Consider the following 57,671-nt stretch of genomic DNA (forward strand, 5'->3'; position numbering starts at 1 on the left):
GACCCGGGCATGGGCGTCATCCGCCACGTCGACGCCGGCTACGACCTCGCCGCCGACGTCGCCGACGAACGCCAGGTCCGCATCCCGATGCGCGAGGGTGAGTGACGGTCAGATGACGAAGGCGTACGAGGAGGAGATCGGCGACGCCGCGGACGGCTACCGCCGGATGTGGAACGAGCTCCTTCCGGTCGGTCGTTTCCAGAAGTCCGGCGGCTACCGCCGGCACGCCTGGACCAGCGCCGACGCGGAGTGCCGCGCGTGGTTCGAGGAGCAGGCCGGCAAGCGCGGCCTGACCTACGAGGTGGACCGCAACGGCAACCAGTGGGCCTGGTACGGGGATCCTGAGGGAGAGGGGGCCATCGTCACCGGCTCCCACCTGGACTCCGTTCCGGACGGCGGCGCGTACGACGGGCCGTTGGGCGTGGTCTCCTCGTTCGCCGCGCTCGACGCGCTGCTGGCGCGCGGCGTCCGGCCGACCAAGCCCATCGCGCTGACCAACTTCGTCGACGAGGAGGGCGCCCGGTTCGGCGTCGCCTGTGTCGGATCCCGGCTGACCGCAGGTGTGCTGACGCAGGATCAGGCATTCAGGCTGCGCGACGCCGAAGGCGTCTGGTTGCCGGACGCCATGGCCGCGGCCGGGCAGGACCCGGCCGCGATCGGCAAGGACGAGGCGCGGCTGGCGCGCGTCGGCGCGTACGTCGAGCTCCACGTCGAGCAGGGCCGGCACCTGGCGGAGACGCCGCACCCGGTCGGCGTCGCCTCGGCGATCTGGCCGCACGGCCGCTGGCGGTTCGACTTCCACGGCGAGGCCAACCACGCCGGGACCACGCGCCTCGAGGACCGGCGCGACCCGATGCTCACCTACGCCAACACCGTTCTGGCGGCCCGGAAGAAGGCTCGGCTGGCGGGTGCGCTGGCCACCTTCGGCAAGGTCAGCGTCGAGCCCAACGGCACCAACGCGATCGCCTCGCTGGTGCGCGCCTGGCTGGACTCGCGCGCCGCCGACGAGGCGACGCTGACCGCGCTGGTGGACGAGATCGGCGCGGCCGCCCGTGAGCGCGCCGAGCGCGACGGGGTGCGCGCGGAGGTCGTGCGCGAGTCATACACGCCGGTCGTGGACTTCGACGCGCCGCTGCGGGACCAGCTGGTCTCCGTCCTCGGTCCCGACACGCCGGTGCTGCCGACCGGCGCGGGGCACGACGCGGGAATCCTCTCCGCGGCCGTCCCGACTGCGATGCTGTTCGTACGGAACCCCACCGGCGTCTCGCACTCGCCCGCGGAAACGGCGGACGAGGCCGACTGCCTGGCCGGCGTCGCCGCGCTGGCCAAGGTCCTGGAGGCTATGTCATGCAGTTGAGTGAGGGTGCAGCGACCGTCTTCTGGGCCCCGCACGCCTGGCTGCGGCGCGAGGGCGCGTCGATGCCCGCCGTCGAGAAGGCGGTCCGCATCGACGTCGACGCCACCGGCCGGATCAGCGCGATCACCGCGGACAGCGGGCCCGCGCCCGCCGGCGCGACCGTCCTCACCGGCCTCGCCCTGCCCGGCCACGCCAACGCCCACTCGCACGCCTTCCACCGCGCGCTGCGCGGTGCGGTCCAGGTCGGCAGCGGCACCTTCTGGACCTGGCGCGACACCATGTACCGGGCGGCCGACGCGCTCGACCCGGACAACTACCTCGCGCTGGCGACAGCGGTCTACGCCGAGATGGCGCTGGCGGGCATCACCGCGGTCGGCGAGTTCCACTACGTCCACCACCAGCCGGGCGGCGCCCCCTACGCCGACCCGAACGCGATGGGCGAGGCGCTGATCGAGGCTGCGGCGCGGGCCGGGATCCGGATCACCTTGCTCGACGCCTGCTACCTCTCCAGCGGCTTCGGCGAGCCGCCGAACCGGCACCAGGAGCGGTTCAGCGACGGCACGGCGGAGGCCTGGGCCAACCGCGTCTCGCTGCTCAAGGAGCGCGACCACGCCAAGATCGGTGCCGCGATCCACTCGGTGCGCGCCGTGCCCGCAGCGGAGTTGGGCACGGTCGCCGCCTGGGCGAAGGAGCGGCGCGCGCCGTTGCACGTGCACCTCTCGGAGCAGGTCGCCGAGAACGAGGCCTGCCTGGCGCGGTTCGGCATGACGCCGACCCAGCTGCTGGCCCGCCACGGCGTCCTCGGCCCGCGGACCTCCGCGGTCCACGCGACCCACCTGACGGCGGACGACCAGCGGCTGCTGACGGACTCCTCCACGGTCGTCTGCATGTGCCCGACCACCGAACGCGATCTGGCCGACGGCATCGGCCCGGCACGGCAGTTGGCCAACGGCGGCTGCCCGGTCTCGCTCGGCTCCGACAGCCATGCGGTGATCGACCTCTTCGAGGAGGCGCGCGCGCTGGAGCTGAACGAGCGTCTGGCGACGCAGCAGCGCGGCCACTGGACGGCGGCAGCGCTGCTGCGCGCCGCGACGGAGGACGGCCACGCGTCGTTGGGCTGGACGGACGCGGGCCGCCTGGAGCGCGGGGCGCTGGCGGACTTCTGCACGGTGGCGCTGGACACGCCACGCACGGCGGGCCAGCCGCCGGAGCTGGGCGTGGAGACGGCGGTCTTCGCGGCGGGCCCGTCCGAGGTGCGGGACGTGGTCGTCGGCGGGCGCGTCGTGGTGCGCGGTGGTGTCCACACCACGGTTCCGGAGACGGGCCGCGCGTTGAACGACGCGATCGCTGCACTTCGCTAGGGGCGCGGGGAACTGCGCGGGCAACCACTCTGTGCGGATGGCCCTGATCGTTCGGTGTTCTACCTGCGTGGGTGGCTTTTCGCGCAGTTCCCCGCGCCCCTGGATAGTGCAACGACCTGCGGGAGCACACCGGCTGCTCTCCGGCCACGCGGCGGAGCCGCACATCAGCAGAGCCCCGCGCCCCTGGATAGTGCAACTTCCCGCCGCCTCAAGCTTTTGCCTCGACTAGGAGCGAGAACGTGACCACCCTGATCACCAACATCGGCAGCCTGCTCACCAACGATCCCGAGCTCGGCACGCTCACCGACGCCGCGGTGGTCGTCCACGACGGTCAGGTCGCGTGGGTCGGCGCCGCCGACTCCGCGCCGGACGCGGACGACCGGGTGGACGCCGAGGGGCGGGCCGTCATTCCCGGGTTCGTGGACTCGCACTCGCACCTCGTCTTCGGGGGTGACCGTACCGCCGAGTTCAACGCGCGGATGTCGGGGCAGGCGTACACCGCGGGTGGTATCCGGACGACCGTGGCCGCCACGCGTGCCGCCTCGGACGAGGCGCTCGACGCCAACCTGCGGCGGTTCGTCAAGGAGATGCAGCGGCAGGGCACCACCACCGTCGAGGTGAAGTCCGGCTACGGGCTGACCGTCGAGGACGAGGCGCGTGCGCTGCGGATCGCCGGTGCGCATACCGCCGAGACCACCTACCTGGGCGCGCACGTCGTCGCGCCCGAGTTCGCCGACGACCCGGCCGGATACGTGGACCTGGTGACCGGGCCGATGTTGGACGCCTGTGCGCCGCACGCCCGTTGGGTGGACGTGTTCTGTGAGCGCGGGGCGTTCGACGGCGACCAGGCGCGGGCGGTCCTGACTGCCGGAGCAGCCCGCGGGCTGCTCCCGCGTGTGCACGCGAACCAGCTGACCGAGGGGCCCGGCGTGCAGCTCGCCGTCGAGCTCGGCGCGGCCAGCGCCGACCACTGCACCCACCTGTCCGACGCGGACGTCAAGGCGCTGGCCGACGCCCGGGACACCACCGTGGCCACGCTGCTGCCGGGTGCGGAGTTCTCGACGCGCGCCGTCTACCCGGACGCGCGCCGTTTGATCGACGCGGGCGCGACCGTCGCGCTGTCGACCGACTGCAACCCCGGGTCGAGCTTCACCAGCTCCATGCCGTTCTGCATCGCCGTCGCGGTCCGCGACATGGGGATGACGCCGGACGAGGCCGTGGTCGCGGCGACCCTCGGCGGCGCCCGCGCGCTGCGGCGGACCGACATCGGGCACCTGGCGCCCGGTGCCCGTGCCGACCTGGTGCTGCTGGACGCTCCGTCGCACGTCCACCTCGCCTACCGTCCCGGTGTCCCGCTGGTCAGCGCGGTCTGGCAGGGGGGCGTGCGCGTGCTCTGACGCGCCCTTCGCTTCCGCTCGCGCACCTCGGCCTTCCCAGACGTTCACACCGTTCCCTGAGAAGGTCGCTGCACGAGGCTTCCCCCTGATGTGTGCCTGCCGTACCGTCGGCAAATCTGACGACTAGTCAGTAAGGTGCACGGTCCGGAGGAGGGCGAGCGTGAGCGGCAGCAGGAGGATCACCCGGGGGGCGGCGGCAGCGGGTCTGTTCGCCTTCGGCATGGCAGCGGCGGTGGCCACACCGGCACACGCCTCGACGGTCCCGGTCAACTACGTGTGTCAGTCGCCCATCGGGACCAAGTCGGCGACCTCGCAGGTCGACGTCGAGGCGACCGCGAGCGGGTCGAACTACAACGTCACGGTCACCTTCACCAACGGCGTGTCGTCCAGCCCGGTGGCGCTGGGCGCGGGTTCGATGGTGCCGAGCGTCACCGTGGACGTCGGCGGGGCCGACTCGGGCAGCTTTGTCGCGAAGGGCAGCGGCAACGCGCAGACGATCCCCGCCAACACCCCGATCAAGCTGGGCAGCATGACCGGGACCTACACCCCGCACCACAACGGCTCGGTGACGCTGACCCCGGGCAAGCTGGTCATCGCGGCCCTCGGCACCACCACGAACTGCACCGCCTCGGGAACGCCGGTCGCGCTGACGCTCAACGTGTCCAACGCGTCCGGCGGTTCCGGTTCCGGGGGCAGCAGCGGGGGCGGGTCCAGTTCGGGCTCCAGCTCCGGCGGCTCCGGGAGCTTGGGGAGCTCCGGCGGTTCGGGCGGATCGAGCTCCACCGGCGGGTCGAGCAGCGCCGGCGGCACCGGCAGCACCCTCCCGCAGACCGGTCCGGCGGACGACGCCGTGGCGTTCGGCCTGTTCGGCGGCACCGTTCTGCTCGTCGGCGTCTCCGGCGCGCTCTGGCTCACCCGGCGCAACCGTCCCGCGCGCCCCGGCGCCCGCATATGAGTGCCCAACCCAAGTTCTCCATCTGACGGTTCGTGAGTTCCAAGGGGTCCGGGGCCGACCACCCCGGGCTCCCGCAAGGGAGGCTGACCGATGCCGCAATCCCCGCTCGCCGTGCTGCCGCCATCGCGGCGGACCTTCAACGCGTCAGCCTTTGCCGCCCCTGTGGTGGTCCTGCTCACCGCAGTGGTGGCGTTCGGCGCGCTGCTGTTCGGCGGTGCGGGGGCGGCGTCGGCCGCAGACACCAGCAGTAACGAAGGTTGGGCCGTCTTCCCCACCCCGCCGCCCGGCGTGACCACGCCGGGCCCGGGGGACCGGCAGTACTTCTACCTCGAATCCGCGCCCGGCCGGACGCTGAGCGACCACGTCTCCGTGGCGAACCTCGGCACCCGGCCCATGACGTTCCAGCTCCATGGCGAGGGCCAGGGCATGACCGGCGTCGGCGCGTGGCTGATTCTGAGCGCCACCCGGCTGACCGTGCCGCCCAGGACCCGGGCCGACATCCCCTTCACCCTCTCGCTCCCCGTCAATGCCGAGCCCGGTGACCACCCGGGCGCGATCGTGGCGGTGGCAGCCACGCGTGGCACCACCGCCCAGCACGCCGTCGCAGCGCGCATCTACCTGCACGTGACCGGCGTCTCCGTGCCCGCGCTCGCCGTCACGTCCGTCACCGTCCAGCGCTCGGCACCGGCCTTTGCCGACTTCGGGGCCGACACGGCGGTGCTCCACTACACCCTCACCAACCAAGGGAACGTGACGCTCCACCCGCGCGTCGAGATCACCGAGTCCGGCTGGTTCGGTTCTGTCTATCAGGGCCCACTGACAGACACCGGTCTGGAACTGCTGCCGGGCCAGTCGGTGCAACTCACCCGGGCGTTGCCCGGTCCGCCGCTGGTCGACGACGTCTCGGTCGCGGTCAAGGCGACGGACGGCGCCACCGGCGCCTCCGCGAACGGCAACGGCGGCTATCTGGTGCTGCCCTTGCCGCAGGCGATGCTCCTGGTGCTGCTGCTCCTGGGCGGCGGGTCCTGGCTCTGGGTGCGCGCCAAGCGGCGACGGATCCACCGAGGCCCGGGCGACGCCTGGCGTCGCGTCCGCGAGGCGAGCCGGAAGCCGACGGGGGTGGCCGCATGACGCATCGTCATCTGCGCAGGACGGGACGGTTCGCCACCCTGCTGTGCGTGCTGCTGCTGGCGGCCGGTGGGGCGCTCGGCGGGGCGGTCGGACTGCCGGTCGCCGCCGCCCACGCAGACGGAAGCAGCGGCAGCAACCCGACGGCCACCGCCGTGCCCGCAGCGGCCAAGCCGGGTGTGACCATCACCGTCTCCGGCTCCGGCTGGCCCGCGTCCGCACTGCTCACCGTGCTGCTCTGCGGACAGGACGCCATCGCGGGCACCGACGACTGCGCCAATGCCACCGGACGTGCCGTCACCACCGGTGCCGACGGGCAGTTCAGCCAGCAGCTCGCGGTCGCGACGCCGCCCAAGCCCTGCCCCTGTGTGATCCACGTCAGCGCCGTCATGGGCAACCAGCAGAGCGTCAACACGCCGTTCGACGTGATGGGCGCGCCGACCGCGCCGATCCCGCAGAACGCGGCCGGGGCCGGACAACTCGTGATGCTGAGCGCCTCGTTGAGCGGCGGCAACGGACCGCTCAACTGGTTCGGTGCGCCGCCCGACCGCACCCTGCGGATAGTCGTCGCGGACATGGGCGGCAGCCCGATCACCAACCCCGAGTTCCAACTCGGCACCTGGCACTCGGTGCTGGCACCCGACTGGAGCGCCGCGCCCTGGCAGGGGACGCTGGAACCAGGCAAACAGCAGGAGATCGACCTGCCGGTGCAGTTCGACTCCGGTGCGAGTGGCGAGTACTTCGTCGGCCTGAGTTACCAGGGCCGCACCCTGACCACCCAGCACGAGGACCTGCCCGTGGCGTGGGGCGTGGACGTCTTCTGGGTGCTGCTCTTCGTCGTGGTCGCGGTCGGTCTCTTCCGGCTCGGCCTTGCCGTGCTCGACAGGGTCCGGCCCGATGTCACCCAGCGCGCACGGGACCGGCGACGCTCCCACCTCGGCCGCCGCCGCGCGGGCGACCCACGCCGCGCCGCGCCGTCGGCGGACGTGAGCCCGTTCGTGATGCCTCCCGCGCCGCCCCACGTGCCAGTGCAGGCGCCGGTAGCGGTCGCGGCCGTCCAGCCGGGCGAGTTCGTCAATCCGGACGCGGAGACCGCCGTACTGCCGCCGACGCCTGCGGCTCCGACGGCTCCGACGGCTCCGACACTGGTGCCGCTGCCGCCCAGCTACGCCCCGACCGTGCCGCCCACCGCATCGCCGCAGCGAGAGCCCACCCTGCCCTGGTTCGCGCCGGGGACGGTGGCCACCTCCGCACCCAAGCCCGCACCACCCCAGGCCCGCACCCCTGGTCCGACCACCCCGAGCGGAAAGGACCACTGACACGTGAAGAGGATCCGGCTGGCCGGGGGCCTGATCATGGCCCTGGTCGGCGCTTCGCTGATCGCGGGCGCGCCCAGCGCCTCCGCGGCCGACGACAGTTTCGCCACCACCTGCAACCCACCCATCGGCGGCGCGGTGCACGGCACCACGGTCGTCGCCGTCTCCAGCTCCAACGCCAGCCCGAGTGTGGGCGACACGGTCACCATCACCTGGCACTTCGTCCAAGCCGCCTCGCAGAACCCCGGCTATGTCGACCTGGCCGCCAACTCCGTGCTGCCGACGGGCGATCTGACCGTCGGCGGCGCCCAGAGCAGCACGCTGGCGATGACCGGGACGCGGACCAACCCGCCGATCCCGAAGAACTCGCCGATGGTGCTCTCCGACATGACGGCGACGATCAAGCTCACCACAGCCGGGAGCGTGACCTTCACGCCGAAGGACTACAACGTCAACGTCATGTCGACGAACACCTCCTGCACGCCCGACTCCACGCCCAGCCCCGGCCTGACCCTTCAGGTGGGCTCCGGCGGCGGCACGAGCGGGGGAACGACGGGCGGCACCACGGGCGGCACGTCGGGCGGGAGCACCGGAGGCACGACCGGCGGCACGACGGGAGGCACGACGGGAGGCAGCACCGGCACGACCTCCGGCGGCACAACCTCCGGCGGTTCAACGACCGGCGGCAGCACGGGAGGCAGCACCGGCAGCTCGGCCGGAGGTACGACGACCGGCGGCACCGGAGGTGGCGGGAGCTCGTTCCCTGGCACCCCGGTGACCGTCGACTACGCCTGCACCACGCCGATCGGCAACGTCAGCGCCAAGCCCCAGATCACCATCAGCGCGGTGAAGTCCGGCAGCTCCTACAAGCTCACCGAGTCCTTCGCCTCCGGTGTCTCCTCCTCGCCGGTCGCGCTTCCGGCCGGCTCGATGACGCCCAGCACCACCGTCGACGTCGCGGGCGCGGACAGTGGCACGCTGACCCTGACCGGCCCCGCCAACTCCGCGTCCATCCCGGCCAACACCCCGATCAAGCCGAGTGACATGAGCGGTAGTTACGCTCCCGGGCACACCGGCCAGGTCACGTTCACCACGGGCGTGCTGACCATCAAGGCGCTGGGCACGACCACCACCTGCACCCCGAGTCCCAAGCCGTCGCCCTCGCTCACCCTCCAGGTCACCGCGGCCGGATCGAGCGGCATCACCGGCGGCAGCGGTTCCGGGGGGTCGAGCGGCTCCGGCGGGTCCAGCGGGTCCGCCACGACCGGCGGCAGCAGCGGCTCCGGCGGCAGCTCAAGCACCAGCGGCGGTCTGGCCGAGACCGGTGGCAGTAACGCCCCGTACCAGGCGCTCGGCCTGGTCGGCGGCACGATCCTGCTGCTCGGCGCGGCGGTCTTCGTGCTCACGCCGTGGCGTCGCCTGCGCAAGCAGCGCTGAGTGGTCCGGTCCGTACCGGCAACGCGGAAGGGTGGGCCCCCGACGGGGACCCACCCTTCCGACGTCAGTGCGTCAGTGCGTCAGCGCATCAGTGCACGTCGCCCATGAGGCCCCGGACCTTGCGGCGGTACAGGAACATCGCGACACCGGCGAGCGCGGCAGCCGCGCCCTGGATGGCGAAGGACGTGTCGCTGAGGAACGCGTTGCCGAGCAGCTGCTGCAGCACGGCGGCGACGCAGTCGCCCGCGGTGACCGCGAGGAACCAGATGCCCATCATCTGGCTGGCGTACTTCTTCGGCGCCAGCTTGGTGGTGACGGACAGGCCGACCGGGGAGAGCGTGAGCTCACCGACCGTCTGGACCAGGTAGACCATGGCCAGCCAGAGCGGGGTGACCAGGTGACCACCGGAGGCGGCGGCCTGCGCGATCATCATGACCACGAAGGAGGCGCCGATCAGCACCGAACCGATGCCGAACTTCACGGCCGTGCTCGGGTTCTTGCCACGGCGGTTCAGCCACACCCACAGCCAGGCGAAGACCGGGGCCAGCGCCATGATGTAGAGCGGGTTCAGCGACTGGAACCAGGTGCTCGGGAAGTCGAAGCCGAACAGCTTGCTCGCCGTGTTGTTGGTGGCGAAGAGGTTCAGCGTCGAGCCGGACTGGTCGTAGATCATCCAGAAGACCGCGGCGGCCACGAAGAACCAGATGTAGCCGGAGAGCTTGTTGCGCTCGTCGCCGGTCAGGTCCTTGTCCCGCCTGATGCGGGTGAAGACGATCACCGGGATGACCAGGCCGACCAGGGTCAGCGCCCAGATGAACCAGTTCACCGTCAGGTGGCCGCTGATGGCGACGGCGCCGAAGAAGGCGACGGCCAGGACCATCCAGAACGACGCCTTGCGCAGCAGCGAGTTGCGCTCGGCACGCGGCATGGGCGACGCGACGACCTTGCTCTGCTCGCTGAGGTGGCGACCGCCGACGATGTAGTTGATCAGGCCCAGGGCCATGCCGACACCGGCCAGGGCGAAGCCCAGGTGCCAGTTCACGTTCTGCCCCACGGTGCCGATCACCAGCGGCGCGGCGAAGGCGCCCAGGTTGATGCCCATGTAGAAGATCGTGAAGCCGCCGTCCCGGCGCGGGTCGTTCTTGTCCGGGTAGAGGTGGCCGACCATCGTCGAGATGTTGGCCTTGAGCAGGCCGGAACCGACGGCGATGAAGCCCAGGCCGATGAAGAAGGAGAACTCGGCGGGCACGGCCAGCAGGAAGTGGCCGATCATGATGATCGCGCCACCGATCATGACGGTCTTGCGAGCGCCCCAGAACCGGTCGGAGATCCAACCGCCGGGCAGGGCCAGCAGGTAGACCATGGCGTTGTAGATCGAGTAGATCGCCATGCCTGTCGCGGCGCCCAAGCCCAGGCCGCCCTTGGAATGGGGGGCGACCAGGTAGAGCACCAGCAACGCGCGCATGCCGTAGAAGCTGAAGCGCTCCCACATCTCGGTCATGAACAGCGTCGACAGGCCACGGGGGTGTCCGAAGAAGGTCTTCCGGCTGGGGGTCTCCCGAGCAACGGACAGGGCCTCTACGGCGACCTCGGCAGGTATCGGCGGCATTGCGTGGTTCCTTGCCATCTGTACAACAGGGATTCGGACCACTGTAGGTCAGCGTTTGACGGCCTTTGACAGCGATCACGCTGATTGATCGCTATGCCCGATTCCGGATTTCGGTCACGGCGTCTGCAAATCCATTGGTTTTTATCCCATTCACCTGGGATTCATCGAGTCCGACCCGCTTCTGGTTGCGGAATCAGCGATTCCGGGGCGAGGCGTGTTCGGTTCCCTGATGTGACGTGGTTCTCAGCACCCACCGCCGGGCTCCTCGGCATGGTAGGGCTGCGGCCCCCTCAACGTCTCCTCTGTGCACGTACGTTGGGGTCGTTGTCGCAGTTCAGCGCACTTCGCCCAGGTAGTGGCGGATCTTGTGGCGGTTGAGCAGGACCGCGATGCCCGCCAGCACCGCCAGTGCCACCTCCGCCGCCACGTAGCCGCGGCTGTTCAGGTCCGCGCCCGCCGTGGTGGCCAGGGAGGTGGTGCAGTCCCCGGCGGTCACCGCCAGGAACCAGACGCCCATCATCTGGCTGCCGTACTTCTCCGGGGCCAGCTTGGTGGTGACCGAGAGCCCGACGGGGGAGAGACAGAGCTCGCCGACCGTCTGGATCAGGTAGACCACGCAGAGCCAGAGCGGCGTCACCTTGTTCCCGCCGCTCGCCGCGGCCAGTGCCCCCAGGAAGACGGCGAAGGACCCCCCGACCAGGAACAGGCCGAAGGAGAACTTGGTCGCCGTCTCCGGTTCCCGGTTCCGTGCCGCCAGCCACTGCCACATCCAGGCGAAGACGGGGGCCAGCGCCATGATGTAGAGGGGGTTGAGCGACTGGAACCAGCTGGACGGGAAGTGGACCCCGAGCAGGCTGTTGGCCGTGTTGTCGGCGGCGAAGATGTTGAGCGTCGAGCCGCCCTGGTCGTAGATCATCCAGAAGACGGCCGCCGCCACGAAGAACCAGATGTAGCCGGTCATCTTGGAGTTCTCCGCGGGGGAGAGGTCCCGGTCGTGCTTGATCCGCCAGAGCATCCAGGCCGGGAAGACCAGGCCGATGACGGTGAGCGGGATGGTGACCCAGTTGATCGTGTAGTGGCCGGTGCCGCCGAGCACCGCGTAGAAGACGACGGCCAGGACCAGCCAGAACAGCCCCTTGCGCAGCACGCTCCGCTTCGCCTCGGTGCTGAGCGGGGTGGGCACCACGGAGCTGTTCGGGCTGAGGGTGCCCATGCCGATCAGGTAGATGACCAGGCCGATGCCCATCCCGATGCCGGCCAGGGCGAAGCCCAGGTGCCAGTTGACCCGCTGCCCGACGGTGCCGATCACCAGCGGCGCGGCGAAGGCGCCCAGGTTGATGCCCATGTAGAAGATCGTGAAGCCGCCGTCCCGGCGCGGGTCCTCCGGGCCGCTGTAGAGCTGTCCGACCATCGTCGAGATGTTGGCCTTGAGCAGGCCCGAGCCGACCGCGATGAAGACCAGCCCGCCGAAGAACGACGCGGTGGCGGGCAGCGCCAGCAGGAAGTGCCCGATCATGATCACGCCGCCGGCCACGGCCACCGTCTTCTTCGGCCCCCAGAGTCGGTCGGCGACCCAGCCTCCGGGCAGCGTCAGCAGGTAGACCATCGAGACGTAGACGCTGTAGATCGCGGTCGCGGTGCTCTTGGAGAAGCCCAGGCCGCCGTCGCTGTGCGGGGCGACCAGGTAGAGCACCAGCAGCGCGCGCATGCCGTAGTAGCTGAACCGCTCCCACATCTCGGTGGTGAAGAGCGTCGCCAGCCCCCAGGGCTGGCCGAAGAAGCTCCGGTGTGCGTGCCGGTCCGTCGGTGGCGCCAGGTCCTGAACCATGCGCTGCGTCGCCTCTCCCCAGGAGCCGGTGGCGTGTGGCCGTTGGCCCGGTGGCATTCATCCGGCATTGATCACTTTTGGATCGCTTTTGTCGACGGTAGGCCAGCGACCCCGGACCGGCCCTGAAATGCGGCGTACGGTCCTCCGTTCGATGGAAGCGGGACGGGGCCGCTCGGCGGACTACGATCGAGCCATGACGCGTGTACTGCTCGCCGAGGACGACATCGCCATCTCCGAGCCGCTCGCCCGCGCCCTGCGTCGCGAGGGCTACGAGGTGATCGTCCGTGAGGACGGCCCCTCGGCGCTGGAGACCGCGGGCACCGGCGGCGCGGTCGACCTGCTCGTGCTCGACCTCGGCCTGCCCGGCATGGACGGTCTCGAGGTCGCCCGTCGGCTCCGCGCCGACGGCCATGCCTTCCCGGTCCTGGTGCTGACCGCCCGCGCCGACGAGGTGGACACAGTCGTCGGCCTGGACGCCGGTGCGGACGACTACGTCACCAAGCCGTTCCGCCTCGCCGAACTCCTGGCCCGAGTACGGGCGTTGCTGCGCCGTGGCACCGCCGACATGAGCACCGGCGCGCACGGCGTCAAGATCGACGTCGACTCGCACCGCGCCTGGCTGGGCGAGGAGGAGATGCAGCTCTCCGCAAAGGAGTTCGAGCTGCTCCGCGTCCTGGTCCGGGACGCGGGCCGGGTCGTGACGCGTGAGCAGATCATGCGCGAGGTCTGGGACACCACCTGGTGGACCTCGACCAAGACGCTCGACATGCACATCTCCTGGCTGCGCAAGAAGCTGGGCGACGACGCGGCCAGCCCCCGCTACATCACCACCGTGCGCGGCGTCGGCTTCCGCTTCGAAAAGGGCTAGGCGGGACCCCGTACGTGAAGCGCAGGTTGCTCAACTCCATCCTCGCCGTGGTGCTCGTGACGGTGGCCCTGTTCAGCGTGCCGCTGGCGCTGGTCGAGAAGCGCAGTATCGAGGGCTCGGCGCAGGACGCGGTGCGCACCGAGGCGCTGCACATGGTCGGCGTGGTGGAGAACCGGTACGTCGCCAAGGAGCCGATCGACGCGGCTTCGCTCACGGGCCTCAACGACCAGGGCTCGGGCCGCTACGCCGTGGTTCAGCTCGTCGACGGCCGCACCATCACGCTGGGCAGGCCCCCGGCCGGCGACGACCCGGTCACGGCGACGGAGAAGGGCCCGCACGGCGAGTCCGTGGTGGTGCAGGAGGCACGCGGCCCGGTCGACACGTCGATCCTGCGGATGCTGCTGCTCCTGGTCGGTGTCGCGGTGCTGACCATCGCCGCGGCGATGGCGTTGGCGCTGTGGCAGTCCAGGCGGATCACCCGCCCGCTGCTCGACCTGGCGGAGACGGCGGAACGCCTCGGCTCCGGAGACCCGCGCCCCCGGCAGCGGCGCTACGGCCTGCCCGAGCTCGACCGCGTCGGCGAGGTCCTCGACCGCAGCGCGGACCGGATCGGCCGGATGCTGACGGCGGAGCGCCGCCTCGCCGCTGACGCCTCCCACCAGCTGCGCACGCCGCTGACCGCGCTCTCGATGCGGCTGGAGGAGATCATCGAGACGGACGACCTCGACACGGTCAAGGAGGAGGCCGCGATCGCCCTGGTCCAGGTCGAGCGGCTGACGGACGTCGTGCAGCGGCTGCTCACCAACAGCCGGGAGTCGCGCAACACGTCGGCGGTCGCCTTCGACGTGGACGAGGTCATCAAGCAACAGGCCGAGGAGTGGCGCCCGGCGCTGCGCCGCTACGGCCGCAAGCTGTACCTGGAGGGCCCGCCCGGCCTCTGGGCCGTCGGCACGCCGGGCGCGGTCGCCCAGGTGATCGCGGCGTTGATCGAGAACACGCTGATGCACGGCGACGGCTCGGTCACCCTGCGCACGCGTGTGCGCGACACGAAGGTCGTCATCGAGTGCCAGGACGAGGGCGCGGGCGTCCCCGACGAGCTGGGCGCACGCGTCTTCGAACGCGCGGTCAGCGGCCACAACTCCACCGGCATCGGCTTGGCGGTCGCCCGCGACCTCGCCGAGGCCGACGGCGGACGTCTGGAGCTGCTCTCGCAGCGACCGCCGGTCTTCGCCCTCTTCCTGGCCCGGCACGAAGAAGAGGCCTAGGCGACACCCAGGGGCGCGGGGAACTGCGCGACAAGCCACCCACAACAGATGGTCCTCAACGGTCAGGGCCATCCGCACAGGGGGGTTTCTCGCGCAGTTCCCCGCGCCCCTCGTCGTGCAACTACCTGCGGGAGCGAAGTGCTCGCCTCTTGGCGCGGAGCGTTCAGCGGCTGCGGTAGACGGGCTGGCGCTTGACCTGCTCCGCGGCGAGGATCTGCTCGGCGGCCTCGACCGCCTCCTCCGCCTGCTGGACGGTCTTGAAGACGAACGTGCGGTAGGCCCAGAACCGGAACACCGTGGCCACGCCGATGCCCACGATGCTGCAGATCATGTTCTCCAGCTTGGTGTGGAAGCCGAAGCCGTAGACCAGCGCGTAGAGGACGACGTTCTGGACCACCAGGCCGACGCCGCTGAAGATCAGGAAGAGGGTGATCTCGCGGGACCGCGTCTTGTTGTCCGCGTCCCGGTAGACCCAGTACCGGTAGCCCACGTAGTTGGTCGCGATGGCGATCAGCGTCGCGACCACGTTCGCGCGGACGGTCTGCATGAAGTCCAGCAGGATCGAGAAGGCGATCAGCTGGATGACGACGCCCGATATCCCGACGATGCCGAACTTCGCCGCTTCGCCGGCCACGCGGCGCAGCGCGCTGGACGTACGTCCGCCACTGACAGGGGATGCGGTCATGTCTCGGGGTCCGTCTCTACTCGGCGCCCTCGGATTACGGCGCGGCTACCGCACACGACGATAGTCCGGTCTCCGGTGTGACAAATACTTCTCCTGTTAAATCCTCACGGAACTCTGCCTTGACCGCACCTCCTGGGGCGGGTTCAGCCCGGCCCGGACGAGGGTCGTGAGCAGCCACAACCCTGGGGGACAAGCCCACGGGCCTGGCCCGATATCCTTGGCCATGTGACTTTTCCCGTGGTGGGCATGATCGGTGGCGGGCAGCTGGCCCGGATGGCACACGACGCGGCGATCCCGCTGGGCGTGCGCTTCAGGTTGTTGGCGGACACCCCGCAGGACTCCGCGGCGCTCGTCGTGGGTGACGTCGTCCTCGGTGACTACCGGGACCTGGACACGCTGCGTCGCTTCGCCGAGGGCTGCGACGTGATCACGTTCGACCACGAGCACGTGCCGACCGAGCACCTGCGCACCCTCCAGGCCGAGGGCTTCGCGGTCCGGCCGGGCCCGGACGCGCTGGTGTACGCGCAGGACAAGGGCCTGATGCGGGCCAAGCTGGACGGCCTCGGCGTCCCCTGCCCCCGGCACCGCCTCGTCGGCGACCCAGCGGACGTGACCGCCTTCGCGAACGAGGGTGAGGGTTATCCGGTCGTCCTGAAGACCACCCGTGGGGGGTACGACGGCAAGGGCGTCTGGGTTGTCGCCGACGAGACCGAGGCCGCCGAGCCGTTCCGTGCGGGCGTGCCCGTGCTCGCAGAGGAGAAGGTCGACTTCGTCCGCGAGCTCGCCGCCGACGTGGTCCGTTCGCCGCACGGGCAGGCCGTGGCGTACCCGGTCGTCGAGTCCGTGCAGAAGAACGGCATCTGCCACGAGGTCGTCGCGCCCGCCCCGAACCTCTCTGCGGACCTGGCCGCCGAGGCCCAGGCGCTCGCGCTGCGGATCGCGGGTGAGCTGGACATCACCGGCCACCTCGCCGTCGAGCTCTTCGAGACGCGCGACGGTCGCGTCCTCGTCAACGAGCTGGCCATGCGTCCGCACAACTCCGGCCACTGGTCCATCGACGGCGCGGTCACCTCGCAGTTCGAGAACCACGTCCGCGCCGTGCTCGACCTGCCGCTCGGCGACCCGCGTCCGCGTCAGCCGTGGACCGTCATGGTCAACGTGCTCGGCGGCGACTACCCGGACATGTACAGCGCGTACCTGCACTGCATGGCGCGCGACCCCGGGCTCCGCATCCACATGTACGGCAAGGATGTGAAGCCCGGCCGTAAGGTGGGCCACGTCACAGTCTTCGGCGACGACCTGGACGACGTCCGGGAGCGTGCCCGGCACGCCGCCGCCTACCTTCGAGGGGACATCACGGAATGACCGAGCAGATGACCGAGCAGCCGGTTGTCGGCATTGTGATGGGTTCGGACTCCGACTGGCCGGTCATGGAGGCCGCCGCCCAGGCACTGGAGGAGTTCGAGATCCGCTACGAGGTGGACGTCGTCTCCGCGCACCGGATGCCGCGCGAGATGGTCGCCTACGGCGAGGCCGCCGCCGGTCGCGGGCTGAAGGCGATCATCGCGGGCGCGGGCGGCGCGGCACATCTGCCGGGCATGCTCGCCTCCGTCACCACGCTGCCGGTCATCGGTGTCCCGGTGCCGCTGAAGTACCTGGACGGCATGGACTCGCTGCTCTCCATCGTGCAGATGCCCGCGGGCGTCCCGGTGGCCACCGTCTCCGTCGGCGGCGCGCGCAACGCGGGCCTGCTCGCGGTGCGGATGCTGGCCGCGTTCGACCCGGACCTGGCCCGGCGGATGGCCGAGTTCCAGCAGGAGCTCAACGAGCAGGCCACCGAGAAGGGCCGCAAGCTGCGGGCCAAGGTCGCCGGCGCCGCCAGCTTCGGCTTCGGGGGCTGACCACCGTGGCGGACGCGGAACTGCTGCAGCAGGCACGGGAACTGCTCGCCGAGTACCCGGTGGTCGACGGTCACAACGACCTGCCGTGGAAGCTGCGCGAGCAGGTCCACTACGACCTGACGCAGCGTGACATCGCCACCGACCAGCGTGCGCACCTGCACACCGACCTCGCCCGGCTGCGGGCGGGCGGCGTGGGCGCGCAGTTCTGGTCGGTCTACGTCCGCAGCGACTACGCGGGCGACAAGGCGGTCAGTGCGACGCTGGAGCAGATCGACTGCGTCCGCGCGCTGGTCGCCCGCTATCCGGACGAGCTGGAACTGGCCTTCTCCGCGGACGACATGGAGCAGGCTCGGGCGCACGGCCGACTTGCCTCGCTGATGGGCGCGGAGGGCGGCCACTCGATCGACGAGTCGCTGGCGACGCTGCGCGCGCTGTACCAGCTGGGCGTGCGGTACATGACGCTCACCCACAACGACAACCTCTCGTGGGCGGACTCGGCCACCGACGAGCCGAAGGCCGGCGGCCTGACCCGCTTCGGCGAGGAGGTCGTCCGGGAGATGAACCGCCTCGGCATGCTGGTCGACCTCTCGCACGTCTCCGCCGACACGATGCGCGCCGCCCTGCGGGTGACCCGGGCGCCGGTGCTCTTCTCGCACTCCTCGTCGCGCGCTGTCTGCGACCACGTGCGGAACATCCCGGACGACGTGCTGGCCCAACTGCCGGGCAACGGCGGTGTGGCGATGGCGACGTTCGTGCCCAAGTTCGTCCTCCCGGCGGCGGTGGCCTGGACGAAGGCGGCCGACGCGAACATGGTCGCGCACGGCTTCCACCACCTCGACCTGTCCCCGGCGGGGCTTGCGGTCCAGGCCGCGTTCGAGGCGGCGAACCCGCGCCCGGTGGCCACGGAGGCGACGGTGGCCGACCACCTGGACCACATGCGCGAGGTCGCGGGCGTGGACCACATCGGCCTCGGCGGCGACTACGACGGCACGGCCTTCACGCCCAAGGGCCTGGAGGACGTGTCGGGTTACCCGAACCTGATCGCAGAGCTGATGCGACGCGGGTGGTCGCGCGACGACCTCGCCAAGCTGACGTGGAAGAACGCGGTCCGCGTCCTCCGCGACGCGGAGCGCGTCGCCCACGAGCTGCGGGACGTCGCACCTTCGATCTCGACGATCGGTCAACTCGACGGTCAGTAGTCGCACTGTCAGGGGCGCGGGGAACTGCGCGAGACACCACTGATGAGCGGATGGCCCTGTTCGTCGGGGCTCTACCTGCGCGGGTGGCCTTTCGCGCAGCTCCCCGCGCCCCTGGACGTTTGCAACGACCTCGTGCGCTCTCTGGCATATGCGTCTGGTCTGATCTGAGCAGGCGACAGGTAAGAGTTAACATGCAACCTGACCAACGCTGGTGACAGGGGAAACGCATGCCTAACGACGTCGACGTCCTCTTCGTGGGTGGCCCCGTGCTCACCATGGACTCCGCGCGGACGCGAGCCAGCGCTGTCGCCGTACGTGGTGAGCGGATCCTCGCGGTGGGGCAGGACGACCTGCGTGAACTCGCCGGGCCCGGGACCGAGATCGTGGACCTGCGCGGACGCGCCCTGTTGCCCGGGTTCCAGGACGCGCATATCCACGCCGTGTACGGGGGCGTCGAGATGGGGGAGTGCGACCTCTCCGGCGCGACCGATCTCGGTGAGTACACCCGCCGCATCGCCGCGTACGCCACCGCGTTTCCGGAGCGGCCGTGGATCACCGGCGCGGGCTGGGCGATGGAGGCCTTCGAGGGCGGACTGCCGAGCCGCGCGCAGCTCGACGCGGTCGTGCCGGACCGGCCGGTCTTCCTGCTGAACCGCGACCACCACGGCGCCTGGGCCAACACCCGTGCCCTGGAGCTCGCCCGGCTGACCGCGGAGACGCCCGACCCCGCCGACGGCCGGATCGAGCGCGAGGCGGACGGCACGCCCGCCGGCATGCTGCAGGAGGGCGCGACCGCCCTGGTCGCCCGGGTCATTCCCAAGGCGAGCGTCGAGGACCGGGTCAAGGGTCTGCTGCGTGCGCAGGCGTACCTGCACTCGCTCGGGATCACCGCCTGGCAGGACGCCATCCTCGGCGTCTTCAACGGCCAGCCGGACGTCTCCGACGCGTACCTCGCCGCCGCCAACGACGGGCAGTTGACCGCGCGGGTCAACGGCGCGCTGTGGTGGGACCGGGAGCGCGGCGCGGACCAGATCCCCGAGCTGGTCGCACGACGCGACAAGCTGACGGCCGGGCGGTTCCGGGCGGGCTCGGTCAAGGTGATGCAGGACGGGATCGCGGAGAACTTCACCGCCGCGATGACCGTCCCGTACAAGGACGCCTGCGGCTGCACCACCGACAACTCCGGCCTGAGTTTTGTGGATCCGGTCGCGCTGCGGTCGTACGTCACCGAGCTGGACGCGCTCGGGTTCCAGGTGCACTTCCACGCGCTGGGCGACCGTGCCGTGCGCGAGGCGCTGGACGCGGTCGAGGCCGCGCTGCACGCCAACGGACGCGGCAACAACCGGCACCACCTGGCGCATCTGCAGGTGGTCCACCCCGACGACGTCCCGCGCTTCGCGAAGCTGGGCGCGATCGCCAACCTGCAGCCGCTCTGGGCCGCGCACGAGCCGCAGCTGGACGCGCTCTGCATCCCGTTCCTGGGCGGGGAGTCGGCCGACTGGCAGTACCCGTTCGGCGATCTGGTGCGCGCGGGCGCGACGTTGGCGGCGGGCAGCGACTGGCCGGTGAGCACGCCCAACCCGTGGGAGGGCATCCACGTCGCGGTCAACCGGGTCAACCACGGCGACGACCGGGAGGTCTTCCTCCCCGAGCAGCGGATCGACCTCACCACCATGCTGGCCGCGTACACGGCTGGCAGCGCCCACGTGAACCACCTCGACGAGACCGGTGTGATCCGTCCGGGCGCTTTGGCCGACCTGGTCGTGGTCGACCGCGACCCGTACGCGGGCCCCGCCGACGAGATCGGTGCGACGACGGTCGAGCAGACCTTCGTCGGCGGCGAGCGGGTCTTCCGCCGGAGCTGACAATACGTCAGTTCACGGCGTTCGGATGGAGTCGCGCCGACACGTCCTCGTGGGCGAGCCGGCGCAGTGCCAGCAGCACCGGCTCGTAGAGCACGGTGTAGGCGATCGTCGCCTCGATCGCCTCCTCCACCTGCGGGATCTCCTCGATCACCTGGTACTCGGCCTCCGCGATCGGGCGCAGGGCCTCGCCGTAGCGCTGGAGGAACGCGACGTCCGCGCGGTAACCGAGGTCGCGCAGGGTGGTCAGGGCGCGGGTGAGGGTGTCCAGGGCGGGGGCGAACTCCGTGATCTGCCAGCCGAGTTCGTCCCGCAGCAGGGCCAGGACCTCGGTGCGCAGGGCGGTCCACCGCGCGTGAGCCGCCGCGTCCGACTCCGCTTCCGGCGGGGTGACCTGCGGGGGCAGCAGGTACTGGGCGATGCCGAGCCGCTCGTGACGGCCGAACGCCGGGTCCTCGGCGACGGCGAGGACGTCGCGGGCCTGGGTCACCGACATCCCGCCGACCGACAGCATCGCCCGGATCAGCCGGAGTCGCCGCAGATGGTCGTCGTCGTACTCGGCCTTCCGCGCGCTGACGGGGGTGCCCGCGGGGAGCAGGCCTTCGCGCAGGTAGTACTTGATGCTGGCCGTGGAGACCCCGCTGCGCTCGCTCAACTCCGACAGCTGCACCTGGACTTGCTCCGATCTGACATCTCGACAGACGTCGTGGATAGTGCGACTATCCATGCATGGACGGATTCAATCTCGTCAACGGTATACGTCTGCTGGCCCGCTCCGAATGGACCAGAGTAGGGCCCCGCACCCCCGAGCAAGCGCGCGAGCACCGACGCGGTCCGCTGCGCGGGCGGTACCTGGCCGAGAACGACGAGCCGGTCGCGATGATGCTGATCGGCCTGCGGGTCAACCGCTGGTTCTCGGTGCGCCACTGGGTTCCGGTGCTGATGGCCATGCCGCGGATGCTGCGCGAGCTCTCCGCCGACCCAGAGGGCGGACTGCTCGGCTACCGCCTGCTCCTGGGCCCGGGGCCGGGCCAGGTCATGGTGATCCAGTACTGGCGCCGGGCCGGCGACATCCGCGCCTTCGCACACGACCCGCAGCGCTCCCACCGACCGGCCGAAACCGCATTCTGGAAGCGGTACTTCGCGGGCAGGGGCGCGGTCGGCATCTGGCACGAGATGCTCTCCGTCCGGGCGGGCGGCTACCAGTGCCTCTACGGCGACATGCCGCCGACGGGCCTGGGCGCGATCATGGGCCTCCAACCCGCGATCTCCCGCGAGGGCGGCCACGGCTACGACCGGGGTGAGGACCCGGTCTTCACCGCGACCACCAGGGCCGAGGCGGACACCGCGGTCGAGGCGCTGATCAGCCGTCGGGACGCGGGATCCCGATAGCGGGCAGCTGTCCCTGGCACAGTCACGCTAGCCACCCGTTGGCGGTGGCGTGCACGCCTGCCTGGAAGCGGCTGTCGGCCTGGAGGCGCTGCATCAGCGTGGCGATCACCCGGCTGATCGAACGGGTCGAGACGCCGACCTGGCGTGCGATCACCTCGTCCTTCTTGCCCGCCGCCATCATCCGCAGCACGGCGCGCTCCATGTCGGTCGGGCCCGCGTCCGCCGTCGCCGCCGCGGGGTCGGCGACATCGCTCGCCTGCTCCCAATGCTGCTCGAACAGCTCCGTGAGCAGCTGCAGGACCGCCGGGTCGCGGATCACCACGCCGTGGCCCGGCGCGCCGCCGGGGCCGAGGGGCAGCACCGCGGTCGTGCCGTCGAAGACCAACATGCACGCGGGCAGCATGGTCAGGCTCTTCACCTGGGCACCGGCGGTGGAGATCGCCCGGAGGTACTTGGTGCCCAGGTTGCCCGGTCCGGTGCGCTGCATCAGGGTCCGCACCCGCACGCGGCCGGCCAGCATCGCGAGGTCGAGCTGCATCTCCGGCAGCAACTCCCGATCGGCGTGATCGCTGATCCGGACCATGGCGTCCACGGTGGAGCGGCAGCCGAGGGTCAGTTCCTCGATGACCGCCCGCAGTTCCTCCTGGCCCTCGACGCTCTCGACGCCGCGGTTGACCGGCCGATGCCTGAGGGCGTCCAGGTAGTCGCCGGTCAGCGCGTCCAGACGGGCCCGGGTGCTGGCCATCGCCGTGCGCTGTTCGAGCAGGGCCCGCTCGGCTTCGGAGAGCAGCAGCTCGGATGCCGTCTCCGGGTGGACCGCGACCCACAGGCCGTTCGGCGCCGGGCGCAGCAGGTTCAGCGTCTCCAGTTGGCGCTGCGCGCGCCGCACCTCGTCGAGCGGGATGCCCAGCATGGCGCAGAGCTGCTCTTCGGTGGCGCTGGGCTGGGCGACATGAGCCCGATAGACGGTGACGGACGTCGGATCCAGGTGCGGGAGTTTCAGCACTTCTCGTCTCCGGTGGCCAAGGGATGTCAGGCGAGGACGCGCCTGTTGACCGTCTCAGCATGAGAGCAGCCGTTCCCGGTCCCCTCCCGATTCGGTACCCCCTGGACACCAGGTTCCGTAGTATCCGTGCCAGCGGCCCGACCTGGGCTTATGCACGGCAATGAGGGAATGCGTATGCGGGTCGATCCCCAGCAACGTCGGATTCGGTTCAACATTCTTGGCACAGTGGAGTGTTGGGCTGGAGAGGCACGTCTTCGTCTGGGTGGTCCGCTGCAGGAGCGGGTCCTGGTGGCTCTCCTCCTGGAGCCCGGCCGGGTCGTTCCGGTCGCCCGACTGGTGGAGATCACCTGGGACGACGCGCCCCCGGCCACCGCCGCGCACCAGATCCGGAAGATCGTCGCCGACCTGCGCCAGCGCATACCCGGGGGAGCCGCCCTCTTCGTGACCGACGGTCCCGGTTACCGCGTCGCCGTCGACGACGACCAGGTGGATCTGAGCCTGTTCGGGGTGCGCCTGCGCCGTGCCCGGGAGGCGGTGGCCGCGGGACTGCCGGTCAACGCGGTCGACCAGCTCCGGGCGGCGCTCGAACTGTGGCGGGGCAGGCTGCTGGCCGGGGAGGGCGGCATGCTGCTCCAGGCCGCCGCGACCTCCCTGGAGGAGCGGCGGTTGGCCGCCGTCGAGCAGCTCTTCGAGCTGCAGCTCGGCCTGGGCGAGGCCGCCGAACTGGTCGGCGACCTCAGAGAGTTGGCCCGGGAGAACCCGCTGAGAGAGTCTCTGCACGGCCAGCTGATGCTGGCCCTGTACCGCTCCGGTAGACAGGCCGAGGCACTGGAGGAGTACCAGCGGGTGCGAGCGCTGTTCGCCGAGGAACTCGGGATCGACCCGGGGCCCGAGCTGAGCGGGCTCCACGAGGGCATCCTGCGGGCGAGCCCCGAACTCGCCGCCCCGCGCCCGCCGACCCCGTCCGCCCCCTCCGCCCAGACCGGCCCGGCCACTGCGGCCACTGCGGAGCCGCATGCTCTCGCGCAGCCGGCCCCCGCCCCGTGCTCGCTGCCGTACGACGTCCAGGACTTCACCGGCCGGACCGAGCAGCTGCAGCAGCTGCTCTCGGCGGCCGCGGAGCCCGTCGCGCAGGGCACCCCGATCCTCGCGATCGACGGCATGGGCGGGAGCGGCAAGACGGCGCTGGCGGTGCACGCCGCCCACCGGCTCGCCGAGCTGTACCCGGACGGGCAGATCAGCATCGATCTGCACGGCTTCACACCTGGGCAGCAGCCGAGGGAGCCCAGCGAGGTGCTCGACGTCATGCTGCGGTCCCTGGGTCTGCCCGGCGACCGGATCCCCGACGACCTGCTCAGCAAGATCGCACTGTGGCGGATGACCACGGCGCAGCGCCGACTGCTGATCCTGCTCGACAACGCCGCCGATGCGGAGCAGGTACGCCCCCTGCTGCCGTCCTCCCCCAAGTGCATGGTGCTGATCACCAGCAGGATCCGGCTGGTGGACCTGGACGGTGCGCGGGCTCTGTCGATCGGTGTGCTCTCCGTGCAGGACAGCCTGGCGCTGGTGGAGCGCACCCTCGGCGAGCAGCGGGTGGCCGCGGAGCCCACGGCGGCCGAGGAGTTGGTCCAGTTGTGCGGCCGGCTGCCGTTGGCGCTGCGGATCGCGACGGCCCGGCTGAGCCACCGGCCGCGCTGGACCATCCAGTACCTGGTGGACCGGCTGTCCGACGAGGCAAGGAAGCTGGACGAACTGGCCTCGCGCAGCCGCGGCGTGGCAGCCACCCTCCAGTTGTCGTACCTCGCCATGGATGCGGAGTGCCGGAACGCTTTCCGGCTGCTGAGCCTGCACCCGGGCGACCTCGACGTGCACTCCGCCGCGGCCCTGCTGGGAACGCCGACCGTCCCGGCGGAGGAGCTGCTGGAACTGCTGCTCGACGCGCACCTGTTGGAGCAGCACGAGCTGGGCCGGTACACCTTCCACGACCTGGTCCGCAGCTTCGCCCACAGCCTGTGCACGGCCGAGACGGCGCCCGAGGACGGCCTTGCGGTCAGTCGGCTGCTGGACAACTACGTGCTCGCGGTCGAGGGCGCCTGCGAGGTGCTGTTCCCCGGCCGGGTCGAGTTCGGCATCGAACTCCCCGCCCCGACCGCCGCGTTGCCTGCCTTTGCGACCCCGGACGCCGCCCTTGCCTGGTTCGAGCGGGAACACCGCAACCTGCTCGTCGCCGTCCGGCTGGCCGCTCGGCGGGGACTGGACTGGCACTGCGCCTATCTGCCCCGCGCCTTCGCCTCGTTCCTGCACATGCAGGGCTGTGGCGAGGAGTTGCTCGAAGCCGGTCAGCTCGCGGTGGCTGCATCGCGCCGTCTGGGGGACCGACTGCTGCTCCGCCTCAGCCTCACCAATCTCGCGGTCGCGCTGTGGCAGCTCGGCCGGGTGCAGGAGGGCGTCGACGCGCTGGAGCAGGCGCTGGAGATCGCGGTGGAGATCGGTGACCGGCACGGGGAGGCCGCCTGCCTGGGCAGGCTCGGGGCCTTCCGCAACAGTCTGGGCCGGTACGCGGACGGCCTGCGCGATCTGGAGGCGGCGCTCCTGCTGCACCGGGCCCTGGGCAGTCCGCGCGAGGAGGCGGCGACGCTGATCAGCATCAGCTCGGTCAGCGCCCTGCTCGGCAGGTACCCTGCGGCGGCCGAGGCGGCGCGCACCTCGGCGGAGATCAACCGCAAGCTCGGTGAGGTGGACAACGAGGCCCTGGCCCTGGTCAACCTCGCCAACGCGCATCTGGGCCTGGGGTCGTACGAGGAGGCGCTGGACGTCCTCACGAACGCCCAGGAACTGCACCGGTCCCTGCATCGGCCGGGCAACGCGTCACTGGTCCTGGCCCGGCTGGCCGACGCACACCTTCGGGCGGGCCGTCCGTCGGTGGCCTACGACTACGGGCTGCGCGCGCTGGACCTGGTCTGGACGAGCGGTTCGGCCGCACGCAGGGCCACGGTGGAGAACATCCTGGGTCGGATCCACCAGGCCCGGGGTGAGCACGTCCAGGCCCAGGCACGGCACGGACAGGCGTTGCGACTGGCCGAGGAGACCGGGTTCCGGATCGAGATGGCCTACGCGCTGGAAGGGCTCGGGGCCTGTGCCGAGGCCCTGGGGGAGTCGGAGCAGGCGCGAGAACACCGGGGCCGGGCAGGCGAGTTGTTCGCCGCGATGGGCATTCCGGAGGAGCGCCGCCGCCCGGCCTGATCCGCTCTGCCCGGCCTGATCCGCTGTGCCCGGCCTGATCCGCTGTGCCCGGCCTGATCTGCTGGGCGTCCCCAACTCGGCCTTCACGACGCGGTGTTCCCAACTTGGTGTTCACGAAGCGGTGTTCACGACACGGCCGGGGAGATGTTGGGGATGGGGTTGTCATCCGCCAGCGTCACGGCCCCTGCCGGGCGGTGGCCCTGGGTGGCCGCCGCACCCGGCATGGCCTGGCACAGGACGAGGGCGAGGAGACCGCAGACGACGACGGTGAGTGCGATGAGCTTGCTGCGCATGCTTCTACCCCTTGAGAGTGGCGGTTGGTCCGACACCTCGAGGCTCGTCGCACCCGTTCCCGATCCGTTCCCCTAGCGATCCCGCGCGCCCGAGTATCCCTGCGGAAGCAGCGCTCCGGGCCCAATTCAGGGATACCGGTGGGCTGTTGAGGTGATTCGTGCGCTTTCGTTCGCCGGGGTTCAGCTCGGTCGGCCGCCGCGGGGCTCGGTGCAGGCGTACCGGTACGCGGCCAGCAGAAGCTGCCGGGCAACCTCGGCCTCCGCGTCGTCGCGCGGTCCGTACACCAGCACCGAACCGGCGGGACCGGCGGGTATGCCCCAGCCTCCGGTCACCACGGCCTCGACTGCTGACGGCGGCAGCATCACGTGCAGACTGCCGTCGTACACCGGGTGCAGATGGGCGAACTCGGTGCCGGCCAGGAAGGCCTGGAGCGGTCCGTGCGCCAGCGTCGGCGTCAGATGACCGGCCCGGGTGCCCGGAACGCAGATGAGGGACGGCCGGATCTCCACCCCCGGCAGTGTCTCGAGCACCTGGAGCAGCTCTTCCTGAAGGTGCGTCGGGGCGGGTTGGGTGACCTGTTCGACGGGGTGGTCGGGCGACACCAGCGGCGGAGGGCTGGAGCGCTCGGGCAGCTTCAGCTCAGGCAGGTCCAGCTCGGGCGGGTCCAGTTCGGGCAGATTCACAGGGGGTTCTCCCATCCGGCGGGCGCCGTGCGTCGCACCCGCGCGTACATGTCTTCCCGGCAACCTGGCATCAGCCGTTCCCATCTGATTCCCGACCATATCCCCCCGGCTCAACAGGGTTGAGCAGGTGGAAGCCTGACACATCGCCCGTAGGGTCTCAAACCTTCCGTATCGCGTCAGGGCACGGGGACCGGGTGCCGCGGAGGCGGCTGTACTGGCGTGAGGACGACAGGCGAGATCGTGCCAGCCGAATCGCTTGGATTCAGCGTCGGCCATGGGTCAGGATGATTACCGGAAAGCACGGCGGGAACAGGGGAAAACCGGCCAGAAACTCCGGGTGAATCCCTTTCCTGCGGTATTCGTCACGCATTCAGTCGCGCATTCAGCTATGGATCGAATGAAGTGCGCCTTGGAGGGGACAGAATGACAATCACCGCTTTCGAGACCCGGCAGCCGACGGTCTTCGACTCCTTCGAGGAGCGGATCGCGGAGCTGAAGCAGAGCGAGCTCTACCGGGAGTTCCTGCCGGTCGGGCACCTCGCCGCCGACCCCGGTCACACCATGTACGAGGGTCGCAAGATCGAGGTCTGGTGCAGCAACGACTACCTGGGAATGAGCCAGAACCCGGAGGTCATCCGAGCGCAGCTGGCCTCGACCGCCCTGCACGGGACCGGGACCGGCGGGTCCCGGAACATCGCCGGCACCAGCACGACCCACGTCGAGCTGGAGCGCAGGCTGGCCGCCTGGCACGGCAAGGAGCGTGCCCTCACCTTCTCCAGCGGCTATGTGGCCAATTTCGAGACGCTCAGCACGTTGATTGCCGCGATCGACGACATGGTCGTCTTCTCCGACGCCCTGAACCACCGCTCGCTGATCGAGGGGATCATTCGTTCCGGGGCCACCAAGGAGGTGTTCGCGCACAACGATCTCGCGGATCTGGAGGAGAAACTCGCGCGGTACGCTCCGGACCGTCCGAAGCTGATCGTCTTCGAATCCGTCTATTCCATGGACGGCGACGTCTCGCCGGCCTCCGCGATATTCGATCTCGCGGAGAAGTACCACGCGCTGACCTTCCTCGACGAGACCCACTCCATCGGGGTCCGGGGTGCCACCGGCGCGGGTCTGAGCGAGGAGCTCGGGGATCACCGGGCGACCTTCGTCCAGGGCGTGTTCGGCAAGGCGATCGGCACCGTCGGCGGCTACGTGGCCGGCCCCGACGCCGCACTGGACTACGTACGCTCCCACGCCCCGGGCTTCATCTTCACCACGGCGATGCCGCAGGCCGCCATGGACGCCACCCTGCGGAGCCTGGAGCTCGTCCGGGCCGGAACCGGCATGCGCGCCGAGCTGAACCGCAAGACCGCGCTGATGAAAGCCGAACTCCGCGCCAGGGACGTCGACTTCATCGACGCGGACAGCCACCTGGTACCGGTGATGGTGCCCGGCGGGGAGCGCGTGCGCCGGGTGTCCCGCGCCCTGCTGGAGAAGCACGACATCTACGTCCAGCCCATCAACTTCCCCTCGGTGGCCCGCGGGGGCGAGCGCTTCCGCGTCACCGTCGGTCCGTTCCGCACGGAGGCGCAGATCACGCACTTCGCCGCCTCGATGCAGCAGTGCCTGCATGAGAACTGAGACAGCAACAGCAGCCAGGCACCCCCACCCACACCCGCACCCCCACCCACGCATGACGGAGGAACCGTGAACATCACCGAGATCACCCCTTTCATCGGCCTGGAGCTGAGCGACGTCGGCTACGAGGACCTGGTGCGCCCGGAGGTATGGGAGCAGCTCGTCCAGGGAGTCCACGAGCGTGAGCTGGTGGTGGTCCGCGGTATCGAGCTGACGCCGCGGCAGCAGATCGACCTGGCCGCCCGACTGGGCCGGCCGGTGCCGTTCCTGATCAGCAAGTACCGCCACCCCGAGTTCGAGGAGATCATGATCTCCTCGAACGAGATGAAGGACGACAAGCCGCTCGGCGTCGCCCGAGTAGGCAACTTCTGGCACCAGGACTCGTCCTTCGTGGCCGACCCCGCGCCCTACACCATGCTGCACGGCGTCAACGTGCCCGGCAGCAGCGGCCACACCAAGTTCGCCAACGCCGTGGACGTGTACGACCGCATGCCCGAGGAGTGGAAGGCGAAGCTGTCCGACCGGATCGGCCTGCACACTGTCGGCAAGCGGCTGCGGATCCGCCAGGAGCACGTGGGCCTGTCGGTTGCCGAGTTCAAGGCGCTGATCGACATCGAGCACCCCAAGGTCGAGCACCCGGTGGTGTGCAAGGACGAGTACACCGGCCGTGAGTACGTCTACGGCTCCCGCGAGTACATGGACTCGGTGCTGGGCTTCGACCCGAACGAGAACGAGGCCTTCTTCACCATGCTCGACGGCCTCATCCATGACGAGGCCCACGTCTACACCCACCAGTGGACCCCGAACGACCTGGTCATCTGGAAGACCCGGACCACCTATCACATCGCCACCGAGGTCGAGCCGGGCGCCTCGCGCACCGTGCACCGCGTCAGCATCGAAACCCGGCGGCCGTGAGCGGCATCGTCGACTTCGGGATCGGCTACCCCGGAGGGCAGGTGAGCGTGGCGGGCATGCACGCCGCCTCCGGGGTACCGGCCGCCGACATCCTGAAGATCACGCATGCCGCGCGGTTCCCCGCGCTGGACGAGGACGAGCTCTCCTGGCAGATGGCCCTGCGGGCCGCGCGCGAGGTGCTCTACCGGAACACGGTCGACCCGGCGGACATCCGCTACGTGGTCTACGCCGGATCGGGGGAGTGGGATGTCCCGTTCTGGTCCCCCGCCGCCAAGGTGGCGCACGGGTTGGGCATCGAGTGGGCGCACTGCTTCGAGGTGTCCAACTTCTGCAACGGCGGGATGACCGCACTCAAGATCGCCGGCGACAAGCTCGAACTGCGCGGCACGGGCCACGCGCTGGTCCTGGTGGCCGACCAGCTCTCGCGCATGGTCGACTACTCGGACCCGCAGTCCAAGGCGCTGTTCAACTTCGGCGACGCGGCGGCGGCCGTGCTGGTCGCCCCCGGCTCCCGTGGCCCGTTCGTCCTGCTCCACTCGGCGATGCGCACCGACCCGGGGTGGTCGGACTACTACGCCGGGGAGCACCAGGAGGGCCGGGTCCTCATCCGCCGTGGTGCCCACCGCAAGGGCCTGGCCGAGGCGTACGTGCGGAACTTCACCGCACTGATCGAGGACACGCTGGCCGCGCTCGGCCGGAAGCTGTCCGAGGTGTCCTACCTCCTGATCAATCAGGGCGACCGGGACATGCACGAGCGGCTGCTGCGCGAGCTCGACTTTCCGGAAGAGAAGAGCGTCTTCAACTACTCCCGGCTCGGCCACATGGGCGGCGCCGACACGCTGATCGCCCTTCAGCAACTGCGTGTCCAGGGGCTGCTGAAGCCGGGCGACCTGCTCCTGCTGGCCACCAGCGCCATGGGCTTCACCTGGGGAATCACCGCATTGGAGTTCCAGGGATGAAAATCCTCGTCATACATCAGGTCCCCTACCGGAAGATCGACTACCGGCTCGGCATCGACCACGCCGAGCACGAGGTCACCTACATCGGCCACCCCCACCGCATGGCCGACCTCCCCGCCGACCTGCCCGCGCGGCGCATCGAGCTCGACGCGCACGAGGATCTCGTCGGGGGGGTCACCCGGCGCACCTCGCCGGCCGACGGCTACCAGAAGGTCCTCTCGCTCTCCGAGTTCGGCATCCTGCAGGCCTGGCAGGTCCGCCAGCACCTCGGGCTCGACGGCCCCTCGCTCCGGCAGCTGGAGCGGGTCCGCGACAAGGTGGCCATGAAGGAGGCGCTGGCCGAGTCCGGGATCCGCTACCCGCGGTTCGTGGCTGCGCCGCCTCCCTGCGGGCCGCTGCCCTGGTCCGGGCGGACCGTCGTCAAGCCCCGGCAGGGCGCGTCGAGCGAGGGGGTGACGATCCACGACACCGCCCGCGAGGCCCTGGTCGCCTACCGCCGCCTGGAGAATCCGAAGGACTACCAGCTGGAGGAGTACGTCGAGGGCGCCATCCTGCATGCCGACGGACTGGTGGGCGAGGGTCGGCTGCTGGAGCTGGTGGTCAGCCGGTACGTCAACCGTCCGGTCGACTTCGCCGCGGGCGAGCCGCTCGGCTCGTACCAACTGCCGCAGGACGAGCGGCACTTCGCCTTCGCCGCGCAGGTGGTCGAGGCGCTCGAGATCGCCGAGGGCGCGATCCACCTGGAGATGTTCGAGACCGAGCAGGGCGAGCTGGTCTTTCTGGAGGTCGCCAACCGGATGGGCGGCGCCGGCGTCCTGCAGGCGCACCTGGGCCACACGGGCGTCCACCTTCCGGCGCACGAGATCGCCATCCGGCTGGGCCTGCCCCGGCCCGAGCCGGCCCCCTCGACCGGCCGCTACCACGCGTGGCTCTGCTTCCCGGGGCACCACCTGGGAGCCGGTGCGGAGCACCGCATCGAGATCCCGGAACACCTGCGCGTGCACCCGGCAGTGGACGTCCTGCACACCCTCGCCCCGGGGGCGCCGCTGCCGGACCACATCACCTACCAGGAGTGGCTGGTGCCGGTGTTCATCGAGGCCTCCTCGGAGGACTCCGTCGAGCTCGGCAGGTTCCTGACCGAATGCGCCCGGGCCGTCCGCGTCGGAACCGCGACGCCCGCAGTGCCCGCAGTGCCCCCAGTGCCCCCAGTGCCCGCAGCGCCCGCAGCGCCCGTGCTGCTTGCGGCCGCTGTCCCCGCTCCCGCCCTCGCCCCCGACGTACCGGCCTTGTCCCGCGCCTGAGTCGCGGTCCAGCCAGGAGACCAACGATGCGATACTTCCCCACCGACCTGCTGCTCGCGGTGGAGCACGCTCAGTGCGACCTCGCCGCCGTCCCCGACTCGGCGCTCGCCCGGCTGCTCGACGGGGCAGGGCTGACCGGCCTGTCCCGGTTCTTCGACCATGCGCAACTCGCCGCGGGGTTGGACGAGTTGTTCGGCGGTCTCAGCCAGTATCCCTGGCAGTCCGTGGTCGACGGTAACGATGTCTACGAGCTCACCCCGGTGGGCACCGTGGTGCTGGACGACCACCGTGCCGGCAACACCCTGCGCGGCCTGCTGCTGGGCTGGGCGACCGGCAACAAGGTGGTCGTCCGCACCGAACGAGCGGACTTCTGGCGTGAGTTGGTGACGCTGCTGCGCCGCGCCGAGGTGCCGCTTCCCTCGGCCGAGATCCTCGGCCCGCAGGCGGACGTCGCGGGATCGCCGGTGCACGTACCCGACCTGCTGCCGGTCCTTCCCGACCACGCGACGCTGCCGGGCTGGTTCGACCCCGAGCTTTACGCGCTCGCTGAGACCGCTGAGACCGCCGGGCCGACCGTGCTGCGCATCCGGCTGTCCGCCGGACTCGCCGAACTCGCCGCGCAGGACGACCCGTTGGCCGCGACCGTCCTGATCGGGGACTGCCGGGCGGACTGGGCCCACGGGCTCAGCCGCCGTGAGTACTGGCGTGGGACCACTCTCTCGGCAGCCCGTGGCCTGGACACCGAGGAGCAGCGGCCACGGCTGGACGCGAAGCTCCGCTACCTGGTCCAGCAGGCGCGTCACGCGCCCTACTACCGGGATCTGCCCCGGGTCGGCGGCCTGTCCGAGCTGGGCACGCTGCCGATCCTCGACAAGGCGGCCCTGGACGCGCACTCGCTGCCGACCAGCCGTGACCTGTCCAGCCCCGGCCCGCGCACCGGTGAGGTGCTGCGCAGCGGCGCGAGCAGCGGGGCCCCGCGCTACATCGCGTACTCCCGCACCGACTGGGAGAACATGATCCGTGAAGCGGTCCCGCTGTTCTACTCGATGGGCCTTGCGCCCGGTGACCGTCTGATCAACACGCTGTACGGTGGCGGCCTTTACGGCGGTCTGAGCACCACGCTGTGCGAGCTCTCCCGGATGCCGGTGGAGTGCTACTCGACCGCCCAGAACGTCTCCGCGGACGACATCCTGATGCTCTGTCAGTCCTTTTCGGCCAACGCGCTGCTCGGCCTGCCGGTGCTGATCATGCCGCTGCTGCGCGAGGCCAAGGCGCGCCGGCCCGAGCTGCGGATCCAGAAGATCCTCTACGGCGGCACGGCGATGTCGGAGGCCGACAAGAGCTGGCTGCGCGAGCAGCTCGGCACCGAGGTCATCACCAGCGTCCTGGCGGCCAACGACGGGGCACAACTGGGCTACCAGTGCGGTTCGCTCGGCGGCACCCTGCACCACGTCAACGCCGACTACAACCTGATCGAGGTGGTGGACGAGGACAGCGCTCCGGTGGCGCCCGGCGAGTGCGGCGAGCTGCTGATCACCACCCTGCAGAAGTTCGAGGGACCGCTGATCCGCTACCGGATCGGCGACCTGGGCCGGGTCTTCGAGCAGGACTGCGCGTGCGGCGTGTCCGGCCAGGTGCTGGAGTACCTCGGCCGGGCGGACGGCCTGATCAAGGTCAAGGGCGCCACGGTGACCCACGCCGAGGTGGTCGAGTCCCTAGCCCGCTACCAGCCCGCCCAGGTGCAGCTGGTGGTCGAGTCGGCCGACGGCCGGGAGAGCATCGCGATCCGGATCGAGTCGTCGCTGCCGCTGGACGTCCGGGAGGTGCGCGAGCACCTGATGAGTGAGATCAAGACGCTGGACAGTGCCCACCGCTTCGACGACACGCTGGATCTCTTCGAGTTCCGGGTCGAGCTCTGCCCGGAGGGCGGGATCGAACGGAACGCCGTCAGCGGGAAGATCAAGACCGTCATCGACCGTCGGCTGGTGGCGGCATGAGCGGCATCAGCGGGAACAGCGGGAACAGCGGGAACACCGATGTCGGCGGGCGCCCCTACCTCCGCCATCCGCACCTTGCGCAGAACCTGCTCACCTTCGTCGCCGACGACGACGTCTGGCTGGCCGAGCTGGGAGCGGTGGCGACCGACCGCATCCAGGCCCGACGGCTCACCTCGGACCGGGTGCCGGTCCAGCACCCCAGGCTGAGTCCGGACGCCCGGCAGGTGGCCTGGACCTCGACCCGCGACAGCGGAGGTGGCGCCGGACAGACGGGCCGCCGGGAGGCGTACGCCTCGTCGGTGGACGGCGGCGCCGTCACCCGGCTGACGTACTGGGGTGACACCCTGACCGCGGTCCGCGGTTGGTTGTCCACCTCCGAGGTCCTGGTGCTCGGCCGCCCGAGTCAGCACCCGACGATGCGGACCTGGGCCCACGCCGTGCCGCTGGACGCACCTGCCCGGCGGCTGCCCTACGGACCTGCCGGGGACCTCGCCCTCGCCGCCGACGGCGCGGCGCTGGTCGGCACCCCGCTGTACCGGGAGCCGGCCTGGTGGAAGCGGTACCGCGGCGGGATGGGCGGCCGGATCTGGCACGCACCGCGGGGCCACGCAGCGCAGGGCGGGGAGTTCACCGAGCTCCTCGCCGAGGTGGGCCCGCACCTGGTCAACCCGATGTGGGTCGGCGGGCGCGTCGCGTTCCTCTCCGACCACGAAGGCGTCGGCGCCCTCTACTCGACCTCCCGCGACGGCTCCGACCTGCGCCGCCACACGGACCACGGCGGGTACTACGCCAGGCATGCCGCCACCGACGGAACCCGGGTCGTCTACCAGTGCGCGGGCGAGCTCTGGCTGCTCGAATCCCTCGAATCCCCGCAGTCGCCGGGGTCCCTGAAGCCCCCGAAGTCGCCGGGGTCCCCGAAGTCCGAGCCGGTGCGACTGGACGTCGTGCTGGGCGGTACCCGATCGGGACGCGAGCCGCGCACGGTCACCGCACGGGAGGCGCTGGAGGACTTCTCCCTGGACGCCACCGGCGGGACGGTCACCGCGACGGTCCGCGGCACCGCCCAGCGCGTCCACGTCGTCGACGCCCCGGGCCACGAGCTGCTGGCGGCCCCCGGGGTCCGCGCCAGGCTGGCGGTGGAGCTTCCGGGCACGGCGGGGGTCCTCTGCGTCACCGACGCGGGCGGCGAGGACGGGCTCGAACTGCTGCCGGTGCCGGGAGCGGCACCCGTCGAGCAGCGGCGGCAGGCGGTCGGTGAACTCGGCCGGGTCCAGGAGCTGACGGTCGCCCCGGACGGTCGGCACTGCGCGGTGGCTGCCGACGACGGCCGGGTGCTGCTGGTGGAGTTGGGCTCCGGAACCGTGACGGAGCTCGCCGCCACCGCCAACGGCGCTCCCGCCGGTCTGGTCTTCTCCCCGGACTCGGCCCTGCTGGCCTGGTCGCAACTCTGGTCACCGTCCGACGGCTCCACGCCGGCGAACGGATCGTCCATCCGGCTGGCCCGCCTGAGGGACCGTCGGGTCGCCGTGGTCACCGGCGACCGTTTCAACGACACCTGCCCCGCGTTCACCCAGGACGGCCTCCACCTCGCCTTCCTGTCGAACCGCACCTTCGACCCGCTGTACGACGCGCAGCAGTTCGACATGGCCTTCCTGCCGACGGTGCGGCCCTACCTGGTGACACTCTCCGCCGACACGCTGTCCCCGTTCGGACCCGGGCCCGCCGAAGGCCCGGCCACGGCGTCGGCCCCCGGCCTCGCCCTGGACCCGGTCCTCGACCTGGGGGGAATGGCCGACCGCGTGGTGGCCTTCCCGGTGGCCGCCGGCGACCTCGCCCAACTGCGCGCCGTGCGCGGCGGCGTGGTCTGGACGGAGACGACGGGCACGGGCAACCTGGGCGAGACGACAGCGGGTTCCGAGGCGCCAGGACGCCGTACCGCTCTGGCCCGTTTCGATCTTTCCTGGGGCGTCGCGACCGTGGTGCGCGAGGATGTCGACGCCTATGCGGTCTCGGGCGACGGCAGCCGGATCGCCGTCCGGTCCGGCCCGAGCCTGGCGGTGCTGGACCTGACCGGCCAGGAGCAGGTCGAGGTACCGCTCGACCGGGTGCGGGTGACCTGCGACCCCGTCGCCGAGTGGCGCCAGATGTACGACGAGGCCTGGCGCCTGATGCGCGACAACTTCTGGAGCGCCGACCTGTGCGGGGTGGACTGGTCGGCGGAGCGCGAGCGCTACCGGCCGCTGCTGGACCGGCTCGGCTCGTACGACGACTTCGTGGACCTGCTGTGGGAGCTGCACGGTGCGCTCGGCGCCTCGCACGCCTACGTGCTTCCCAGGCCGGAGGCCGCCCCGACGGTACCCATAGCCCCGACAGCCCCGACAGCCCTGACGGGCCCGGTCGGGGCCCCGGCTTTCCTGGGTGCCGACCTGTCCGCACACGGGGACGGCACCTGGCGGATCGACCGGCTGCTGCCCGGCGAGTCCTCCGTCGCCGCCGCGCGCTCCCCGCTGCTGGCACCGGGGCTGCGGGTGCGGCCCGGTGAGCGGATCGCCGAGGTGGACGGCCGTCCGGTGGACCCGTGCCGGGGTCCCGCCCCGCACCTGCTCGGGAAGGCCGACCTGCCGGTCGAACTGACGCTCCGTGGAGCGCACGGGGACCGGCGGATCGTGGTGCTCCCAACCGGCAGCGAGGCCGTCCTGCGCTACCACGACCTGATCCGCTCGCGTCGCGCCGAGGTGCGCCGGCTGTCCGGCGGCCGACTGGGGTACCTGCACATACCGGACATGATGTCCCGTGGCTGGGCCGAGTTCCATCGTGACCTGCGCTCGGAACTCGCCTGCGGGGGACTGGTGGTGGACTTCCGGGAGAACAGCGGCGGACACATCTCGCCGCTGGTCGTCGAGCGGCTCACCCGCCGCGTCATTGGCTGGGACGTGTCCCGCAGGGGGACGCCCGCCAGCTATCCGCCGGGTTCACCGCTCGGGCCCGTGGTCGTGCTCGCCGACGAACAGACGGGTTCCGACGGGGAGATGGCCGTCCACGCGCTCCAAGCCGGTCACGGCTTCACCGTCGTCGGCGTTCGTACCTGGGGCGGGGTGTACGGGATGGACGATCCGATCGCGCTGGTGGACGGGACCCGTGTCACCCATCCGAAGCACGCCTTCTGGTTCGAGGGTCCCGGCTTCGCGCTCGAGGGCGACGGCGTGACGCCGGACCTGGAGGTCGGCATCGCCCCGCAGGACTGGGCGGCCGGACGGGACCCCCAACTCGAAGCCGCAGTGTCCCAGGCCCTGGCCGACCTGGAGGACGGCCGTTCCGCGAGCCCGCCTGCGCCGACGGGTCGGGGAACAGGGCGGGATCGAAACGGGAGCGCCCGGTGAGAGCTTGCTCCCGACAGAACACCGACGAGCCGACAGACGTCCCGGAAGGTCCGCAGACATGACGACCGAAGCAGTTGAGCAGGTTCAGCAGGAACAAGTCCAGCAACAGGAGCAGGAGCAGGAGAGTCCGAAGGCGGCAGGCCTGTGGCGCCACCGGGACTTCATGCTGCTGTGGAGCGGGCAGACGATCAGTGACATCGGGTCCAGCGTCACACAGCTGACCCTGCCGCTCGTCGCCGTGCTGGTGCTGCACGCGACGACCTTCCAGGTCGGTCTGCTCACCGCGGCCTCCACGCTGGCCTTCCTCCTGGTCGCACTGCCGGCCGGCCCGATTGTCGACCGGGCGGCCAAGCACCGGCTGATGATGTGGTGCGACCTGGGCCGCATGGTACTGACGGCCTCGATCCCGATCGGCGCCGCCACCGGGCTGCTGACCCTGGGTCAGCTCTACTTCGTGGCCCTGGCCACCGGCGTGCTGAGCGTCTTCTTCGCCATCGCCTACCAGAGCTACCTGCCGGTCCTGGTCGGCAAGGACGAGTTGGTCGACGCGAACGGCAAGCTGGGCACGACGCAGTCCTTCGCCCAGCTGGTCGGTCCCAGCCTGGGTGGTCTGCTGGTCTCCCTGGTCGGCGCGGCGCGGGCGATCGCCACCGACGCCGGCTCGTTCGCGATCTCCGCCTTGAGCCTGTTCCTGATCCGTACGCCCGAGGAGAAGCCGACGCTCCCCGCCACCGGCGAGAAGCGCAATCTGCGGGCGGAGATCATCGAGGGCCTGCGCTTCGTCGTGGGGCATCCCATCCTGCGCAAGGTGGTCGCCTCCACCGCGGTCTCCAACTTCTTCGGCTCCATCACCATGGCGCTCCAGATGGTCTTCCTGGTGCGTGTCCTGCACGCCGCGCCGTGGATCATCGGCCTGGTCATGGCGGGCTCGGCGGTCGGCGGTCTGATCGGCGGTCTGATCGCCAACCGGCTCGGCAAGGCGATCGGAACCGCCCGGATGATCTGGCTCCCCGCGCTGCTCTTCGGCTGGACCGGCCTCCTCGTCCCGCTCGCCCAGCCCGGTTGGTCCACCATCCTGGTCGCGGTCGGGTTCACGCTGCTGATGGTCATCGGGGTGCTCTACAACACCGCGCAGGTCTCCTACCGACAGACCATCTGCCCGCCGGCCCTGCTCGGCCGGATGAACGCGTCGGTGCGCTGGATCATGTGGGGCACGATGCCCCTGGGCGCCGCGCTCGGCGGCGTGCTCGGCAGCTACTTCGGCATCCGGCCGGTGATGACGGTCGCTGCCCTCGGCGACTGGGCGGCCGTGCTGTTCGTGGTCTTCTCCCCGCTGCGCAAGCTCCGGGACGTGCCCGAGGCGTGACGGCCCCGGTGGTCCACGACGGGTCAGCGCCTGCAAGCCGTCATGCAGACGCTGACCCGTCGTGCGGACGTTGGTCAGCCATGCGGACGTTGGTCAGCCATGCGGACGTTGGTCAGCCGTGCAGACGCTGGTCAGCCGTGCAGACGCGGGATCTCGATGGCCGGGCACTTGTCCATCACCATCGCCAACCCGGCCGCGCGGGTGCGGTCGTAGGCGTCCTGGTCGATCACGCCGAGTTGGAACCAGACGGCCTTCGCCCCGACGGCCGCGGCCTCGTCGGCAACAGCCCCGGCGAGCGCGGAGTTCACGAAGACGTCGACGACATCGACCGGGAACGGGATCTCCGCGAGGCTCGCGTAGCCCTGCTCGCCGTGCACGGTCTCGGCCTTGGGGTGCACGGGCACGACCCGCTTGCCGAACCGCTGCAGCACCTGGGCCACCCCGTACGCGGCCCGGTTCCGGTTGTTCGACAGCCCGACCACGGCCCAGGTGTCCCCGGACTCCGTCACGATTCTGCGCACCGTCTCCGCGTCGCCGTACATTCCGCCGCGCTCCTGTCGTCCGTGGGCCTGTCGTGCGGGCCTTTTCGTCCGCGGCCCTTCCGCTCACGTCAACGAAAAACGGCGCGGGCTATTCCCCCGGGCGGCCGAGGGCGCGGTAGGTCCAGCCTGCGGTGCGCCACTTGTGCGGGTCGAGGACGTTGCGGCCGTCCAGGATCCGGCGTTCGGCGACGAGGGTGCCCAGCTCGGCCGGGTCGAGGTCGCGGAACTCCTGCCACTCGGTGAGGTGGAGGACGACGTGGGCGCCGGCCGCGGCCTCGTGCGCGGTCGGGGCGAAGGAGAGTCCGGGGAAGAGCTTGCGGGCGTTGTCCATGGCCTTGGGGTCGTAGACGGTGACCTGGCCGCCCTGGAGTTGGATCTGGGCCGCGACGTTGAGCGCGGGGGAGTCGCGGACGTCGTCCGAGTTGGGCTTGAAGGCCGCGCCGAGGACGGCGATGCGTCGGCCGAGGAAGCCGCCGCCGCACTGCTCGCGGGCCAGCTCCACCATCCGGGAGCGGCGCCGCATGTTGATCGAGTCGACCTCGCGGAGGAAGGTCAGCGCCTGGTCCGCGCCCAACTCGCCCGCGCGGGCCATGAAGGCGCGGATGTCCTTGGGTAGGCAGCCGCCGCCGAAGCCGAGGCCGGAGTTGAGGAACTTGCCGCCGATCCGCTCGTCGTAGGCGAGCGCCCCGGCGAGCTGGACCACGTCAGCGCCGGAGGCCTCGCAGACCTCGGCCATGGCGTTGATGAAGGAGATCTTCGTCGCCAGGAAGGAGTTGGCCGCCGTCTTCACCAGCTCCGCGGTGGCGAAGTCGGTCACCACCAGCGGAACGCCCGCTTCGAGCAGCGGGGCGTAGACCTCGCGCAGCGCTGCCTCGGCGCGCTCGCTGCGGGTGCCGACCACCAGGCGATCGGGGTGCAGGGTGTCCTGCACGGCGTAGCCCTCGCGCAGGAACTCCGGGTTCCAGGCCAGCTCGATCGTGTCGGCGATGTCGGCCGGTGCGGCCGACGCCATCCGCTCCGCCAGCCGGGCCGCGCTGCCGACCGGGACGGTCGACTTACCGACTACCACCGCTCCCTCGCGCAGGTGCGGCGCGAGGGAGTCGAAGGCGGCCTCGACGTAGGACATGTCGCAGGCGAACTCGCCCTTGCGCTGCGGCGTGTTGGTACAGACGAAGTGCACCTCACCGAAGGCGCCGGCCTCCGCCCAGTCGGTGGTGAACCGCAGTCGGCCCGAGGCCACGTGTCGCTGCAGCAGTTCGTCGAGACCCGGCTCGTACATCGGGGACCGGCCCTGGGAGAGCGTCGCGATCTTCTCCGGGACGATGTCCAGGCCCAGCACCTCATAGCCGAGCTCGGCCATGCAGGCGGCGTGGGTCGCGCCCAGATATCCGGTTCCGATGACGGTGATCCTCATGGCTCGGGACTCTACCCGGTCGGTGCTCCGGCCCGGTCGGGCGTGATGTCGGCCACCAACGGCAGCTGTGGAGGCGCTGTGGGCTTGCGTCGTCCGAGCTGGTTGAAGAAGACGTTCAGGGTGATCGCCACCAGACAGCCCGCGCTGATCCCGGAGTTCATCACCGTCTGCACCAGCTGCGGGAAGTGTGCGTAGAAGGTGGGCGCGGCGATCGGCAGCACGCCGAAACCGAGTGCGACGGCGACGGTGAGCAGGTTGCCGTTCTCCTCCAGCTTCGCCGCGGTCAGCGTCCGGATGCCGCTCGCGGTGACCGTGCCGAACAGCGCCAGTCCGGCGCCGCCGAGCACCGGCTGCGGCACCACGTTGACCAGCGCACCGGCGACCGGGAAGAGGCCGAGCAGGATCAGGATCACGCCGCTGGTGGCCACCACGAACCGGCTGCGCACTCTGGTGAGCGCGATCAGGCCGATGTTCTGGGCGAAGGCGGTGGCCGCGAAGCCGTTGAGACAGGCCGCCAGCACGGTTGCCGCGCCGTCGGCGCGCAGGCCGCCCTCGATGGTGCGGGCGTCGGCCGGGCGGTCCACGATCTCGCCGAGGGCGAGCAGGTCGGCGGTGCTCTCGGTCATCGAGACGAGCATCACGATCAGCATCGAGATGATCGCGCCCGCCTGGAAGGTCGGCGCCCCGAAGTGGAACGGCGACGGGACCGCGAAGACCGGAACCTGGCTGATCGCACCGAAGTTGCTCTTGCCCAGCGGGATCGCCAGCAGCGTTCCGGCCACCAGGCCGAGCAGGATCGAGATGGAGCCGAGGAACCCGGCGAGGAAGCGGTTGAGGACCAGCACCACGAGCAGCGTCACGCCCGCCAGAGCGATGTTGGACGCCGAGCCGTAGTCGGGCGCGGCGGAGTTGCCGCCCTCGGCCCACCCTGCCGCGACCGGGAAGAGCGAGAGCCCGATCAGCGTGATCACCGTGCCGCTGACCACGGGCGGGAAGAAGCGGTTGAGCTTGCCGAACCAGGGTGCGACGAAGAAGGTCGCCGCACCGGCGATCAGCAGCGCACCGTAGATGGCGGGCAGCGCCTGACCGGGATGGGACTGCTTGACGATCGACAGCATCGGCGCGACGCCGGCGAAGCTGATGCCGTTGACGAAGGGCAGCCGGGAGCCGACCCGCCAGACGCCGAGCGTCTGCAGCAGCGTGGCCAGGCCGGAGGTGAGCAGTGCCGCGCCGATCAGGAGGGTGAGCTCAGCGCCCGTCAGCCCGCAGGCGGTGCCGACGATCAGGGGCGGGGCGACGACGCCCGCGTACATCGCGGCGATGTGCTGCAGGCCGTAGGCGACGAGCTTGGGAGGGGACAGGAGTTCGTCGACCGGGTGGGTTCCCGGTGTCCCGGATGGTGGGGTCTCGACGGGGTGGGGCGCGGGAGAGGCAGGCACTCGGGACCTCCTGGGGGTGGCCGGGGCGAGGCAAAATTCCGCGATGTGGTATCCGCATTTCGATTGAAGGAAAACGTAGGTGTGGCCAAGGGGTGCGTCAACAGAATGTGTCATCATTTGGATGATCGTCTAAGGTGGCGTGCAGGCCTGTCGAGGCCTGTCGGGGCCGGCCCCGGGGCGCGTGAGCCGAGCCCGGAAACGCCGAAGCCGGCAGCCACCCTCAACGGGTGACCACCGGCTGGTGGAGATCCCCGGCGCGCAAGCCGAGGTGAAGATCGGGAGTGCGAAGATCAGGAGTGCGTGGCGCCACCGAGGTTGAGCGCGACCACACCGACGATGATCAGCGCGACACCGAGCACCTTCCACAGGTTCACGCCCTCCCCGAGGAAGACGAACCCGATCGCCGCGACCACGGCGGTGCCCGCGCCCGACCAGATCGCGTACGCGGTGCTCACCGGGATCTGCTTGAGTGCCTGGCTGAGCAGCGCGAACGAGGCGACGTAGCCGAGGATCACGACGATGCTCGGGAGCAGCCGGGTGAAGCCGAAGGTGTACTTCAGGGAGACGGTCGCGCAGATCTCCGAGCTGATGGCGAGAGCCAGGAACAGTGCAGGCATGATCGGAAAGTACCTCCCCGTCGGCGCCGGGCCTCAGGCGGCGGCGGTGTCGTCCAACAGGCGCTGCAGCAGTGCCAGGTCGACGTCGAGCAGGCTGCGCACGACGGTGCGGCCCGGGGCGGGGTGGATCGGCGTCAGCGACGGCACGGCGACGACGGCCACCCCGGCGGCCTCGGCGGAGGCGACGCCGGTGGGGGTGTCCTCCACGGCGATGCAGGAGCCCGGCGAGGCGCCGAGCGCGTTCACGGCGGCGAGGTAGGGGTCCGGCGCAGGCTTGGTCTGCGGCGTCTCCCCGGCCGCGAAGGACGTCGCGAAGCGACGCCGCCCGAGGGCGTCCAGCACGAGGTCCACGACGTGCCGCGGCGAGGCGGAGACCAGGGCGGTGGCGATGCCCGCGTCCGCGAGCCCGTCCAGCAGCTCCAGCGCGCCGGGCAGCGGGACGACCTGCTGCGCGACCAGCGCGACGAAGCGGTGGTCCAGCCCTTCGGCGATCGACGCTTCGCTGCGCGCGCGGTTGCTGACCCGGAAGAGGTACGCGGCGGTGTGCGCGACGGCCTGGCCGAGGACGTCGGGGACGTCGTCGTCCCCCAATGTCAGCCCGAGCGTCCGCGCCTCGTCCGCTGCCGCTTGCCACCACAGCCCTTCGGTGTCGACGAGGGTGCCGTCCATGTCGAACAGGACTGCCTGCAGGGTGGCGCGGCTGGGCACGAGGCTCCGCCTTTCGTATAGGGAGGATTGGGATGGAAGTGCGCTGTGAGGTATTTGCACTGTTCAGGGGCGCGAGGAACTGCGCGACAAGCCACTGTGAGTGGTGACTCCCCGAACGAGCAGGGCCATCCGCGTGTCGGTGGTTGCTCGCGCAGTTCCTCGCGCCCCTGGGGGTTGCAACTCAGCGTCGTGCGTCCACGAGGACCGCGCGCTCCGGCAGGCTCAGGGTCACGCCCGTGCCCGCGGGCAGGCTCGCCGCGTCGTGGGTGGAGAGGTCCGCCTTGACTGACGTACCGTCAGGAAGCTGGACGGTGAGGCGGGTGCTCGCGCCGAGGAACATGCTGGCGGTGATGACCGCACCCTGTCCGCCGCCCGCCGTGACGAGGACGTTCTCCGGGCGGATCAGCACGTCCGCGTCCCCGCGGACCTCGCCGCCCGCCTCCACGGGCAGCCGCTGGCCCAGGAGTTCGACGGTCTTGCCGTCGGCGTTCACGACACCAGGGATCCGGTTCATCGTGCCGACGAACTCCGCCACGAACGCCGTCGCGGGACGGGCGTACAGCTCGGCGGGGGTGTCGCACTGCTCCAGGCGGCCCGCGTGCATGACGGCGACGCGGTCGGCCATCGACAGCGCCTCCTCCTGGTCGTGGGTCACGAAGAGCGTGGTGATGCCCAGTTCCTGCTGGAGGCGACGGATCTCCTCGCGCAGGTTCTCGCGGACCTTCGCGTCCAGCGCGGACAGCGGCTCGTCGAGCAGCAGCACGCGCGGGCGCAGGGCCAGGGCGCGCGCCAGCGCGATGCGCTGCTGCTGGCCGCCGGACATCTGGTGCGGGTAGCGGTCGCCGTGGGTCGGCAGACCCACCAGCTCAAGCAGCTCCTCGGCGCGCTTGCGCCGCTCGGCCGTGCCGACCTTGCGCATCTTCAGGCCGAAGGCCACGTTGTCACGGGCGTTCAGGTGCGGGAAGAGGCTGTAGGACTGGAACACCATGCCCGCGTCACGGCGATGCGCAGGTATGTGGGTCACGTCCTCGCCGTCGACCAGGACCTGGCCGGAGTCCGGAGCCTCGAAGCCCGCCAGCATCCGCAGCGCGGTGGTCTTGCCGCAGCCGGAGGGGCCGAGCAGGGCCAGCAGCTCGCCGGGGTTGACGGTCAGGTCGAGGCCGTCGAGCGCGACGGTGGCGCCGAAGGTGCGGCGCAGGCCGACGAACCGGACCGTGGCACCGCTGCCGTTGCCGTCGGCAGCAGCGCTGTCAGTGGCGGGTGCTTTGCTGGGAACCGAAGTGGCAGCAGTGCCGTCCGTCGGCCCCGCAGGGGACGGCACGGCGGCGACGGACGTCGCGGACGCGGGGTCGGTGGTCATGGACACTCCTGGGACTCCTCGGAGGTGAAGCTGGGGCGGTGGTGCGGTGCGGCTCACTGCGGTGCGGCTCAGTGCGGCTCATTGCATTGCGACTCAGCGGGGCTGCGGTGGTGGTCAGTTGGTCTCGTTCGCGCCGGCCTTGCGACGTCCGCCACCGGCGGACAGCACGAGCAGCAGCAGCCAGGTGAGCAGCAGGCTGACGATGGAGACGGCCACGGTCACCGGGCCCTGCCCGGCGCTGTTGCCGTTGACGATCCAGACCGCGAAGGGCACGTAGCCGAGGATCGAGGCCACGGTGAACTCGCCGAGCACCAGCGCCAGGGTGATGAACGCGGTGTTCAGCAGGGAGGAGCGCATGTTCGGCAGGATCACGGTGACGATCGCGCGGGCCCGGCTCGCGCCGTTGTTCTGCGCGGCCTCCAGCAGTGTGCGGACGTCCAGGGCGCGCACCCCGGCGTCGAGCGTGCGGTAGGCCAGCGGGAGGGCCATGACCACGTACGCGAGCAGCAGCACCACAGGGAAGTTGGCGCTCTGCGCCAGGACGAACGTCTTGTAGAACGGCGTCGGCATCAGGTTGTCGTTGCACCAGCGCAGCACCGCCGTGATGCCCGCGGTCAGCGCGATCGAGGGGACCACCAGCGGCAGGGTGCAGGTCAGCTCGACGACGGTGCGCAGCCTCGGGCTGCCCAGCCGGACCGCGACCACGGTCGGTACCAGCAACAGGTAGACCAGCACGATGGTGCCGGCCGCCAGAAGCAGCGAGAGCTGCAGCGCGGGCCAGAGGCCGGGGACGCTGAAGATCTGCTTGTAGGCGTCGAGGCTGAAGCCCGAGGGGGAGTTGTCGACGGTGAAGTAGAGCGTCGACAGCATCGGGGTGAGGAAGTACAGCCCCGCGATCAGCAGCACCGCGGCGCGCCCGAAGCGGATGCGGCCGAGTCGGGCCAGCACGCGCGGCTGCGGGCGGCCCGGGGTACGGGCATCGCCCGCGCCGACCGGGCCGGTCTTGGTCGACGGGGCGGGGACGGTCACACCAGCCATCGGGCACTCCGGCGTTGCAGGGGGAGGTAGATGACCATGACCAGGGTGGCGATGACCACCATGTCCAGGCTCATGGCCAGGGCCACGTTGGTGGCGTCGGCCGACACGTTGCCGTTGAGCGCGGTGGCGATCTGCAGCGTGATCAGCGGCACGCTCGCGCCGACCATGGCCGCGGCCGTCGCGTAGGCGGCGAAGGCCGAGCCGAACAGCAGCACGAACCCGCCGAGCAGCGAGGGGAGGAGCACCGGCAGGGCCACGTGGCGCCAGTACTGCCAGGTCGTCGCGCCGTTGTTCTGTGCGGCCTCACGCCACTGGCGGCGCAGGCCGTCGAGGGAGGGGATGACGCTCAGCACCATCAGCGGGATCAGGAAGTAGAGGTAGACCAGGGTCAGGCCGTTGAAGGAGTAGAGACTCCAGCCGTGCTGGTCCAGGTGGAGCTTGGTGGTGAGCACACCGGCGTTGCCCAGGGTGGTGATGAACGCGAAGGCCAGCGGCACGCCACCGAAGTTGGCGAGCACGCCGGAGGCGCTCAGCACCGCGTGGCGCAGCAGCCGGAACCGCGAGGTGACCACGGCCTGCGCCAGCATCAGCCCGAACACGACGGCGATCAGCGCGGAGAGCGCGGACAGCTTGACGCTGCCGATCAGCGCGTCGAGGTAGCCGCCCTGCAGCGAGGCGGACAGGTTGCCCATCGTGTAGTGGCTGGGCTGGCCCGGGTTGTAGGTGGTGAACGCACCGTAGGCCATGGCCAGGGCGGGAACCCCGAAGGCCACGGCGACGAAGAGCAGCAGCGGAACGACGGCGAGCCGACCCGCCGCCGCCTTGCGCAGGCGGCGGCGGGCGGGCGTCGCGCTCAGGGGAGCGGTGGTCACCCGGCGATCGCCTTGGACCAGTTGGAGGCGACCAGGGCCTTGGCGGCGGTGATCTGCGCCTGCGACGGGATCGGGGCGGTGCCGGAGACGGCCGGCAGCTTGGCGGCCAGCGCGCTGTCCAGGGTGCCCGCACTCTTCATCGCGTCGAACAGGACCGGGCGGGCGAAGCCGCCGAGGAAGCCGTTCTGGCCGTCGGTGGAGTAGAGGAACTCCTCCCACAGGCGGGCGGCGGCCGGGTGCGGCGCCCACTTGTTGATGGCCTGGTTGTAGTAGGACGCGTACAGGCCGTCCGTCGGGACGTTGACCTGCCAGGTGATGCCCTTGGACTGGAACTCGGCGGCGTAGCCGGCGTTCAGGTAGTCCCAGTCGATGTCGATCGGGGTCTCGCCCGACTCGACGGTGGCCTGGGTGGCCTTGACCGGGTTGAAGTTGCCCGCCTTGCGCAGCTTGCCGAAGAAGTCGATGCCCGGCTGGACGTTGTCCAGCGAGCCGCCGTTGGCCAGGGCAGCGGCGAAGACGCCGGAGAAGGCCGCGTTGGCCTGCGTCGGGTCACCGTCGAGGGCGACCATGCCCTTGTACGCGGGGTTGAGCAGGTCCGCGAAGGTCTTCGGGCACTGCTTGACCTTGCCGGCGTTGCAGCCGATGGAGACGTAGCCGCCGTAGTCGTTGTACCAGGTGCCGTCCGTGGCGGCCTGGCCGGCCGGGATCTCGGCGAAGTTGGCGACCTTGTACGGTGCGAACAGGCCCTGCTGCTGGCCGGTGACGGCGAAGGCGCCACCCACGTCGACGACGTCCGGCGCGCGGTCCTGGCCCTTGCGGGTGGTGATCGCGTTGATCTCGTCCTGGCTGGAACCCTCGGGGTTCTCATCGTTGATCTTGATGCCGTACTTCTTGGTGAACTCGGCCATCAGCGTGCCGTAGTTGGCCCAGTCGCTCGGCAGGGTGATGGCGTTGAGCTGACCCTCCTTCTTCGCGGCCGCGATCAGCTGGTTCATCCCACCGAAGTCGGCGACGGAGGTGGCGGTGGAGGCCTTGGCCGAGTCGGAGGAGGACCCGCTGCCGCCGTTGACGGAGGCTGCGGAACCACAAGCGGTGAGCGCGAGGGCTGAGGCGACCAGTACGCCGGTCAGCGCGGCGGCCCGGGCGGGGGTGGAGGTCACGATGGGCTCCTGAGGGGGCGTCAGTGCAGATCACTTGTCCGAACAAGTCGATGACAGTACGCCCGAGTATGGTGACCGAATGGTTAACGGCGTATCAACACCCGTATTCGATTTCCTGTCGGATTCCCCTGCCCTGGACGGGATTTCGCTGGTCGCGCACATAACGGTACGATCACGCCGCTGTCCTGAACCGGACGGTGGGTGGAGCAGCGGGTAGAACAGGGACGGACCGGAGGAGCGCACTGTGGCAGCACGGCACGAGGAGATTGCCGACGCGCTGCGGCAGGCCATCGATCTCGGGGAGTACCCGGTGGGCGGCATGCTGCCCACCGAGACGGAGCTCTCCGCCCGCTACGCGGTCTCCCGCGGCACCGTCCGCCAGGCCGTTGCGGCGCTGACCGCGGAGGGCCGGATCGGCTCCCGTCAGGGCGCCCGCCGCGTGGTCCTGGGAAGCCGCCGCAGCCAGAGCTTCGCCGAACTCCGCAGTTTCGCCCAGTGGGCGAAGGCCATGGGCCACACGGCCACCGGCCGGGTCATCCACCAGTTCCGCCGCCCCGCGAACGTCGAGGACGCCCAGCGACTGCAGATCTCGCCGGGCGAGGAGGTCCTCCAGGTGCTCCGCGTCCGCGGACTCGACGGGGATCCGGTGCTGTTGGAGCGCAACGTCTATGCGCAGTGGATGGCCGACGCGGTGGAGCGGTTGCCCGCCGAGTGCGAGTCCGTGGTCCAGGCGCTCTACGACGACATAGGAATGATCTTCGCCTACGGCGAGCACGTGATCGACGCGGTCGCAGCCGGCGCGGAGGACGCCCGCCTGCTCGACATCCGTCGCGGCAGCCCGCTGCTGCGCATCCGCCGCATGACGACGACCCCGGCGGGCCGCCCGATCGAGTGGTCCGACGACCGCTACGTCTCCGGGACGGTCAGCTTCGCCGTGGCCAACTCCATCGGCTCCAACCCGCTGGCGCGGCAGTCCGGCCAGAACTGACAGCGGCCTTTGCGCATACAGCAGCCTTTGCGCACGGGGTAGTTGCACCGTTCGGGGGCGCGGCGGGGGGTTTCGGCGGGGAAGATGCTTAGGGTAACCTAACTCGCCGCAGGCGCCTTCCCGCTCTGCGCTCTTTTGCCGTCGGGAGGCCCCGCATGTCCTCGACCGAGATCACCTTGCTGGGTGCCGTCGCCGGTTTCACCATCTACCTCGGCCTCCCGGTCGGCCGCCTCAAGGCGCCGCTCCCGCGGACCCGCGCGCTGCTCAACGCCGTTGCCATCGGCATCCTGGTCTTCCTGATCTGGGACGTGCTGACCCATGCGTGGGACCCGATCGACAGCGCCCTCGGCGACCACCACTACGCCTCGGCGACCGGCAACGGCCTGGTCTTCTTCGCCTGCTTCGGCGTCGGCCTGCTGGGCCTCGTCTACTTCGACCGGCTGATGGCCCGCAAGGCTGCGGCGGCGGGCGAGCCCGGCGTCGGCGGCAGCGGGCGGTCCCGCTTCGGCATGCTGTCGATGATGATCGCCGTCGGCATCGGCCTGCACAACTTCGCCGAGGGCCTGGCCATCGGCAACAGCGCCGCCTCCGGCGAGCTCCAGCTCGCCGTGCTGCTGATCATCGGCTTCGGCCTGCACAACGCGACCGAGGGCTTCGGCATCGTCGCCCCGCTGGCGGCGGAGGGCACCCGCCCGAGCTGGGGCAGGCTCGGCGTGCTCGGCCTGATCGGTGGCGGCCCGACCTTCCTCGGCACGCTCGTCGGCCAGTCGGTCGTCAACGACACGCTCTCCATCGGCTTCCTGACCCTGGCGGCGGGCTCGATCCTCTACGTCGTGATCGAGCTGCTCGCGGTGGCCCGCAAGGCGGCCATGAAGGAGCTCGTCACCTGGGGCATCCTCGCGGGCGTGATCGCCGGCTTCGTCACCGACGCCGTCGTCACCGCAGCCGGGGCCTGAGCCTCCGGCCGCAGGCCGGGACACGGGCCTGGGCGCGGGCCGGGACGCGGGCCGACCACCTCGTCCTCGTACGGGGTTGGTGACGTCACAGGCAGGCGCTGTACCGTGGCCCCACTATGGACCTCACGCCCACGCCAGCCGTCTCCGTGATCATGCCCGTGCTCGACGAGTCCCGGCACCTGCGCACCGCCGTGGAGCGGATTCTCGAGCAGGAGTACCCCGGTGACATCGAGGTCGTGATCGCGCTGGGGCCCTCGACGGACAACACCGACGAGATCGCCGCCGCCCTGGTCGCCGAGTCCGCGGGCACCTCCCGCGAGGTCCGCACCGTCCCCAACCCGACCGGTCGCACCCCCGCCGGGCTCAACGCGGCGATCGAGGGCTCGCGCTTCCCGATCGTGGTGCGCGTCGACGGGCACGGCCTGCTCACCCCCGGCTACATCGCCACCGCCGTCCGGCTGCTCGACGAGAAGGACGCGGCCAACGTCGGCGGGATCATGAACGCCGAGGGCGAGACCGAGTGGGAGAAGGCCGTCGCCGCCGCGATGACCTCCCGGATCGGTGTCGGCAACGCCGCCTTCCACACCGGTGGCGAGGCCGCTCCGGCCGACACCGTCTACCTGGGTGTGTTCCGGCGTCGGGTGCTGGAGCAACAGGGCGGCTACAACGAGGAGTTCATAAGGGCCCAGGACTGGGAGCTCAACTACCGCATCCGGCAGGACGGCGGACTGATCTGGTTCACGCCGGACCTCAAGGTCACCTACCGTCCGCGCCCGAGCGTCCGGGCCCTGGCCAAGCAGTACAAGGACTACGGGCGTTGGCGTCGCGTGGTCACCCGCTACCACCGCGGCTCGGTCAACCTCCGCTACCTCGCCCCGCCGGCGGCCCTGCTCGGCTGTGCGGTAGGCCTGGTCGCGGGGGTCGCGCTGACGCCGGTCGCCTTCGTGCTGCCGGGCGGTTACGCGGCGGCGATCCTGCTCGGCTCGGTCAAGGAGGGCCGCGGCCTGTCGGCCTCAGCCCGCGCCCAACTGCCGGTCGCCCTGGCCACCATGCACATGTCCTGGGGCTGGGGCTTCCTCACCAGCCCGCGCTCGCTGGCGAACCGCGTCATCGCGAGCACGACCGCGCAGCGCGACTGAGCCTCGGGCCCGAGGGCCCAGGGGCCCAGCAGGCAAAGCGGGTGCAGCGGCCCAGCGACTTGGGCTCGGCTCAGCAGGCGGAGAACGCCTTGCCGACGCCGTGGAAGTCCGCGCCGAGGGTCAGCACCATCGGGTCACGCAGCCCCTTCGACGTCCCGTTCCCGTGCAGGGACGCGGCGGGCAGGCCCAGCGCGGCGACCAGGGTCCGTGCTTGGGCGATGTGGTTCGGCGCGTAGACGAGCGTGGTCAGCGGCTGGTTGTGCGGGGCCGGGCCGCCGTTGCTGGTGCGCAGGTACTTGACGGTGTTCTGCATCCAGCTGAGCACGGCCTCCGCCTGCCCGAACGTGCCGCTGCCGTTGAGCACGGTGACCCGGACGTCGATCGGCTGCGCCTTGGGCCCGGCGTACGCGAACGCCGTGTCGGCGGGCTCCGGCGTGCAGACGGGTGAGGGTGGCGGCGCGGTGGGGCTCACGGGCGCGCTGGTCCCGGTCCCGGTCGCAGTCGCGTCGATGGCGGCTGCGGCGTTCGGCGTGCCGGCGCCGTGCAGCAGCAGCAAGCCGCCGATCACCATCAGTGCCAGGAATCCGGCCGCGGCGGCAAGCCATGGCCCGCTGTGCGTGCCACGACGGGGCGCGGCCCGTCCGCCGGAACGTCTGGAGCGTGTGCGGGCGCGCGACGAGTCGGCTCGCCGTCCGTTGCCCTTGCCGCCTTTGCCCCGCGTCCCCACGCACCGCTCCGATTCTGCCCGGCCCTGCACCCTGCGCCTGCGGCGCCCAGCGTAGCGGGAGCGGCGGTACCGACCGGCGCGCAGACGCCACCCCTCACCCGGTGGGGTGACTCAGGCCTACGACGCGCCGCAGATGTCCTGCGATCCGGTACGCCCGCTGAACGTCGGCGCGGGGGACGCGACGGTCGCGGTCGCAGCCGCCGTGACGGATGCGGAGTTGGACGGCGCGGTGTTGGACGGCGCGGTGTTGGACGGCGCGGTGCCGGCCGGGGTGACGGAGACGGAGACGGCCTGGTCGTTGCGCAGCTGCTCGAAGAGCCGGCCGGCGTCCGGCTGCTTGAACTGGTCGCGGTTGTGGTCGTACGCGTAGGGCTCGCGCGGGGCCGTCAGGAAGGTGGTCCGATCTGACGGCATGTCGGAGAGGCTGGAGGCGAGGTCGTAGAGCTTGTCGAGCGAGTTCAGTCCCGGGTCGACGGTCAGCGCGGAGGTCGCGGCGTCCAGCAGCGGGTAGAGCCGGGTCGGGTTGAGCAGCACTCCCGAGCTCTCCACCTGCTGCACCATCGAGGAGAGGAAGTCCTGCTGACGCCCCATCCGTGCGGTGTCGCTGCCGTCGCCCAGGGTGTAGCGCACGCGGACGTAGCCGAGGGCCTGCTCGCCGTCGAGGGTCTGCCGCCCGGCCGGGAGGTCCAGGTTCGCGTCCTTGTCGGTGACGGGCGCGTTCAGGCAGACGGGCACCCCGCCGATCGCGTCGACCATCTTCTTGAACCCGGTGAAGTCGACCACCACGAAGTGGTCGATCCGAATGTCCGTCAGCGCCTCGACGGTACGGATGGTGCAGGCAGTGCCGCCCTGTTCGAAGGCCGAGTTGAACATCCCGAAGTAGGGGTCGGTGACCCGCCCGTCCGGCAGCGTGCACGCGGGCACGTCGACCATGGCGTCCCGCGGCAGGCTCACGGCGACGGCGCTGCGCCGGTCCCTGGCGATGTGCAGCAGGATCGTGGTGTCCGAGCGCGCCCCGGCGGAGCTCCCGTACGAGGAGTTCGCGCCCGCGCGCGAGTCCGAGCCGATGACCAGGATGTTCTGCGCGGCGTTCGCCTGCGTCGGCCGCGACGAGTCCGGCCCGAGGAGACGCCCGGTGGTCGAGTCCGTGCGAATGTTGGAGTTCAGCGCGGTGTAGCCGATCCACGCTGCGCCTACGGCGACGACCAGCAACAGGCCGAGCCCGGCCGCCAGCCAACGCAGGACCCGCTTGCGCGGCGTGCGGATCGGACCGTCCGGCACGGAGCCCCCCGGGTCATGGGATCGATGAAGCCGTCCACCGATCATCGCCCTGCGGTCCGCGCGGCACTTCCTGAGTGATCCACTCGGGTGACACCCAGTCAGTTCTGGGCGCGGGGGACATTGCATCCACCTCGAGGGCGCGCGCCCCCGGACAGTGCAACGTCCCCGCCTGCACCAGTTCAGCCCAGAGTCCGGGTGACCTTCTCCTCCGCCACGCGGCGAGCGAGCTTGTCGGGGTGCAGCTTCTCGCTGTTGCGGCACAGCACCACGCTCGCGCCGGCGACCAGCGGGGCGAGGAGCCCGCCCGCGAGGCCGTCCCAGTCGCTGTACGACAGCATGCTCAGCACCCGGTCCTCCGGCCCGACGCCCAACTGCCGCGCCTGCTCGGCCGCCAGGGAGACGGTGTGGGAGCCGCTCAGCTGCTCGCCGTCGATCTCCAGCGCCGGGCGGCCCGGATCGACGGGGGCGTACGGGACGAAGCGGTCGCCCTGTGCCGGGACCTCGACGGCGTAGTCGAGGAAGCCGGCCGGCAACTGCGGGAATCTCCCGCCCAACGGCCGCAGCGCCAGCGCGACGCGCTCGCCCTCGCAGGTCAGGGCCTCCTCCAGGTGGTCGGGGCCGCTGACGACGAGCTGTGCCTTGGCCGGGTCGCCGCCGGGACAGGCCAGCAGGCCCACCGACCAGCAGGCGAACAGCCAGATCGCGGTCTGCCAGTGCGCGGGCAGCATCAGCGCGGCCCTGTCGTCGGGCGCGGCGGCGAGCTCGTCCTGGAGCAGGTTGGCGGTCTTGGCGACCCAGTTGTCGAACGTCTTGACCGACAGTTCCACGCGTTCGCCCGTGGCGTCGTCGTAGTACGTGATCAACGGGCGGGCCGGATCGGCGTCGAGAAGGGAGCGCAGCAGATCGGCGGGGGTCTCTGCGCCGCTGAAGGGTGTCTGGCTCATGGTGGTGCCCAGCCTACGGCGTGACCGGTGCGAAGAGACCAGACCCCCACCGTCGAACTTTCCGTGCAGGTAGCCTGACTCAGGTGAACAGCGGGACCGGAGCGCCTGCGCGAAGGCGCGGAACCACAGGCGGGACGCCGCGTCCGACGTCGCGCCCGACCTCCTGCGCGACGCGGGTGTGGCGGCCGGACGGACCGCTCGACCTGGCCCTGACCTTCGGATTTCTCCGTCGCGGCCCCCTCGACCCGTCCTACCGTCGCGACCGCGACGGCGCGCTGTGGCGGGTCTCGCGCACCCCCGCCGGCGTCGGGACGCTGCGGCTGCGGGCCCGCCCGGCCGAGGGCGCGGTCGAGGCGACCGCGTGGGGCGCGGGTGCGCCGTGGCTGCTGGACGCGGTCCCACGTTGGCTGGGCGCGGAGGACGACCCGTCCACCTTCGACCCGCACGGCCATCGCCTGCTGCGGGACGCGCACGCGCGCCACGCGGGACTGCGGATCGGCCGCACCGGGCTGGTCATGGAGTCGCTGGTCCCGGCGATCCTGGAGCAGAAGGTCACCACCGGCGAGGCGTACGAGGCGTGGCGCACGCTGCTCCGCACATACGGCGAGCCCGCGCCGGGCGACGCGGAGGTCCCGCCGCACATGTACGCGCCCCCGGCGGCGCGGGACTGGGCGACGATCCCGTCCTGGGCCTGGCACCGGGCCCGCGTCGACGGCAAGCGCGCCGCGACGATCGTCCGCGCGGCGCGGGTCGCCCCGCGCGTTGAGGAGGCCTCAGTGATGCCCCCGGCCGAGGCGGAGGCCCGACTGACCATGATCCCCGGCATCGGCGTCTGGACGGCGGCGGAGACGCTGCAACGCAGCAACGGTGACGCGGACGCGGTGTCGGTCGGCGACCTGCACCTGCCCAACACGGTCGGCTGGGCCCTCGCGGGACGCGAGCGCAGCGACGACGCGGTGATGCTGGAACTGCTGGAGCCGTACCGCCCGCATCGCTACCGCGTCTGCAGGCTCCTCCACACCATGCACGTGGGTGCGCCCCGCCGCGCGCCCCGATACGCACCTTTGGATCTCCGCGAGATGTAGTTGCACTGCCTGGGGTCGCGGGGCTCTGCAGATGTGCGGCTCCGCCGCGTGGGCGGGACAAGGTGGGGTTCGCTCCCGCAGGTGGTTGCACTGTCAGGGGCGCGGGGAACTGCGCGCTAAGCCACCCGCGCAGGAAGAGCCCAGAACGAGCAGGGCAATCCGCACACGGTGAGTCTCGCGCCCGCGCGGCGGAGCCGCACGTCAGCAGAGCCCCGCGCCCCTGGAGGTAACTGCAACTATCTGACCGTCAAAAAGGCTTCTGGATCGCGTGGTTCACGCACCTTCGGCGCGTCCGCTGTCCGCCCCACGGCGACCGCGCCCATCGGGTCCCACTCCGCCGGGAGGGCCAGCACCTCGCGGACCGTGTCGCGGCAGAACATCGTCGACGACACCCACGCCGAGCCGTACCCCTCGCCCGCGAGTGTCACGAGCAGGTTCTCGACCGCCGCGCCCATCGCCACCACGAACATCTCCCGCTCCGCCGCGGCCCGGCGCTCGTCGGGGTAGGCGTGGCAGCCGTCCATCACCAGGCACGGCACGACCAGGTACGGCGCGTTGCGCAGCACGTCCCCGCGACGGACGCGTTTGGCGACCCGCTCCGGGTCCCAGCCGTCGAGGTCGACCAGGTCGCGGTTCCAGGCCGCGAGCATCGCGTCCAGCAGCCGCGTGCGCGCGTCCTGGCTCTCGACCAGGACGAAGCGCCACGGAGTGGTGTGGTGCGGCGCCGGAGCCGTGATCGCCGCGGCGACCGCGCGGCGGACCGCGGCCGGGTCGACGGGCTCGTCGGTGAAGGCTCGGACCGTGCGGCGTCCGGTGACGGCCTCGCGGATCGCCTCGGAGGTGCCGAGCCGGAACATGTCCTCCGCCGCCGGGCGGATCAGCGCGCGGACGCCGTCGCCGTCCTGGTCCGGGTCGGTGACGAAGTGTCCGAGGCCGCGCACGATCGCGACCGGGCGGCCGGACGTCTTGCCCTTGACCAGGTCGGCCGCCGACGCGAGCTCGTCCGCGACGGCGGTGACGGTGAGCGCCAGCTCGTTGCCGTGGTTGTCGAACCGGCCGCGGTGGTCCTCCAGGACCCGCACGCCCGCCGCGCCGATCGCGACGTCGGTGAGGCCGTTGCGCCAGGGGCGGCCGAAGGTGTCGGTGATCAGCACGCCGATGCGGCGCCCTGTCAGCTCGTGCAGGCGCTTGCGCAGCGCCCGCGCCGACGCGTCGGGGTCCTCGGGCAGCAGCAGCACGGTCCCTGGCGGGGTGTTGGACGCATCCACCCCGGCGGCGGCCATCACCAGCCCCTGGCGGTTCTCGACGATCCGGGTCCGGCCACGGCGGGCGACGACGCGCACGGTCTCGGCGTCGATCGCCGCCTCGCGGTCGTCCGCCTGGACAAGCCGGCCCTCGGCCTTGCTGACGACCTTCGAGGTGACGACCAGGATGTCACCGTCGACGGGCGCGAACCCCTCGGCGCGGAGCAGCAGTTCGGCCAGATCGTCCCCGGCGGCGACCTCCGGCAGTCCGTCGACGCCGACGATCTCCACGGTCTCGACGCTCATCCGCGTTCCGTCTCCCCGTTCGCGGCCTGCCCGTTGCTCGCCTGTCCGTTGCTCGCCTGGTCGCCGCGCACCTGCTCGGCCAGCGCCAGTGCCTCGCGGGCCATCTCCGCCGCGGCGTCGACGTCGGTCATCAGCAGCGGCATCGCGCGACAGCTGATCCCGGCCGCCTCGACCTCGGCCACCGCGTCCGCGTCGGTGGTGTGCACCAGCCAGCCGTCGACCAGCCCCGGGCCGTAGTGCTTGGCCACGGCGGCCGCGCTGGTCTCCACGCCCACGGCCTCCAGCACCTTGTCCGCCATGCCGCGCACCGGCGCTCCGCCGATGATCGGGGAGAGGCCGACCACGGGCGCGTCGGCGGCGACGATCGCCTCGCGCAGGCCGGGGACGGCCAGGATGGTGCCGATGCTGACCACCGGGTTGGACGGCGGGAAGAGGATCACGTCCGCCTCGGCGATGGCCTCCAGCACGCCGGGCGCGGGCTTCGCGGTCTCCGCCCCGACGGGCAGGATCGCCTGGGCGGGGACGGCGGCGTGGAGCTTGACCCAGTACTCCTGGAAGTGCACGGCGCGGCGCTTGCCGTCCTGCTCGGGGTCCTCGATGACGACGTGGGTCTCGACGCGGTCGTCGGACATCGGCAGCAGCCGGACGCCGGGCTCCCAGCGGCTGCAGAGCGCCTCGGTGACGGCGCTCAACGGATATCCGGCGCCGAGCATCTGGGTGCGGACGATGTGCGTGGCGAAGTCCCGGTCACCCAGCCCGAACCAGGACGGGCCGACCCCGTACGCGGCGAGCTCCTCCTTGACGGACCAGGTCTCGTCCGCCCGACCCCAGCCCTGCTCCTCGTGGATGCCGCCGCCGAGCGTGTACATCACGGTGTCCAGGTCGGGGCAGACCTTCAGCCCGAACAGGTGGATGTCGTCGCCCGTGTTCCCGATGACCGTGATCTCGTCGGTCTCACCGACCGCCGCCTTGAGCCCGCGCAGAAAGCGCGCTCCGCCGATTCCTCCGGCCAGTACCGTGATGCGCATGCTGCCTATCCTCGCAGGCGTGGCAGCGGAGACAGAGCAGCAGCCCTCACCCGAGGCCTCACGACCCCATCACCCGAGGAACGCCCGCAGCGCGGCGCGATGCGCCTGCGGCAGGTCCTGTTCCCGCGCGAACTCGTGGTCGGCGAAGTCGAACCCGGGCGTCACCACCTCCGCGACCAGCGCGTACCGCGCTCCCTCCGGCAACCGCGACGCCTTCCACCACCCACCCGGCACCAGCAGATGCCGCACGCCCGCGCCGCCACCCAGCGTCTGCACCCGCAGCCGCCCGTCCGCGTCGACGGTGTGGTACTCGACGGGGTCGCCCTCCAGGAAGAAGTGCAGGATGTCGCTTCGGTTCCGGTGCAGCCGACCGTCCGGCTGACGGTCCGTCATCAGGTAGTAGATCGACGTCGCCGTCGGCCGCGTCCCACCGGGGGTCGGGTGCGGGTGCGGGCTGGTGTAGATCCGCCGGTAGTAGCCCCCCTCGGGG

At 71.0% G+C, this 57,671-nt stretch carries 47 protein-coding genes and 1 pseudogene (1 of these 48 running past the window's edge); 26 read left to right on the forward strand and 22 right to left on the reverse strand.

Features of this window, described 5'->3' with window-relative positions:
* The first annotated feature begins 112 nt into the window (after positions 1-112).
* The 7 genes from ABH928_RS31535 to ABH928_RS31565 all read left to right on the forward strand — a co-directional run bounded on the left by ABH928_RS31535 (position 113) and on the right by ABH928_RS31565 (position 8,951).
* Positions 113-1,357: an allantoate amidohydrolase gene (locus tag ABH928_RS31535; protein WP_370072079.1), complete on the forward strand. Its 1,245-nt coding sequence runs from the start codon at positions 113-115 to the stop codon at positions 1,355-1,357.
* On the forward strand, positions 1,348-2,718 hold the full coding sequence (locus tag ABH928_RS31540) for a formimidoylglutamate deiminase (protein ID WP_370072080.1): 1,371 nt from the start codon (positions 1,348-1,350) through the stop codon (positions 2,716-2,718). The genes ABH928_RS31535 and ABH928_RS31540 overlap by 10 nt, the downstream gene beginning before the upstream one ends.
* Before the next feature lie 239 nt (positions 2,719-2,957).
* On the forward strand, positions 2,958-4,115 hold the full coding sequence (gene hutI / locus ABH928_RS31545) for an imidazolonepropionase (RefSeq protein WP_370072081.1): 1,158 nt from the start codon (positions 2,958-2,960) through the stop codon (positions 4,113-4,115).
* A 160-nt stretch (positions 4,116-4,275) separates the two neighbouring features.
* A complete protein-coding gene (locus tag ABH928_RS31550) occupies positions 4,276-5,070 on the forward strand; it encodes an LPXTG cell wall anchor domain-containing protein (RefSeq protein ID WP_370072082.1) in 795 nt (264 codons plus the stop codon).
* A gap of 90 nt (positions 5,071-5,160) precedes the next feature.
* Positions 5,161-6,201: a hypothetical protein gene (locus tag ABH928_RS31555; protein ID WP_370072084.1), complete on the forward strand. Its 1,041-nt coding sequence runs from the start codon at positions 5,161-5,163 to the stop codon at positions 6,199-6,201.
* On the forward strand, positions 6,198-7,517 hold the full coding sequence (locus tag ABH928_RS31560) for a neocarzinostatin apoprotein domain-containing protein (protein WP_370072085.1): 1,320 nt from the start codon (positions 6,198-6,200) through the stop codon (positions 7,515-7,517). The genes ABH928_RS31555 and ABH928_RS31560 overlap by 4 nt, the downstream gene beginning before the upstream one ends.
* Positions 7,518-7,520: 3 nt before the next feature.
* On the forward strand, positions 7,521-8,951 hold the full coding sequence (locus ABH928_RS31565) for a hypothetical protein (RefSeq protein WP_370072086.1): 1,431 nt from the start codon (positions 7,521-7,523) through the stop codon (positions 8,949-8,951).
* Between the two features lie 88 nt (positions 8,952-9,039).
* Here ABH928_RS31565 and ABH928_RS31570 read toward each other — a convergent pair whose 3' ends face one another.
* Positions 9,040-10,560, reverse strand: coding sequence for a peptide MFS transporter (locus tag ABH928_RS31570; RefSeq protein ID WP_370072087.1), 1,521 nt, complete (start codon positions 10,558-10,560; stop codon positions 9,040-9,042).
* A 334-nt stretch (positions 10,561-10,894) separates the two neighbouring features.
* Positions 10,895-12,388: a peptide MFS transporter gene (locus tag ABH928_RS31575; protein WP_370072088.1), complete on the reverse strand. Its 1,494-nt coding sequence runs from the start codon at positions 12,386-12,388 to the stop codon at positions 10,895-10,897.
* Between the two features lie 193 nt (positions 12,389-12,581).
* Here ABH928_RS31575 and ABH928_RS31580 point away from each other — a divergent pair, with 193 nt between their 5' ends.
* Together ABH928_RS31580 and ABH928_RS31585 are read left to right on the forward strand one after the other, a co-directional pair.
* Positions 12,582-13,256: a response regulator transcription factor gene (locus ABH928_RS31580; protein WP_196198261.1), complete on the forward strand. Its 675-nt coding sequence runs from the start codon at positions 12,582-12,584 to the stop codon at positions 13,254-13,256.
* 14 nt (positions 13,257-13,270) lie between these two features.
* Positions 13,271-14,521, forward strand: coding sequence for an ATP-binding protein (locus ABH928_RS31585; protein ID WP_370072089.1), 1,251 nt, complete (start codon positions 13,271-13,273; stop codon positions 14,519-14,521).
* Positions 14,522-14,684: 163 nt separating this feature from the next.
* Here ABH928_RS31585 and ABH928_RS31590 read toward each other — a convergent pair whose 3' ends face one another.
* Positions 14,685-15,206 carry a GtrA family protein gene (locus ABH928_RS31590; protein ID WP_370072090.1) on the reverse strand — a complete coding sequence of 174 codons (522 nt, stop codon included), beginning with the start codon at positions 15,204-15,206 and terminating at the stop codon, positions 14,685-14,687.
* A gap of 225 nt (positions 15,207-15,431) precedes the next feature.
* Here ABH928_RS31590 and ABH928_RS31595 point away from each other — a divergent pair, with 225 nt between their 5' ends.
* The 4 genes from ABH928_RS31595 (at position 15,432) to ABH928_RS31610 (ending at position 20,171) form a co-directional block, all read left to right on the forward strand.
* Positions 15,432-16,571, forward strand: coding sequence for a 5-(carboxyamino)imidazole ribonucleotide synthase (locus tag ABH928_RS31595; RefSeq protein ID WP_370072091.1), 1,140 nt, complete (start codon positions 15,432-15,434; stop codon positions 16,569-16,571).
* Positions 16,568-17,107 (forward strand): 5-(carboxyamino)imidazole ribonucleotide mutase, encoded by a 540-nt coding sequence (gene purE, locus ABH928_RS31600; protein WP_370072092.1) that lies wholly within the window; start codon positions 16,568-16,570, stop codon positions 17,105-17,107. The genes ABH928_RS31595 and purE overlap by 4 nt, the downstream gene beginning before the upstream one ends.
* 5 nt (positions 17,108-17,112) lie before the next feature.
* Positions 17,113-18,306, forward strand: coding sequence for a dipeptidase (locus ABH928_RS31605; protein ID WP_370072094.1), 1,194 nt, complete (start codon positions 17,113-17,115; stop codon positions 18,304-18,306).
* 227 nt (positions 18,307-18,533) lie between these two features.
* Positions 18,534-20,171, forward strand: a complete 1,638-nt coding sequence (locus ABH928_RS31610; RefSeq protein WP_370072095.1) for an amidohydrolase — start codon at positions 18,534-18,536, stop codon at positions 20,169-20,171.
* A 7-nt stretch (positions 20,172-20,178) separates the two neighbouring features.
* Here the strand turns inward: ABH928_RS31610 and ABH928_RS31615 are convergent, their stop codons facing one another.
* Positions 20,179-20,838 (reverse strand): MerR family transcriptional regulator, encoded by a 660-nt coding sequence (locus tag ABH928_RS31615; protein WP_370072096.1) that lies wholly within the window; start codon positions 20,836-20,838, stop codon positions 20,179-20,181.
* Positions 20,839-20,897: 59 nt separating this feature from the next.
* On the opposite strand from ABH928_RS31615, the gene ABH928_RS31620 reads away from it, so the two are divergent.
* Positions 20,898-21,560: a monooxygenase family protein gene (locus tag ABH928_RS31620; protein WP_370072097.1), complete on the forward strand. Its 663-nt coding sequence runs from the start codon at positions 20,898-20,900 to the stop codon at positions 21,558-21,560.
* Between the two features lie 22 nt (positions 21,561-21,582).
* Here ABH928_RS31620 and ABH928_RS31625 read toward each other — a convergent pair whose 3' ends face one another.
* Complete coding sequence (locus ABH928_RS31625; protein WP_370072098.1) at positions 21,583-22,566, reverse strand: LuxR C-terminal-related transcriptional regulator; 984 nt, start codon at positions 22,564-22,566, stop codon at positions 21,583-21,585.
* A 288-nt stretch (positions 22,567-22,854) separates the two neighbouring features.
* On the opposite strand from ABH928_RS31625, the gene ABH928_RS31630 reads away from it, so the two are divergent.
* A complete protein-coding gene (locus ABH928_RS31630; protein ID WP_370072099.1) occupies positions 22,855-25,809 on the forward strand; it encodes a BTAD domain-containing putative transcriptional regulator in 2,955 nt (984 codons plus the stop codon).
* A 125-nt stretch (positions 25,810-25,934) separates the two neighbouring features.
* Here ABH928_RS31630 and ABH928_RS31635 read toward each other — a convergent pair whose 3' ends face one another.
* Positions 25,935-26,102 carry a hypothetical protein gene (locus tag ABH928_RS31635; RefSeq protein WP_370072100.1) on the reverse strand — a complete coding sequence of 56 codons (168 nt, stop codon included), beginning with the start codon at positions 26,100-26,102 and terminating at the stop codon, positions 25,935-25,937.
* 180 nt (positions 26,103-26,282) lie between these two features.
* Positions 26,283-26,786, reverse strand: coding sequence for a luciferase family protein (locus tag ABH928_RS31640; protein ID WP_370072101.1), 504 nt, complete (start codon positions 26,784-26,786; stop codon positions 26,283-26,285).
* A 423-nt stretch (positions 26,787-27,209) separates the two neighbouring features.
* On the opposite strand from ABH928_RS31640, the gene hemA reads away from it, so the two are divergent.
* From hemA to ABH928_RS31675, 7 genes are all read left to right on the forward strand, one after another.
* On the forward strand, positions 27,210-28,418 hold the full coding sequence (gene hemA, locus ABH928_RS31645) for a 5-aminolevulinate synthase (protein ID WP_370072102.1): 1,209 nt from the start codon (positions 27,210-27,212) through the stop codon (positions 28,416-28,418).
* 66 nt (positions 28,419-28,484) lie between these two features.
* Positions 28,485-29,330, forward strand: a complete 846-nt coding sequence (locus ABH928_RS31650) for a TauD/TfdA dioxygenase family protein (protein WP_370072103.1) — start codon at positions 28,485-28,487, stop codon at positions 29,328-29,330.
* Complete coding sequence (locus ABH928_RS31655) at positions 29,327-30,289, forward strand: 3-oxoacyl-ACP synthase III family protein (RefSeq protein ID WP_370072104.1); 963 nt, start codon at positions 29,327-29,329, stop codon at positions 30,287-30,289. The genes ABH928_RS31650 and ABH928_RS31655 overlap by 4 nt, the downstream gene beginning before the upstream one ends.
* Positions 30,286-31,590: an acetyl-CoA carboxylase biotin carboxylase subunit family protein gene (locus ABH928_RS31660; protein WP_370072105.1), complete on the forward strand. Its 1,305-nt coding sequence runs from the start codon at positions 30,286-30,288 to the stop codon at positions 31,588-31,590. The genes ABH928_RS31655 and ABH928_RS31660 overlap by 4 nt, the downstream gene beginning before the upstream one ends.
* A 26-nt stretch (positions 31,591-31,616) precedes the next feature.
* On the forward strand, positions 31,617-33,587 hold the full coding sequence (locus ABH928_RS31665) for a phenylacetate--CoA ligase family protein (protein ID WP_370072106.1): 1,971 nt from the start codon (positions 31,617-31,619) through the stop codon (positions 33,585-33,587).
* Positions 33,584-36,967: a PDZ domain-containing protein gene (locus ABH928_RS31670; protein ID WP_370072107.1), complete on the forward strand. Its 3,384-nt coding sequence runs from the start codon at positions 33,584-33,586 to the stop codon at positions 36,965-36,967. The genes ABH928_RS31665 and ABH928_RS31670 overlap by 4 nt, the downstream gene beginning before the upstream one ends.
* Positions 36,968-37,025: 58 nt before the next feature.
* Positions 37,026-38,333 (forward strand): MFS transporter, encoded by a 1,308-nt coding sequence (locus tag ABH928_RS31675; RefSeq protein WP_370072108.1) that lies wholly within the window; start codon positions 37,026-37,028, stop codon positions 38,331-38,333.
* 131 nt (positions 38,334-38,464) lie between these two features.
* Here ABH928_RS31675 and ABH928_RS31680 read toward each other — a convergent pair whose 3' ends face one another.
* The 9 genes from ABH928_RS31680 to ABH928_RS31720 form a co-directional block, all read right to left on the reverse strand.
* Positions 38,465-38,875 (reverse strand): CoA-binding protein, encoded by a 411-nt coding sequence (locus ABH928_RS31680; RefSeq protein ID WP_370072109.1) that lies wholly within the window; start codon positions 38,873-38,875, stop codon positions 38,465-38,467.
* Between the two features lie 88 nt (positions 38,876-38,963).
* Complete coding sequence (locus ABH928_RS31685) at positions 38,964-40,289, reverse strand: UDP-glucose/GDP-mannose dehydrogenase family protein (protein WP_370072110.1); 1,326 nt, start codon at positions 40,287-40,289, stop codon at positions 38,964-38,966.
* Positions 40,290-40,300: 11 nt separating this feature from the next.
* Positions 40,301-41,728, reverse strand: coding sequence for a nucleobase:cation symporter-2 family protein (locus ABH928_RS31690; RefSeq protein WP_370072111.1), 1,428 nt, complete (start codon positions 41,726-41,728; stop codon positions 40,301-40,303).
* A 290-nt stretch (positions 41,729-42,018) separates the two neighbouring features.
* Positions 42,019-42,345, reverse strand: a complete 327-nt coding sequence (locus tag ABH928_RS31695; protein WP_370072112.1) for a multidrug efflux SMR transporter — start codon at positions 42,343-42,345, stop codon at positions 42,019-42,021.
* 33 nt (positions 42,346-42,378) lie between these two features.
* Positions 42,379-43,053 (reverse strand): HAD family hydrolase, encoded by a 675-nt coding sequence (locus ABH928_RS31700; protein ID WP_370072113.1) that lies wholly within the window; start codon positions 43,051-43,053, stop codon positions 42,379-42,381.
* A gap of 181 nt (positions 43,054-43,234) precedes the next feature.
* Positions 43,235-44,413, reverse strand: coding sequence for an ABC transporter ATP-binding protein (locus ABH928_RS31705; RefSeq protein ID WP_370072114.1), 1,179 nt, complete (start codon positions 44,411-44,413; stop codon positions 43,235-43,237).
* Positions 44,414-44,527: 114 nt separating this feature from the next.
* The gene (locus tag ABH928_RS31710) at positions 44,528-45,451 is read right to left on the reverse strand and encodes an ABC transporter permease (RefSeq protein ID WP_370072115.1); all 924 of its coding nucleotides are present in this window, start codon (positions 45,449-45,451) and stop codon (positions 44,528-44,530) included.
* Positions 45,439-46,323: an ABC transporter permease gene (locus tag ABH928_RS31715; protein WP_370072116.1), complete on the reverse strand. Its 885-nt coding sequence runs from the start codon at positions 46,321-46,323 to the stop codon at positions 45,439-45,441. The genes ABH928_RS31710 and ABH928_RS31715 overlap by 13 nt, the downstream gene beginning before the upstream one ends.
* On the reverse strand, positions 46,320-47,483 hold the full coding sequence (locus ABH928_RS31720) for an ABC transporter substrate-binding protein (protein ID WP_370072117.1): 1,164 nt from the start codon (positions 47,481-47,483) through the stop codon (positions 46,320-46,322). Before ABH928_RS31720 ends, ABH928_RS31715 begins: the two co-directional genes overlap by 4 nt.
* A 244-nt stretch (positions 47,484-47,727) precedes the next feature.
* Here ABH928_RS31720 and ABH928_RS31725 point away from each other — a divergent pair, with 244 nt between their 5' ends.
* The 3 genes from ABH928_RS31725 (at position 47,728) to ABH928_RS31735 (ending at position 50,566) form a co-directional block, all read left to right on the forward strand.
* Positions 47,728-48,471 (forward strand): GntR family transcriptional regulator, encoded by a 744-nt coding sequence (locus ABH928_RS31725; RefSeq protein WP_370072118.1) that lies wholly within the window; start codon positions 47,728-47,730, stop codon positions 48,469-48,471.
* A gap of 155 nt (positions 48,472-48,626) precedes the next feature.
* The gene (locus ABH928_RS31730; RefSeq protein WP_370072119.1) at positions 48,627-49,427 is read left to right on the forward strand and encodes a ZIP family metal transporter; all 801 of its coding nucleotides are present in this window, start codon (positions 48,627-48,629) and stop codon (positions 49,425-49,427) included.
* Between the two features lie 116 nt (positions 49,428-49,543).
* Positions 49,544-50,566, forward strand: a complete 1,023-nt coding sequence (locus ABH928_RS31735; RefSeq protein ID WP_370072121.1) for a glycosyltransferase family 2 protein — start codon at positions 49,544-49,546, stop codon at positions 50,564-50,566.
* A 70-nt stretch (positions 50,567-50,636) separates the two neighbouring features.
* On the opposite strand, the gene ABH928_RS31740 is transcribed toward ABH928_RS31735, so the two are convergent.
* From ABH928_RS31740 to ABH928_RS31750, 3 genes are all read right to left on the reverse strand, one after another.
* Positions 50,637-51,137 carry a LytR C-terminal domain-containing protein gene (locus ABH928_RS31740; protein ID WP_370072122.1) on the reverse strand — a complete coding sequence of 167 codons (501 nt, stop codon included), beginning with the start codon at positions 51,135-51,137 and terminating at the stop codon, positions 50,637-50,639.
* Positions 51,138-51,410: 273 nt separating this feature from the next.
* Positions 51,411-52,574 carry an LCP family protein gene (locus ABH928_RS31745; protein WP_370072123.1) on the reverse strand — a complete coding sequence of 388 codons (1,164 nt, stop codon included), beginning with the start codon at positions 52,572-52,574 and terminating at the stop codon, positions 51,411-51,413.
* A 179-nt stretch (positions 52,575-52,753) separates the two neighbouring features.
* Positions 52,754-53,518 (reverse strand): TIGR03089 family protein, encoded by a 765-nt coding sequence (locus tag ABH928_RS31750; protein ID WP_370072124.1) that lies wholly within the window; start codon positions 53,516-53,518, stop codon positions 52,754-52,756.
* 74 nt (positions 53,519-53,592) lie between these two features.
* Between ABH928_RS31750 and ABH928_RS31755 the strand changes: the two genes are divergently transcribed.
* Positions 53,593-54,603, forward strand: a complete 1,011-nt coding sequence (locus ABH928_RS31755) for a DNA-3-methyladenine glycosylase (RefSeq protein WP_370072143.1) — start codon at positions 53,593-53,595, stop codon at positions 54,601-54,603.
* Positions 54,604-54,839: 236 nt separating this feature from the next.
* Here the strand turns inward: ABH928_RS31755 and ABH928_RS31760 are convergent, their stop codons facing one another.
* The 3 genes and pseudogenes from ABH928_RS31760 to ABH928_RS31770 form a co-directional block, all read right to left on the reverse strand.
* The gene (locus ABH928_RS31760; RefSeq protein ID WP_370072125.1) at positions 54,840-56,153 is read right to left on the reverse strand and encodes a coenzyme F420-0:L-glutamate ligase; all 1,314 of its coding nucleotides are present in this window, start codon (positions 56,151-56,153) and stop codon (positions 54,840-54,842) included.
* Positions 56,154-56,218: 65 nt separating this feature from the next.
* A pseudogene (gene cofD / locus ABH928_RS31765) lies at positions 56,219-57,181 on the reverse strand (2-phospho-L-lactate transferase); the annotation flags it as partial.
* Between the two features lie 69 nt (positions 57,182-57,250).
* Positions 57,251-57,671, reverse strand: partial view of a cupin domain-containing protein gene (locus ABH928_RS31770; RefSeq protein WP_370072126.1) — the 3' portion only. The gene runs 44 nt beyond the window's last position; the window shows 421 of its 465 coding nt (coding positions 45-465); its start codon lies beyond the right edge, outside the window — the gene reads right to left on this strand; its stop codon occupies positions 57,251-57,253.

Source organism: Streptacidiphilus sp. MAP5-3 (assembly GCF_041262505.1).
In the GTDB taxonomy this organism is placed as follows: Bacteria; Actinomycetota; Actinomycetes; order Streptomycetales; family Streptomycetaceae; genus Streptacidiphilus.

Bases quoted from the DNA above. Each gene is read 5' to 3' on its own strand.
- ABH928_RS31680 (WP_370072109.1), bottom strand. From the start codon at position 38,875: ATGTACGGCGACGCGGAGACGGTGCGCAGAATCGTGACGGAGTCCGGG.
- ABH928_RS31580 (WP_196198261.1), top strand. From the start codon at position 12,582: ATGACGCGTGTACTGCTCGCCGAGGACGACATCGCCATCTCCGAGCCG.
- ABH928_RS31695 (WP_370072112.1), bottom strand. From the start codon at position 42,345: ATGCCTGCACTGTTCCTGGCTCTCGCCATCAGCTCGGAGATCTGCGCG.
- ABH928_RS31620 (WP_370072097.1), top strand. From the start codon at position 20,898: ATGGACGGATTCAATCTCGTCAACGGTATACGTCTGCTGGCCCGCTCC.
- ABH928_RS31710 (WP_370072115.1), bottom strand. From the start codon at position 45,451: ATGGCTGGTGTGACCGTCCCCGCCCCGTCGACCAAGACCGGCCCGGTC.
- hemA (WP_370072102.1), top strand. From the start codon at position 27,210: ATGACAATCACCGCTTTCGAGACCCGGCAGCCGACGGTCTTCGACTCC.
- ABH928_RS31560 (WP_370072085.1), top strand. From the start codon at position 6,198: ATGACGCATCGTCATCTGCGCAGGACGGGACGGTTCGCCACCCTGCTG.
- ABH928_RS31555 (WP_370072084.1), top strand. From the start codon at position 5,161: ATGCCGCAATCCCCGCTCGCCGTGCTGCCGCCATCGCGGCGGACCTTC.
- ABH928_RS31575 (WP_370072088.1), bottom strand. From the start codon at position 12,388: ATGGTTCAGGACCTGGCGCCACCGACGGACCGGCACGCACACCGGAGC.
- ABH928_RS31730 (WP_370072119.1), top strand. From the start codon at position 48,627: ATGTCCTCGACCGAGATCACCTTGCTGGGTGCCGTCGCCGGTTTCACC.
- ABH928_RS31740 (WP_370072122.1), bottom strand. From the start codon at position 51,137: ATGGTGATCGGCGGCTTGCTGCTGCTGCACGGCGCCGGCACGCCGAAC.
- ABH928_RS31590 (WP_370072090.1), bottom strand. From the start codon at position 15,206: ATGACCGCATCCCCTGTCAGTGGCGGACGTACGTCCAGCGCGCTGCGC.
- ABH928_RS31610 (WP_370072095.1), top strand. From the start codon at position 18,534: ATGCCTAACGACGTCGACGTCCTCTTCGTGGGTGGCCCCGTGCTCACC.
- purE (WP_370072092.1), top strand. From the start codon at position 16,568: ATGACCGAGCAGATGACCGAGCAGCCGGTTGTCGGCATTGTGATGGGT.
- ABH928_RS31735 (WP_370072121.1), top strand. From the start codon at position 49,544: ATGGACCTCACGCCCACGCCAGCCGTCTCCGTGATCATGCCCGTGCTC.
- ABH928_RS31570 (WP_370072087.1), bottom strand. From the start codon at position 10,560: ATGCCGCCGATACCTGCCGAGGTCGCCGTAGAGGCCCTGTCCGTTGCT.
- ABH928_RS31540 (WP_370072080.1), top strand. From the start codon at position 1,348: ATGCAGTTGAGTGAGGGTGCAGCGACCGTCTTCTGGGCCCCGCACGCC.
- ABH928_RS31665 (WP_370072106.1), top strand. From the start codon at position 31,617: ATGCGATACTTCCCCACCGACCTGCTGCTCGCGGTGGAGCACGCTCAG.
- ABH928_RS31685 (WP_370072110.1), bottom strand. From the start codon at position 40,289: ATGAGGATCACCGTCATCGGAACCGGATATCTGGGCGCGACCCACGCC.
- ABH928_RS31660 (WP_370072105.1), top strand. From the start codon at position 30,286: ATGAAAATCCTCGTCATACATCAGGTCCCCTACCGGAAGATCGACTAC.
- ABH928_RS31675 (WP_370072108.1), top strand. From the start codon at position 37,026: ATGACGACCGAAGCAGTTGAGCAGGTTCAGCAGGAACAAGTCCAGCAA.
- ABH928_RS31635 (WP_370072100.1), bottom strand. From the start codon at position 26,102: ATGCGCAGCAAGCTCATCGCACTCACCGTCGTCGTCTGCGGTCTCCTC.
- ABH928_RS31750 (WP_370072124.1), bottom strand. From the start codon at position 53,518: ATGAGCCAGACACCCTTCAGCGGCGCAGAGACCCCCGCCGATCTGCTG.
- ABH928_RS31705 (WP_370072114.1), bottom strand. From the start codon at position 44,413: ATGACCACCGACCCCGCGTCCGCGACGTCCGTCGCCGCCGTGCCGTCC.
- ABH928_RS31760 (WP_370072125.1), bottom strand. From the start codon at position 56,153: ATGAGCGTCGAGACCGTGGAGATCGTCGGCGTCGACGGACTGCCGGAG.
- ABH928_RS31535 (WP_370072079.1), top strand. From the start codon at position 113: ATGACGAAGGCGTACGAGGAGGAGATCGGCGACGCCGCGGACGGCTAC.
- ABH928_RS31670 (WP_370072107.1), top strand. From the start codon at position 33,584: ATGAGCGGCATCAGCGGGAACAGCGGGAACAGCGGGAACACCGATGTC.